Source organism: Arthrobacter sp. UYEF21, assembly GCF_040546085.1.
Taxonomy (GTDB): Bacteria; Actinomycetota; Actinomycetes; order Actinomycetales; family Micrococcaceae; genus Arthrobacter.
On the sequence record NZ_JBEPNF010000001.1, the window covers coordinates 401,091 to 455,923 of the forward strand.

Annotated in this window: 62 protein-coding genes, 3 tRNA genes, 1 other RNA gene, 1 pseudogene and 1 riboswitch (2 of these 68 cut by a window edge); of the genes and pseudogenes, 45 read left to right on the forward strand and 22 right to left on the reverse strand. The window is 64.5% G+C overall.

The window, feature by feature from the left end:
• Window positions 1-1,537, reverse strand: the 5' portion of a protein-coding gene (gene thiC, locus ABIB27_RS01835; RefSeq protein WP_354214182.1) for a phosphomethylpyrimidine synthase ThiC. Its footprint begins 308 nt before the window's first position; the window shows 1,537 of its 1,845 coding nt (coding positions 1-1,537); it begins with the start codon at window positions 1,535-1,537; its stop codon lies off the left edge, out of view.
• Window positions 1,532-1,639, reverse strand: a riboswitch (TPP riboswitch). Its footprint overlaps the gene before it by 6 nt.
• 154 nt (window positions 1,640-1,793) lie before the next feature.
• On the opposite strand from thiC, the gene ABIB27_RS01840 reads away from it, so the two are divergent.
• The 16 genes from ABIB27_RS01840 to ABIB27_RS01915 all read left to right on the forward strand — a co-directional run bounded on the left by ABIB27_RS01840 (window position 1,794) and on the right by ABIB27_RS01915 (window position 14,037).
• A complete protein-coding gene (locus ABIB27_RS01840) occupies window positions 1,794-2,669 on the forward strand; it encodes a VOC family protein (protein ID WP_354214183.1) in 876 nt (291 codons plus the stop codon).
• A gap of 114 nt (window positions 2,670-2,783) precedes the next feature.
• Window positions 2,784-3,221 (forward strand): hypothetical protein, encoded by a 438-nt coding sequence (locus ABIB27_RS01845; RefSeq protein WP_354214184.1) that lies wholly within the window; start codon window positions 2,784-2,786, stop codon window positions 3,219-3,221.
• Between the two features lie 213 nt (window positions 3,222-3,434).
• Window positions 3,435-3,851, forward strand: a complete 417-nt coding sequence (rpsP, locus tag ABIB27_RS01850) for a 30S ribosomal protein S16 (RefSeq protein WP_354214185.1) — start codon at window positions 3,435-3,437, stop codon at window positions 3,849-3,851.
• A gap of 1 nt (window position 3,852) precedes the next feature.
• The gene (locus ABIB27_RS01855; RefSeq protein WP_056349097.1) at window positions 3,853-4,095 is read left to right on the forward strand and encodes an RNA-binding protein; all 243 of its coding nucleotides are present in this window, start codon (window positions 3,853-3,855) and stop codon (window positions 4,093-4,095) included.
• 111 nt (window positions 4,096-4,206) lie between these two features.
• Entirely contained in the window at window positions 4,207-4,752 is a 546-nt protein-coding gene (gene rimM / locus ABIB27_RS01860; RefSeq protein ID WP_354214186.1) for a ribosome maturation factor RimM, read from the forward strand.
• The gene (gene trmD / locus ABIB27_RS01865; protein ID WP_354253414.1) at window positions 4,753-5,583 is read left to right on the forward strand and encodes a tRNA (guanosine(37)-N1)-methyltransferase TrmD; all 831 of its coding nucleotides are present in this window, start codon (window positions 4,753-4,755) and stop codon (window positions 5,581-5,583) included. It begins immediately after the preceding gene.
• A gap of 266 nt (window positions 5,584-5,849) precedes the next feature.
• Entirely contained in the window at window positions 5,850-6,209 is a 360-nt protein-coding gene (gene rplS / locus ABIB27_RS01870) for a 50S ribosomal protein L19 (RefSeq protein ID WP_354214188.1), read from the forward strand.
• A gap of 84 nt (window positions 6,210-6,293) precedes the next feature.
• The gene (gene lepB / locus ABIB27_RS01875; protein WP_354214189.1) at window positions 6,294-6,971 is read left to right on the forward strand and encodes a signal peptidase I; all 678 of its coding nucleotides are present in this window, start codon (window positions 6,294-6,296) and stop codon (window positions 6,969-6,971) included.
• Window positions 6,972-7,928 carry a signal peptidase I gene (gene lepB / locus ABIB27_RS01880; protein ID WP_354253415.1) on the forward strand — a complete coding sequence of 319 codons (957 nt, stop codon included), beginning with the start codon at window positions 6,972-6,974 and terminating at the stop codon, window positions 7,926-7,928. It abuts the gene before it with no gap.
• Between the two features lie 2 nt (window positions 7,929-7,930).
• A complete protein-coding gene (rnhB, locus tag ABIB27_RS01885; protein ID WP_502909085.1) occupies window positions 7,931-8,668 on the forward strand; it encodes a ribonuclease HII in 738 nt (245 codons plus the stop codon).
• 66 nt (window positions 8,669-8,734) lie between these two features.
• On the forward strand, window positions 8,735-9,061 hold the full coding sequence (locus ABIB27_RS01890) for a DUF2469 domain-containing protein (RefSeq protein WP_111909356.1): 327 nt from the start codon (window positions 8,735-8,737) through the stop codon (window positions 9,059-9,061).
• Window positions 9,062-9,182: 121 nt separating this feature from the next.
• Window positions 9,183-9,542, forward strand: coding sequence for a YraN family protein (locus ABIB27_RS01895; protein ID WP_354253416.1), 360 nt, complete (start codon window positions 9,183-9,185; stop codon window positions 9,540-9,542).
• Window positions 9,543-11,087 (forward strand): YifB family Mg chelatase-like AAA ATPase, encoded by a 1,545-nt coding sequence (locus tag ABIB27_RS01900; protein ID WP_354214192.1) that lies wholly within the window; start codon window positions 9,543-9,545, stop codon window positions 11,085-11,087.
• A gap of 12 nt (window positions 11,088-11,099) precedes the next feature.
• Window positions 11,100-12,284 (forward strand): DNA-processing protein DprA, encoded by a 1,185-nt coding sequence (gene dprA / locus ABIB27_RS01905; protein WP_354214193.1) that lies wholly within the window; start codon window positions 11,100-11,102, stop codon window positions 12,282-12,284.
• A gap of 51 nt (window positions 12,285-12,335) precedes the next feature.
• Window positions 12,336-13,262, forward strand: a complete 927-nt coding sequence (locus tag ABIB27_RS01910) for a tyrosine recombinase XerC (RefSeq protein ID WP_354214194.1) — start codon at window positions 12,336-12,338, stop codon at window positions 13,260-13,262.
• Between the two features lie 271 nt (window positions 13,263-13,533).
• Window positions 13,534-14,037: a DUF3145 domain-containing protein gene (locus ABIB27_RS01915; protein ID WP_056349065.1), complete on the forward strand. Its 504-nt coding sequence runs from the start codon at window positions 13,534-13,536 to the stop codon at window positions 14,035-14,037.
• 105 nt (window positions 14,038-14,142) lie between these two features.
• Here ABIB27_RS01915 and ABIB27_RS01920 read toward each other — a convergent pair whose 3' ends face one another.
• The 6 genes from ABIB27_RS01920 to aceE all read right to left on the reverse strand — a co-directional run bounded on the left by ABIB27_RS01920 (window position 14,143) and on the right by aceE (window position 22,188).
• Window positions 14,143-15,378, reverse strand: coding sequence for a beta-ketoacyl-[acyl-carrier-protein] synthase family protein (locus tag ABIB27_RS01920; RefSeq protein ID WP_354214195.1), 1,236 nt, complete (start codon window positions 15,376-15,378; stop codon window positions 14,143-14,145).
• A gap of 153 nt (window positions 15,379-15,531) precedes the next feature.
• Window positions 15,532-15,777, reverse strand: a complete 246-nt coding sequence (locus ABIB27_RS01925) for an acyl carrier protein (RefSeq protein ID WP_354214196.1) — start codon at window positions 15,775-15,777, stop codon at window positions 15,532-15,534.
• 84 nt (window positions 15,778-15,861) lie between these two features.
• Complete coding sequence (locus ABIB27_RS01930; protein ID WP_354214197.1) at window positions 15,862-16,923, reverse strand: beta-ketoacyl-ACP synthase III; 1,062 nt, start codon at window positions 16,921-16,923, stop codon at window positions 15,862-15,864.
• Window positions 16,920-17,849, reverse strand: coding sequence for an ACP S-malonyltransferase (locus ABIB27_RS01935; RefSeq protein ID WP_354214198.1), 930 nt, complete (start codon window positions 17,847-17,849; stop codon window positions 16,920-16,922). The genes ABIB27_RS01930 and ABIB27_RS01935 overlap by 4 nt, the downstream gene beginning before the upstream one ends.
• Window positions 17,850-17,937: 88 nt before the next feature.
• On the reverse strand, window positions 17,938-19,182 hold the full coding sequence (locus ABIB27_RS01940) for a PucR family transcriptional regulator (protein WP_354253417.1): 1,245 nt from the start codon (window positions 19,180-19,182) through the stop codon (window positions 17,938-17,940).
• 237 nt (window positions 19,183-19,419) lie between these two features.
• Window positions 19,420-22,188, reverse strand: a complete 2,769-nt coding sequence (gene aceE, locus ABIB27_RS01945) for a pyruvate dehydrogenase (acetyl-transferring), homodimeric type (protein ID WP_354253418.1) — start codon at window positions 22,186-22,188, stop codon at window positions 19,420-19,422.
• A 396-nt stretch (window positions 22,189-22,584) separates the two neighbouring features.
• On the opposite strand from aceE, the gene ABIB27_RS01950 reads away from it, so the two are divergent.
• The 8 genes from ABIB27_RS01950 to ABIB27_RS19365 all read left to right on the forward strand — a co-directional run bounded on the left by ABIB27_RS01950 (window position 22,585) and on the right by ABIB27_RS19365 (window position 26,930).
• Window positions 22,585-23,004: a DUF3052 domain-containing protein gene (locus ABIB27_RS01950; RefSeq protein ID WP_354214201.1), complete on the forward strand. Its 420-nt coding sequence runs from the start codon at window positions 22,585-22,587 to the stop codon at window positions 23,002-23,004.
• Window positions 23,001-23,495 (forward strand): peroxiredoxin, encoded by a 495-nt coding sequence (locus ABIB27_RS01955; RefSeq protein WP_354214202.1) that lies wholly within the window; start codon window positions 23,001-23,003, stop codon window positions 23,493-23,495. Before ABIB27_RS01950 ends, ABIB27_RS01955 begins: the two co-directional genes overlap by 4 nt.
• Window positions 23,496-23,500: 5 nt before the next feature.
• The gene (locus ABIB27_RS01960; RefSeq protein WP_354253419.1) at window positions 23,501-24,436 is read left to right on the forward strand and encodes an NAD-dependent protein deacetylase; all 936 of its coding nucleotides are present in this window, start codon (window positions 23,501-23,503) and stop codon (window positions 24,434-24,436) included.
• A 110-nt stretch (window positions 24,437-24,546) separates the two neighbouring features.
• Window positions 24,547-24,619: transfer RNA gene (locus tag ABIB27_RS01965), tRNA-Val, on the forward strand.
• Between the two features lie 133 nt (window positions 24,620-24,752).
• A complete protein-coding gene (locus ABIB27_RS01970) occupies window positions 24,753-25,043 on the forward strand; it encodes a hypothetical protein (protein ID WP_354214418.1) in 291 nt (96 codons plus the stop codon).
• A 254-nt stretch (window positions 25,044-25,297) separates the two neighbouring features.
• Window positions 25,298-26,095 carry an IclR family transcriptional regulator gene (locus ABIB27_RS01975; protein ID WP_354253420.1) on the forward strand — a complete coding sequence of 266 codons (798 nt, stop codon included), beginning with the start codon at window positions 25,298-25,300 and terminating at the stop codon, window positions 26,093-26,095.
• Window positions 26,096-26,323: 228 nt separating this feature from the next.
• The gene (locus ABIB27_RS19360; protein ID WP_502909086.1) at window positions 26,324-26,626 is read left to right on the forward strand and encodes an MFS transporter; all 303 of its coding nucleotides are present in this window, start codon (window positions 26,324-26,326) and stop codon (window positions 26,624-26,626) included.
• Between the two features lie 106 nt (window positions 26,627-26,732).
• Window positions 26,733-26,930: a hypothetical protein gene (locus ABIB27_RS19365; RefSeq protein WP_502909087.1), complete on the forward strand. Its 198-nt coding sequence runs from the start codon at window positions 26,733-26,735 to the stop codon at window positions 26,928-26,930.
• Window positions 26,931-27,212: 282 nt separating this feature from the next.
• On the opposite strand, the gene ABIB27_RS01985 is transcribed toward ABIB27_RS19365, so the two are convergent.
• Window positions 27,213-28,277, reverse strand: a complete 1,065-nt coding sequence (locus tag ABIB27_RS01985) for a D-2-hydroxyacid dehydrogenase (RefSeq protein WP_354253421.1) — start codon at window positions 28,275-28,277, stop codon at window positions 27,213-27,215.
• A 123-nt stretch (window positions 28,278-28,400) separates the two neighbouring features.
• Between ABIB27_RS01985 and ABIB27_RS19370 the strand changes: the two are divergent.
• The 5 genes and pseudogenes from ABIB27_RS19370 to ABIB27_RS02000 all read left to right on the forward strand — a co-directional run.
• Window positions 28,401-28,616: pseudogene (locus tag ABIB27_RS19370) on the forward strand (NAD(P)-binding domain-containing protein); the annotation flags it as partial.
• Between the two features lie 98 nt (window positions 28,617-28,714).
• The gene (locus ABIB27_RS19375) at window positions 28,715-28,831 is read left to right on the forward strand and encodes an NAD(P)-binding domain-containing protein (RefSeq protein ID WP_502909101.1); all 117 of its coding nucleotides are present in this window, start codon (window positions 28,715-28,717) and stop codon (window positions 28,829-28,831) included.
• 17 nt (window positions 28,832-28,848) lie between these two features.
• Entirely contained in the window at window positions 28,849-29,295 is a 447-nt protein-coding gene (locus ABIB27_RS19380; protein ID WP_502909088.1) for an NAD-binding protein, read from the forward strand.
• Window positions 29,292-30,062, forward strand: a complete 771-nt coding sequence (locus ABIB27_RS01995; protein WP_354214209.1) for an SDR family oxidoreductase — start codon at window positions 29,292-29,294, stop codon at window positions 30,060-30,062. The genes ABIB27_RS19380 and ABIB27_RS01995 overlap by 4 nt, the downstream gene beginning before the upstream one ends.
• Entirely contained in the window at window positions 30,062-30,520 is a 459-nt protein-coding gene (locus ABIB27_RS02000; protein WP_354253422.1) for a hypothetical protein, read from the forward strand. Before ABIB27_RS01995 ends, ABIB27_RS02000 begins: the two co-directional genes overlap by 1 nt.
• On the opposite strand, the gene ABIB27_RS02005 is transcribed toward ABIB27_RS02000, so the two are convergent.
• Window positions 30,410-31,138 carry a FadR/GntR family transcriptional regulator gene (locus ABIB27_RS02005; protein WP_354214210.1) on the reverse strand — a complete coding sequence of 243 codons (729 nt, stop codon included), beginning with the start codon at window positions 31,136-31,138 and terminating at the stop codon, window positions 30,410-30,412. The two genes, ABIB27_RS02000 and ABIB27_RS02005, sit on opposite strands and share 111 nt — an antisense overlap.
• A 170-nt stretch (window positions 31,139-31,308) precedes the next feature.
• Here ABIB27_RS02005 and gnd point away from each other — a divergent pair, with 170 nt between their 5' ends.
• Window positions 31,309-32,745 (forward strand): NADP-dependent phosphogluconate dehydrogenase, encoded by a 1,437-nt coding sequence (gnd, locus tag ABIB27_RS02010; protein ID WP_354253423.1) that lies wholly within the window; start codon window positions 31,309-31,311, stop codon window positions 32,743-32,745.
• Window positions 32,746-32,857: 112 nt separating this feature from the next.
• Window positions 32,858-33,691 (forward strand): oxidoreductase, encoded by an 834-nt coding sequence (locus ABIB27_RS02015; protein WP_354214212.1) that lies wholly within the window; start codon window positions 32,858-32,860, stop codon window positions 33,689-33,691.
• A 13-nt stretch (window positions 33,692-33,704) separates the two neighbouring features.
• Here the strand turns inward: ABIB27_RS02015 and epsC are convergent, their stop codons facing one another.
• From epsC to msrA, 3 genes are all read right to left on the reverse strand, one after another.
• A complete protein-coding gene (gene epsC, locus ABIB27_RS02020; protein ID WP_354214213.1) occupies window positions 33,705-34,289 on the reverse strand; it encodes a serine O-acetyltransferase EpsC in 585 nt (194 codons plus the stop codon).
• A 39-nt stretch (window positions 34,290-34,328) separates the two neighbouring features.
• The gene (cysK, locus tag ABIB27_RS02025; RefSeq protein ID WP_354214214.1) at window positions 34,329-35,264 is read right to left on the reverse strand and encodes a cysteine synthase A; all 936 of its coding nucleotides are present in this window, start codon (window positions 35,262-35,264) and stop codon (window positions 34,329-34,331) included.
• A gap of 65 nt (window positions 35,265-35,329) precedes the next feature.
• On the reverse strand, window positions 35,330-35,854 hold the full coding sequence (msrA, locus tag ABIB27_RS02030; RefSeq protein ID WP_354214215.1) for a peptide-methionine (S)-S-oxide reductase MsrA: 525 nt from the start codon (window positions 35,852-35,854) through the stop codon (window positions 35,330-35,332).
• Between the two features lie 99 nt (window positions 35,855-35,953).
• On the opposite strand from msrA, the gene ABIB27_RS02035 reads away from it, so the two are divergent.
• The gene (locus tag ABIB27_RS02035) at window positions 35,954-36,871 is read left to right on the forward strand and encodes a Nif3-like dinuclear metal center hexameric protein (protein ID WP_354214216.1); all 918 of its coding nucleotides are present in this window, start codon (window positions 35,954-35,956) and stop codon (window positions 36,869-36,871) included.
• A gap of 123 nt (window positions 36,872-36,994) precedes the next feature.
• Complete coding sequence (locus ABIB27_RS02040) at window positions 36,995-37,750, forward strand: zinc ribbon domain-containing protein (protein ID WP_354253424.1); 756 nt, start codon at window positions 36,995-36,997, stop codon at window positions 37,748-37,750.
• A gap of 58 nt (window positions 37,751-37,808) precedes the next feature.
• Here ABIB27_RS02040 and ABIB27_RS02045 read toward each other — a convergent pair whose 3' ends face one another.
• Window positions 37,809-38,573, reverse strand: a complete 765-nt coding sequence (locus tag ABIB27_RS02045; protein WP_354253425.1) for a YaaA family protein — start codon at window positions 38,571-38,573, stop codon at window positions 37,809-37,811.
• Between the two features lie 56 nt (window positions 38,574-38,629).
• Between ABIB27_RS02045 and rnpB the strand changes: the two genes are divergently transcribed.
• The 4 genes from rnpB to ABIB27_RS02065 all read left to right on the forward strand — a co-directional run bounded on the left by rnpB (window position 38,630) and on the right by ABIB27_RS02065 (window position 41,938).
• Window positions 38,630-39,015, forward strand: an RNA gene (rnpB, locus tag ABIB27_RS02050) — RNase P RNA component class A.
• Between the two features lie 259 nt (window positions 39,016-39,274).
• Window positions 39,275-40,753 (forward strand): glyceraldehyde-3-phosphate dehydrogenase, encoded by a 1,479-nt coding sequence (locus ABIB27_RS02055; protein ID WP_354253426.1) that lies wholly within the window; start codon window positions 39,275-39,277, stop codon window positions 40,751-40,753.
• Between the two features lie 81 nt (window positions 40,754-40,834).
• On the forward strand, window positions 40,835-41,038 hold the full coding sequence (locus tag ABIB27_RS02060; protein WP_354214220.1) for a hypothetical protein: 204 nt from the start codon (window positions 40,835-40,837) through the stop codon (window positions 41,036-41,038).
• 102 nt (window positions 41,039-41,140) lie between these two features.
• Window positions 41,141-41,938 (forward strand): HNH endonuclease family protein, encoded by a 798-nt coding sequence (locus ABIB27_RS02065; RefSeq protein WP_354253427.1) that lies wholly within the window; start codon window positions 41,141-41,143, stop codon window positions 41,936-41,938.
• A 155-nt stretch (window positions 41,939-42,093) separates the two neighbouring features.
• Here ABIB27_RS02065 and def read toward each other — a convergent pair whose 3' ends face one another.
• The 3 genes from def to orn form a co-directional block, all read right to left on the reverse strand.
• Entirely contained in the window at window positions 42,094-42,666 is a 573-nt protein-coding gene (def, locus tag ABIB27_RS02070) for a peptide deformylase (RefSeq protein WP_354253428.1), read from the reverse strand.
• A gap of 114 nt (window positions 42,667-42,780) precedes the next feature.
• Window positions 42,781-42,853 (reverse strand) — tRNA-His (locus ABIB27_RS02075).
• A gap of 129 nt (window positions 42,854-42,982) precedes the next feature.
• On the reverse strand, window positions 42,983-43,606 hold the full coding sequence (gene orn / locus ABIB27_RS02080) for an oligoribonuclease (protein WP_354214223.1): 624 nt from the start codon (window positions 43,604-43,606) through the stop codon (window positions 42,983-42,985).
• Between the two features lie 163 nt (window positions 43,607-43,769).
• Between orn and mptB the strand changes: the two genes are divergently transcribed.
• Window positions 43,770-45,326: a polyprenol phosphomannose-dependent alpha 1,6 mannosyltransferase MptB gene (mptB, locus tag ABIB27_RS02085; protein ID WP_354214224.1), complete on the forward strand. Its 1,557-nt coding sequence runs from the start codon at window positions 43,770-43,772 to the stop codon at window positions 45,324-45,326.
• Here mptB and ABIB27_RS02090 read toward each other — a convergent pair.
• Both ABIB27_RS02090 and ABIB27_RS02095 read right to left on the reverse strand, forming a co-directional pair.
• Window positions 45,319-46,005 carry a DNA alkylation repair protein gene (locus ABIB27_RS02090; protein WP_354214225.1) on the reverse strand — a complete coding sequence of 229 codons (687 nt, stop codon included), beginning with the start codon at window positions 46,003-46,005 and terminating at the stop codon, window positions 45,319-45,321. The genes mptB and ABIB27_RS02090 overlap by 8 nt on opposite strands.
• 9 nt (window positions 46,006-46,014) lie before the next feature.
• Window positions 46,015-46,194, reverse strand: coding sequence for a hypothetical protein (locus ABIB27_RS02095; protein WP_354214437.1), 180 nt, complete (start codon window positions 46,192-46,194; stop codon window positions 46,015-46,017).
• Between the two features lie 198 nt (window positions 46,195-46,392).
• On the opposite strand from ABIB27_RS02095, the gene ABIB27_RS19385 reads away from it, so the two are divergent.
• Window positions 46,393-46,602: a M24 family metallopeptidase gene (locus ABIB27_RS19385; protein WP_502909089.1), complete on the forward strand. Its 210-nt coding sequence runs from the start codon at window positions 46,393-46,395 to the stop codon at window positions 46,600-46,602.
• Window positions 46,603-46,775: 173 nt separating this feature from the next.
• On the opposite strand, the gene ABIB27_RS02105 is transcribed toward ABIB27_RS19385, so the two are convergent.
• Window positions 46,776-47,867 (reverse strand): LacI family DNA-binding transcriptional regulator, encoded by a 1,092-nt coding sequence (locus tag ABIB27_RS02105; RefSeq protein WP_354214226.1) that lies wholly within the window; start codon window positions 47,865-47,867, stop codon window positions 46,776-46,778.
• An 82-nt stretch (window positions 47,868-47,949) separates the two neighbouring features.
• Between ABIB27_RS02105 and ABIB27_RS02110 the strand changes: the two genes are divergently transcribed.
• Both ABIB27_RS02110 and ABIB27_RS02115 read left to right on the forward strand, forming a co-directional pair.
• Window positions 47,950-48,285 carry a hypothetical protein gene (locus ABIB27_RS02110; protein WP_354253429.1) on the forward strand — a complete coding sequence of 112 codons (336 nt, stop codon included), beginning with the start codon at window positions 47,950-47,952 and terminating at the stop codon, window positions 48,283-48,285.
• Between the two features lie 138 nt (window positions 48,286-48,423).
• Window positions 48,424-49,209 carry a sugar phosphate isomerase/epimerase family protein gene (locus tag ABIB27_RS02115; protein WP_354214419.1) on the forward strand — a complete coding sequence of 262 codons (786 nt, stop codon included), beginning with the start codon at window positions 48,424-48,426 and terminating at the stop codon, window positions 49,207-49,209.
• 133 nt (window positions 49,210-49,342) lie between these two features.
• Here ABIB27_RS02115 and ABIB27_RS02120 read toward each other — a convergent pair.
• Window positions 49,343-49,418, reverse strand: a tRNA-Arg gene (locus tag ABIB27_RS02120).
• Window positions 49,419-49,628: 210 nt separating this feature from the next.
• Here ABIB27_RS02120 and ABIB27_RS02125 point away from each other — a divergent pair.
• From ABIB27_RS02125 to ettA, 3 genes are all read left to right on the forward strand, one after another.
• Window positions 49,629-50,168 carry a single-stranded DNA-binding protein gene (locus ABIB27_RS02125; RefSeq protein WP_354214228.1) on the forward strand — a complete coding sequence of 180 codons (540 nt, stop codon included), beginning with the start codon at window positions 49,629-49,631 and terminating at the stop codon, window positions 50,166-50,168.
• Between the two features lie 108 nt (window positions 50,169-50,276).
• Window positions 50,277-50,894 (forward strand): DUF6993 domain-containing protein, encoded by a 618-nt coding sequence (locus ABIB27_RS02130; RefSeq protein WP_354214229.1) that lies wholly within the window; start codon window positions 50,277-50,279, stop codon window positions 50,892-50,894.
• Between the two features lie 46 nt (window positions 50,895-50,940).
• Window positions 50,941-52,623: an energy-dependent translational throttle protein EttA gene (gene ettA, locus ABIB27_RS02135; RefSeq protein WP_354214230.1), complete on the forward strand. Its 1,683-nt coding sequence runs from the start codon at window positions 50,941-50,943 to the stop codon at window positions 52,621-52,623.
• Between the two features lie 185 nt (window positions 52,624-52,808).
• On the opposite strand, the gene ABIB27_RS02140 is transcribed toward ettA, so the two are convergent.
• Window positions 52,809-53,789, reverse strand: coding sequence for an acyl-CoA thioesterase (locus tag ABIB27_RS02140; RefSeq protein ID WP_354214231.1), 981 nt, complete (start codon window positions 53,787-53,789; stop codon window positions 52,809-52,811).
• Window positions 53,790-53,852: 63 nt separating this feature from the next.
• Between ABIB27_RS02140 and ABIB27_RS02145 the strand changes: the two genes are divergently transcribed.
• Window positions 53,853-54,509, forward strand: coding sequence for a DUF8185 domain-containing protein (locus tag ABIB27_RS02145; RefSeq protein ID WP_354214232.1), 657 nt, complete (start codon window positions 53,853-53,855; stop codon window positions 54,507-54,509).
• Here ABIB27_RS02145 and ABIB27_RS02150 read toward each other — a convergent pair.
• On the reverse strand, window positions 54,506-54,833 hold the 3' portion of the coding sequence (locus ABIB27_RS02150; protein WP_354214233.1) for a globin. The gene runs 125 nt beyond the window's last position; the window shows 328 of its 453 coding nt (coding positions 126-453); its start codon lies beyond the right edge, outside the window; its stop codon occupies window positions 54,506-54,508. The two genes, ABIB27_RS02145 and ABIB27_RS02150, sit on opposite strands and share 4 nt — an antisense overlap.

Genomic DNA, 54,833 nt, shown 5'->3' on the forward strand with positions numbered 1-54,833 from the left:
GCCAGCGGAACTCAAACCGTGCCTTGGACAGGGCGTCATCACGCTCGTGCGCACCCGGGTGGCCCTTAGCCAGGTCTGCTGCATGGGCGGCGATCTTGTAGGTGATCACCCCGGTCTTGACGTCGTCCTTGTTCGGGAGGCCAAGGTGTTCCTTGGGCGTGACGTAACAAAGCATCGCGGTGCCGTAGCGGGCGATTTCCGTGGCGCCGATGGCGGACGTGATGTGGTCATAGCCCGGGGCAATGTCCGTGACCAGCGGCCCAAGCGTGTAGAACGGGGCGCCCTTGCAGAGTTCCTGCTGGCGTTCCACGTTCTCCCGCACCAGATGGAACGGGACGTGCCCGGGACCTTCCACCATGACCTGGACATCGAATTCCCAGGCCCGCTGCGTGAGCTCCGCCAGAGTGTCCAGCTCGGCGAACTGGGCGGCGTCATTGGCGTCCGCCGTCGCTCCCGGGCGCAGTCCGTCGCCCAAAGAGAATGCGACGTCGTACTTGGCGAAGATCTCGCACAACTCGTCGAAGTGCGTGTAGAGGAAGTTCTCCTGATGGTGGGCCAGGCACCAGCCGGCCATGATTGCGCCGCCGCGGGAGACGATGCCGGTGACGCGGTTGGCCGTCAGCGGCACGTAGCGCAGCAGCACTCCGGCGTGGATGGTCATGTAGTCCACGCCCTGCTCGCACTGCTCAACCACGGTGTCACGGAAGATTTCCCAGGTCAGTTTGTTGGCCTCGCCGTTGACCTTCTCCAAAGCCTGGTAAATGGGCACGGTGCCGATGGGAACGGGGGCGTTGCGGATTAGCCATTCCCGCGTGGTGTGAATGTCATCGCCGGTGGACAGGTCCATGACGGTGTCCGCGCCCCACTGGGTGGCCCACTGGAGCTTGTCCACCTCCTCGGCAATGGAGCTGGTCACCGCGGAGTTGCCGATATTGGCGTTGATCTTCACCAGGAAGGCCTTGCCGATGATCATCGGTTCAGATTCCGGGTGGTTGATGTTATTGGGGATGATGGCGCGGCCGGCAGCGACTTCGCTGCGGACCAGTTCCACGTCACAGTTCTCGCGGAGGGCAACGAACTGCATCTCGGGCGTCACCACACCCTGCCGTGCGTAATGCATCTGCGTGACGGTCTTGCCTTCGACGGCGCGGCGGGGCACGGGCTGCGCGCCCTTCCACTCCGCGGAAGCGGCGCCGCGGCGAACTGCCGACTTGCCGTCGTCGAGCAGGTTCCGTTCCCGGCCGCTGTAGGGCTCGGTGTCGCCGCGGGCGGCGATCCACTCCGAGCGGAACGGGTTGAGGCCCACCACCGGATCGCTGCCCGGACCGGCCGTGCGGTAGGTCCGGAAAGGCCCGTTCGCCTCGCCGTTCGGCGACGGTTCCAGCGCGATCTCGGTCACGGGAACCCGGATCCCGGTGGCGTCATCATTGATGAACGCCAGCGAGTGGGACTTCAGTGACTGGGTTTCAGGCCGGACCGTTTGATCCTGGTCGGCTTCACTTTGGGCAGGGTTCAGCTGTGTTTCTTGTGTATTCAATGAATATTCACTTCCTTCGCCGGCATTACCCGGACAGGTTCAACGGTCGCAGGCTGCGTCAGCCCGATCTCAGCCCCTGCAAGGGCTCCCGTGTGGTCAAGTCGAAGCTACCACAGGCCGAGGGTGGCCTGTGACAGCAGTCACGGGGATGCTGTCGCAACCTGTCTGCCCAGCCACTTGAATTAAATTGAAGCTTCAAGTAAAATGGAGTCATGGCCACCTTCGACCCCGAAGGCCAACGGACCGGGAGCGTTCAATGACTGCAGAAGCCACCAGTCGGGATCTCCTTCCTGCCGACCTCTCCATGGGCACAGTGATGCTCAAGGTGGGCGACATGAAGCTGATGACCGACTACTACCAGCGTGCGCTCGGCCTGGAGGTCGTCGCCGAACAGGACGGCGGCGTCTACCTTGGCCGGCTCCGGCGCCCGCTGGTCCATCTTGCGGCCGCCCAGTCCTTGAGCCTGCCCCGCAGGGGCGAGGCCGGGCTGTTCCATACGGCGCTGCTCTTTGACCACCGGGCTTCGCTTGCTGCCACGGTAGCCACCGCGGCCCAGTACGAACCCCGGTCCTTCACCGGCAGCGCCGACCACCTCGTTAGCGAAGCCTTCTACTTCAATGACCCCGAAGGCAACGGCATCGAACTGTACTGGGACAGGCCCCGCGAAAACTGGTCCTGGAACGGGAAGGATGTGCTGATGGACAGCTTGGCACTGCCGCCGCAGCGCTACCTTGAGCAGCACATGACCGAGGAATCCATGGACGGCCAGCAGGCCGCCGAAGCCGGTGTGGGCCACGTCCACCTCCAGGTGGGTGATGTCCAGTCGGCGCACGATTTCTATGTGGGCACGCTGGGCTTCGAAAAGACCGCCGGCTGGCACGGGCAGGCATTGTTCGTTTCTGCGGGCGGATATCACCACCACATGGCAATGAACGTATGGAACAGCCGCGGCGCCGGACCGCGCAAGGACACCCTGGGACTAGGGGAGGTGCTCATCGAAGTCCCTTCAGGTGACGACGTCGGAGCCCTCGCTGACCGCTTGAAGGTCGCCGGGCTGGCGTCACACCACACGGGTGCCGAACTGCGCTTCGAGGATCCGTGGCGCAACAATATCCGGGTTGCTGTCCGCTAAGTGGCGCTGGCCGGAGCTGCAGGCCCCGATGCACTAGGCTGATTTCGAACGGCCGGGGCGGCACCCTTAGCTGCCCGCCAGGGCCGCACCGTCGACGGAATGAGGGCTGTGCCCATGGGCTTCACTGAAATTTTTGTAGCTACCCACGACGCCGCGCTGAAGCGTGCCGGCGTCCTTGATGCCGGCGGCTCGCCGCCGGGACCCGCACTGCGGATACCGGGAGTCAGTGATTTCGAGATAGAACAGCTCGGCGATCTCGCCGGGGCTGCGGTCCACGCCGGTGGCGAGGGCTACGAACTTGCCATGGTTGACGTTTCCAGCGACTCCCTCCTCGGCGTGCCGCCGGCGATGGTGCGGGCGCTGGCTGACCTCCTTACCTATGAAACTGAGGGTGAAGGCAACGTCCTGGATGATGTCGCCGAAAAATGGGCCGGTCACGACGATATGCCATTCGGTGCAGCCGACGCCCGGAACTATGTCCAGCAGCTCGCCGAGCTGGCCAGTGGAATTCACGACGCCGAGCGCACCGGGGTGTATGTCTGGGCGTCCTAGGCCCCTGGGGGCCTGCCAGGTCCGTCCTCTTCCCCCCATCCAGACGTGTCAAGTCGAAATCCTGACGCTGATCTGGCACAATAAACAGGTACTCGATCTGCGTGGCCCCTCTCTCCGCGTCCGGATCCTGTCCTTCGAGCCTTCAAGTACGGCCCGCCCCACGGGTGCAGAACGTCGGTTCAACCCTTTTCTGAAACAGGAGTGACCACAAAAGTGGCCGTAAAGATTCGCCTTAAGCGCTTTGGTAAAATGCGCGCACCGTACTACCGCATCGTCGTTATGGACGCACGCTCCAAGCGCGACGGCCGTGCCATCGAAGAGATCGGCAAGTACCACCCCACCGAAGAGCCCTCATACATCGAGGTCGACACAGACCGTGCCCAGTACTGGCTCGGCGTTGGCGCCCAGCCGTCCGAGCAGGTTGCCGCGATCCTCAAGATCACCGGTGACTGGCAGAAGTTCAAGGGCCTCCCGGGCCAGGAAGGCACCCTGAAGACCAAAGCTCCCAAGGCTGCCTTTGTTGCCCCAGAAAAGGGTTCCGTAATCATCCCGGAGGCCATCACCAAGAAGGCAAAGCAGTCTGACGCAGCCGAGGCCCCGGCCGAAGCAGAAGCCAACGAGGCTGAGTAGATTGCTGGCAGAAGCGCTCGAACACCTGGTCCGGGGAATCGTTGATTCTCCGGAAGATGTCAAGGTCAGCTCGAAGAACAACCGCCGGGGGGACACCCTCGAGGTCCGCGTTCATCAGGATGACCTGGGACGGGTGATCGGCCGCCAGGGCCGCACTGCACGTGCACTGCGCACCGTTGTGGCGGCACTGGCAGACGGCGAACCGGTAAGGGTCGACGTCGTCGACACGGACCGCCGCCGCTAAGCGCTCGGCAACATCAGTTTTTGCTCCGGCCCTTCCACCGATCAAGGTGGAGGGGCCGGAGTGCTTTCATCACAACACTGTGGATACCCCACAACCGGAACAGAGGAACAGATGCAGCTTCAGGTGGCACGAATCGGCAAACCGCACGGGATCCGTGGGGAAGTGACGGTCCAGGTTTTGACCGATGCCCCGGCGGACCGGTTTGTTCCCGGCACCGAGTTTGTGGTGGAGCCGGCGTCGGCCGGCCCCCTGACTGTTGAGAGTGCGCGATGGAACAAGGACATCCTGCTGCTCGCATTTGAGGGAATTGAAACCCGCAACCAGGCCGAGACCCTGCGCGGGGCCAAGCTGTTCGTCGAAACCGAAGAGCTGGACGATGACGACGACGAAGGCTGGTACGAGCATGAGTTGGTTGGCCTCGAGGCGCGGGTGGGCTCCCAGGTGGTAGGTAAGATCGCGGCGCTGCACACCATGCCGGTCCAGGACCTGCTGGTGGTTGAGGACGCCAACGGCAAGGAAATCCTCATTCCCTTCGTCGAGCAGATCGTGCCGGAAGTCAACGTCGCTGGGGGGTTTGTCCTGCTCACCCCGCCGGACGGACTGTTTGAAGTCAACTCCGACGACGCTGCCACCGGCGGGCCTGAGGGCAACGCGTAGATGAGAATCGACGTCGTCAGCATCTTCCCTGAGTACCTGGCGCCCCTGGAGCTGTCCCTCATCGGCAAAGCCCGCCAGGACGGCCTGCTGGACCTGCACGTCCATGATCTGCGCGGGTTCACCACCGATAAACACCGCTCCGTGGACGACACGCCCTACGGTGGCGGCGCCGGCATGGTGATGAAGGCGGAGCCGTGGGCTCAGGCGCTGGCTTCCGTCGCCGACACCAACGAAGCTAAAACAATTAAGCCGGTCCTGATCGTGCCGTCACCGGCGGGGGAGCGCTTCACCCAGGCGCTGGCCCATGAGCTCGCCGAAGAGGAGCAGCTCGTTTTTGCCTGCGGACGCTACGAAGGCATCGACGAGCGCGTCATCGAATGGGCGGCGGAACACTTCACCGTCCGGCCCATGAGCCTTGGTGACTACGTGCTCAACGGCGGTGAGGTAGCTGTCCTGGCCATGGTGGAGGCCATCGGCAGGCTGCTGCCCGGGGTGGTAGGCAACCCCGAGTCCCTCGTCGAGGAGTCGCACTCCGACGGACTGCTGGAGTACCCGGTGTACACCAAGCCCTCCAGTTGGCGTGAGCGGGAAGTGCCGGCAGTCCTGCTGAGCGGCAACCACGGGAAGATCGCGCAGTGGCGGCGCCACCAGCAGTACCAGCGGACGGCGGAGCGGCGTCCTGACCTGTTGGAGGCGTTCGATGCCGGTAAGCTGCCACGCGCAGACCGGACCGCTCTCTACGACCTCGGGTACGCCGTCGTCGAGGGTCACCTCCGTGCCCGGCGGCCCGGTGATGCCCAAAACGGCGCCGAAACCAGTAACTCCGCCTGACCGACGCCCTCCGCCTGACCGGGCGGGCCGTCGGCGGCAATTGGCTGATGGCCTGTGAATGTGGCAAAATTAGTCTTTGTGTCTGCTGGGTCCGCACCTGCCACAGGGGGAGCGCAACCAACAGCTAAGGCAACCCGGTACTTTCAATCAGTGAAGGAACCGGACCACTTAACTTTCGGCGGTAATTTCCGGTGCGTCCTGCGCTGCCGGGCTTGACTGCCGTGACCTAAAGTGAATGACCTGTGGCGTTCACCAGGAGTGCAATTATGCATATTCTCGATTCCGTAGATGCAGCCTCGCTGCGCACAGATGTTCCCGAGTTCCGCGCGGGTGACACCCTCAAGGTTCACGTGAACATCATTGAAGGCAAGAACTCCCGTGTCCAGGTGTTCCAGGGCTTCGTCCTGGGCCGCCACGGCGATGGCCTTCGTGAAACCTTCACCGTCCGCAAGGTCTCCTTCGGCGTCGGTGTGGAGCGTACCTTCCCGGTGCACTCCCCGATCATTGACAAGATCGAGGTCGTCTCCAAGGGTGACGTGCGCCGCGCGAAGCTGTACTACATGCGTGATCTGCGCGGCAAGGCTGCCAAGATCAAGGAAAAGCGCGACTTCCAGACCAAGAAGTAAGTCCCCAGGGACCTACAAAGCAGGCCCCAGCCGTACCAGGCCAGCGCCGGAGCCCATCGCGACAGCGCCCCAGGAATACGGATCATGGACCAGACAAAACGCCAGCCCAGAAAAATGGGCTGGCGTTTTGCGTTCCTGGCACTGGTGCTCGCTGTTGCAGTCAGCGGCCTGGTCCGTTCGCTGTGGCTGGATGTTTACTTCATCCCGTCCAACTCCATGGAGCCTGTCCTTGAAGGCGGCGACCGGATCCTTGTTTCCAGAACCGACTTCCATAACAACCCGGTGCGCCGGGGCGACATCGTGGTCTTTGACGGCAGGGGATCCTTTGCTCCGCTGAACAGCGGGAAGGGTCCCTTGCTGGATTCCGTCGCCGCTGCCGGCCAATGGCTGGGCCTGACCGGCAGCGACACGACGTACGTCAAGCGGGTCATCGGACTTCCGGGAGATACTGTGGTTTGCTGCGACACGGACGGGAAGATCACCATAAACGGGACGGCGCTTGACGAGCCCTACCTCTTCGAGGGTGACAGTGCAAGCACCCAGGTGTTCACCGCCGTAGTTCCCGACGGACGGCTGTGGCTGCTGGGTGACCACCGCTCGGTATCAGCCGATTCGCGCAGCCTGCTCGGTGCCCCGGGCGGCGGCATGGTGCCGCTTACCAGAGTCATCGGCAGGCCGGTCCAGATCATCTGGCCACTTGATAGATTTGCTGCAGTACCACGGCCGCACGCGGCAGGACCAACAACAGAGGACGGACCGTAGATGCCCGAGAACCACGCCCGGACACCCGAGCCGTCCCGTGATGGCGCCGCCAGCGAGTCCGCCGGCTATACCGCTGACCCCGTGACGGCGGATGCGGCCGCCGCGGGCCCGGTCAGTTCTGATCCCGTCACGTCCCGCCCCGTCACGCCCGACGGCGGTGCTTCCGCGCCCGTCACGCCCGACGGCGGTGCTTCCGCGCCCGGAGCATCCGACGGGGGTGCTGAGGCGAGGCCGGCAGCGCCGGTCGCCGGACGGCGCTCCACGGCGCCCCAGGACGGGACTGGGGTGCCCAGCCAGGTTTTTGTCTGGCTCAAGGAAGTTGCCACCGTCGTGGTGATTGCCGTGGTTCTGTCGTTCTTGATCAAGACTTTCCTTTTCCGTGCGTTCTACATTCCGTCCGAGTCCATGGTCAGCACCCTGGACATCAACGACCGGATCTTCGTAAACCTCCTGGTGCCCGAACCGTTCGCCATTTCACGCGGTGACGTGGTGGTCTTCAGGGATACCCAGGGTTGGCTGGCCGAAACGCCGGCAAAAGAGGCGGGACCCTTTACCTGGGTCCAGGACGGCCTGACGTTTGTGGGATTGCTGCCGGACAACTCCGAGCAGCACCTCGTCAAACGCGTCATCGGGCTCCCCGGAGACAAAGTGATCTGCTGTGACGACGGCGGTAAACTGACTATCAACGGATCTCGGATTAATGAAACCTACGTCAACGCTGCCGAGACACCGCAGATCCGCGCCTTCGACGTCGTCGTTCCGGAAGGGAAGGTATGGGTGATGGGCGATAACCGTAACCATTCCGCTGATTCCCGCTCCCATCTGGACTCCAACGGCGGATTCGTCGATCTGGTGGATGTGGAAGGCAGGGCAGCCGTCATCGCCTGGCCGCTGAACCGGGTCACCGTCCTGGGCAACTACCCAGATGTCTTCCGAAACGTACCCGCAGGGAAATAACAGTGTTAGCCGTCACATCCGCCACGCCCGCCAAAGCGCCCGGCCGCCAAACGGCAGGGCCCCGTTCCAAGGCTCCGACTCTCCGGCACGAGCGGACCTTCAAGGCGCAAGGTGCCCGCTATCTGGCCGGAGTGGACGAGGTGGGGCGTGGCGCCCTTGCCGGGCCTGTGAGCGTGGGGATCGCCGTCGTTGACCTCCATACCCAAAAGCCCCTGTCAGGTGTGCGGGACAGCAAGCTGCTCAGCCCCGCGGAGAGGGAGCGCTTGGAACCCCTTGTGCGGAGCTGGAGCGTGGCCTCGGCGGTGGGGCATGCTTCCGCCCACGAGATCGACGTGCTGGGCATCATCGCCGCGCTGCGGCTCGCCGGGACACGCGCCTGGCTGAAGATCCTCGCCACAGGTGTAAGCCCGGACGTAGTGCTGCTCGATGGCAGTCACAACTGGCTCTCGCCGGCCGCGCAGCTTTCCCTGTTCGACGAGCCTGTGCTGGAAGCCGGCTGCGCCGCTCCCGTCCATACCAAGGTGAAGGCGGACATGCAGTGCCTGAGCGTGGCTGCCGCGAGCGTGATCGCCAAGGTGGAACGCGATCAGCAGATGCGTGGCCTGCACACCGAGTATCCGAATTTTGGTTGGGACGTTAACAAGGGCTACGCCACTGTCATCCACCGCGCCGCGTTGCGCGCCGCGGGCCCCACCCCCTACCACCGGGTGAGCTGGAACCTCCTTGGCGGAGACCTCTGAGGCCAGGCACCGGGGCGCGGTGCCTGGGCGGCGCCCGTGCCGCCCTGAATGGTGCAAGATGGAAGCATGAGCGCTGAGGATCTTGAAAATTATGAAACCGACATGGAGTTGCAGCTCTACCGTGAATACCGGGATGTCGTCGGGCTCTTCAGCTATGTGGTCGAGACGGAACGCCGCTTTTACCTCGCCAACCATGTTGACCTCCAGGCCCGCAGCGCCGACGGCGAGGTTTACTTCGACCTGACGCTGCAGGACGCCTGGGTGTGGGACGTCTACCGCTCGGCACGGTTCGTCAAGACGGTCCGGGTGCTGACCTTCAAGGACGTCAACGTCGAAGAGCTGCCCCGCAACGAGGAACTCGCACTGCCCAAGGACGTTGACCTGGGCAACTGATGCGCCCACTGCTCCTCCACAACGCTGCCACGGAAGCGTTTTCTGCTGAGTTTACCCACATAGGCCACTAGCTTTCCGCCGTCCACTGTCCTGCCACGGCAGGCTGGTTGCGGAGGTAGAAATGAAAGCCAAAGACCTGTTGGGCCAACGCGGCGAGGAGCTCGCTGCCGGTTATCTTGAATCGCTGGGCATGCTGGTGGTGGAGCGGAATTGGCGCTGCACTGAAGGTGAAATAGACATCGTGGCCCTGGACGGGGACTCGCTGGTGATCGCCGAAGTGAAAACCCGGCGCTCCCTGGATTACGGCCATCCGTTTGAGGCCGTGGGAACGGCCAAACTGGCCCGCCTGCACCGGCTGGGATCGGCGTGGTGCCGGGACCGGGAACTGCGGATGCCGTTGCGGCGGGTGGACGTCATTGCCGTGGTGGACGACGGCGGCGGCGGCGACCCTCTGGTGGAACACCTCAAAGGGGTGGGGTAGATGGCTCTGGGCCGGACATATTCGGTGGCGCTCGTGGGGTTGAACGGGTACATCGTCGAGGTCGAGGCTGACATCGGCCAGACTTTGCCGGCATTTGTCATTCTTGGTCTGCCGGACGCCGCCCTCAACGAAGCCAAAGAGCGGATACGGTCGGCGGCCAAGAATTCCGGTATTCCGCTGAGCCGCCGAAAGATCACGGCAAACCTAATTCCGGCTTCGCTGCCCAAACGCGGTTCGGGGTTCGACCTCGCTGTCACTATGGCGGTTCTGCGGGCCGCCAATGACATCAAACCCACAGCGCGGACTGTCTTCATCGCCGAACTGGGTTTGGACGGCCGGCTGCGGCCGGTTCGCGGCATCCTGCCTGCGGTCATGGCGGCCGTCCAAGCCGGATATCCGGACGTTGTGGTGGCACAGGCCAACTTCGGCGAAGCGTCGCTGGTCCCCGGTGCCAACGTCAGGGGTTACCGGACCCTCGCCCGGCTTGCCCTCGATTTCGGGGCGGACCCGCAGGAACTGGCACTGGACTTCGAACCCGAAGATGACGCCGGCCACGGGGATTCCCTGCCAGGCGCCCTGGCAGTGCCGGACATGGCCGACGTCTCCGGTCAAGGCGATGCCCGCCGTGCGCTTGAGGTGGCAGCGGCCGGCGCCCACCACCTTCTGCTGACCGGGCCGCCGGGCGCGGGCAAGACCATGCTGGCGGAGAGACTGCCCGGGCTGTTGCCGGACCTTGCGGACAACGAGGCCATGGAGGTCACCGCCATCCACTCGTTATGCGGCCTTCCCTCATCAGCCGTCCAGCTCCTCCGGCGTCCGCCGTTCGAAAACCCGCATCATTCGGCCACAGCCGCGGCGATCATCGGCGGCGGCTCGGGGTTGCCCCGGCCCGGTGCTGCCTCCAGGGCCCACCGTGGCGTCCTGTTCCTGGACGAGGCGCCGGAATACGAACGCCGCGTTTTGGACGCTCTGAGACAGCCACTGGAGAGCGGGGAGTTGGTCATTCACCGCTCCGCGGGAACAGCCGCCTATCCTGCCCGTTTCCAGCTGGTCCTTGCCGCCAACCCTTGCCCCTGCGGCAAAGCGTCCGGAAAGGGCCTGAACTGCACCTGTACGCCCATGATGCGACGCCGCTACGTGGCCAGGATGTCAGGGCCGCTCCTGGACCGCGTGGACATCCAGCTGCAGGTGGAACGGGTTTCACTGGCAGACTTCGGCCAGGCTGGCGCGGAGGAGGACACCGCTGCCGTGGCCGGACGAGTGGGCGATGCCCGAAGGCGGCAGGCAGAACGGCTGCGGCCGCTGGGCCTGGAAACCAACTCCCAGGTACCCGGCCGCATTCTGCGCGGTGCCCTCCGGCTGCCCGCAACAGCCACCCGGATCCTGGATCAGTCCCTGGAGCGCGGCGTGCTGACGGCCAGGGGTTACGACAGGGTCCTGCGGCTCGCCTGGACCCTGGCGGACCTGTCGCACCGCGACAGGCCCGACACCAACGACATCGGCCAGGCCCTGGGCCTGCGGCAGGCTGCCTCGGCAGCGGCGTGAAGGACGGAAACCATGGATAACGAACGGATCGCGCGGGCCGCGCTGTCGCGGCTTATGGAACCCCAGGATGCTGCCGGGCTGGCGCTGGTGCAGGCCACAGGCGCCCAGGACGCCCTGTTGATCGCCACCGGCCAGGCATCTGCCGGCCCGGCACTGGAACAGGAAATCACCGGTCTTCTTGCCGAGAACGGCGCCGGAACCAGCTGGGGCGGCATGACGGCGGCCCTCAGACGCTGGTCGCCACGCGTTCCCGATCTGGCTCCCGAACGCGACCTGGCCACCATGGCACGCCTCGGCGGCCGGGTGATCGTCCCCTCGGACGACCTCTGGCCTGCCCAACTCGGGGACCTCGGGATTCATGAACCCATCTGCCTGTGGTGGCGCGGCGTGGAACAGGAGCTGCCAGGCCGGGCTCGCTGCGTGGCGCTGGTGGGTTCCCGCGACAGCACCAGCTATGGTGCGTCCGTTACCGGCGATATTGCCTACACCCTGGCGCAGCGCGGTTTCACCGTAGTTTCCGGAGGTGCCTACGGCATTGACGCGCACGCACACAGGGCCGCGTTGGCCGGGGGATCAGGGGCGATGCCCACCATAGCTGTCATGGCGGGCGGCGTGGACCGCTTTTACCCGTCCGGCAACGAGGATCTCCTCCGGGCGGTCTGCAACCAAGGGGCGGTGATGGCAGAGGTCCCGCCGGGATCGGCGCCCACCCGCTACCGGTTTCTTCAGCGGAACAGGCTGATCGCCGCCCTGGCGGCCGTAACGGTGGTGGTGGAAGCCCGATGGCGGTCCGGGGCGCTGAACACGGCCCACCATGCGGAGACGCTGGGCCGGGCAGTCGGGGCAGTCCCCGGGTCTGTCCACAGCGCAAACTCAGCAGGCTGTCATCGGCTGCTCCGGGACGGCGGCGCAGTCTGCGTGACTGACGCAGCCGAGATCGCTGAACTGGCTTCGCCCAGCGGTGCAGGGCTTGCTGAGCCTGGAACGGCTCATGCGGCCGAGCACGACGGCCTGACGTTGGAGGACCTGATCCTCCTCGATGCCCTTCCCCTCCGGTCCACCACATCCGTGGACAAACTCTGCGCCGTCGCTGGCCTCAGCGTCGACTCCGTGCGGGCGGGGCTGGGCAGGCTTGGGCTGGTGGGGCTGGCCGTCTCAGAAAGGGGCGGCTGGAAACGGGCCAAGGATTCCCGCTAGTTTCCTGTGTCCCGGGCCGGATTGACGGCTGAATTCTGTCACAGTGTAACGGTGGAGAACCAGGAACTGTCCCCGGCGTTCGAGCAGGCTCTCGCCGGCTTCGGCCGGTATCTTGAAGCGGAGCGGGCCCGCTCCGCGCATACACGCCGGGCTTACCTTTCAGACCTTCAAAGCCTCCTGGAACACGCCGCCGCCGACGGCCTCACTGATCTGCCGGAACTGGCACTGGGGACTCTCCGCGGCTGGTTGGGGGCGCAAAGCCAGGCCGGGATGTCCCGTTCCACCCTGGCCCGGAGAGCGGCTACTGCACGGTCCTTCACCACCTGGGCGCTGCGGGAGGAGCTCATCGAAGTCAACCCCGCCCTCCGGCTGAGGGCTCCGAAAGCGGAAAAGTCTCTGCCGGGAGTGCTGCAGTCCCAGCAGCTTGTCCGGCTGTTAACCAGCCTGGAGGAAGCTGCAGCGGAGGGCTCGCCGGTGCCGGTGCGCAACCGCGCCATGGTGGAAGTCCTTTACGCCTCCGGCCTGCGGGTGGGGGAGCTGGCGGGACTGGACGTGGACGATCTCAACCCGGACCGCCGCACCCTCCGCGTCGTTGGCAAGGGCAACAAAGAACGGACTGTCCCCTATGGCGTCCCGGCTGCTGTCGCCGTCGACGACTGGCTCCGCCGGGGCCGGCCGCTCCTGGCGACGGGGCACAGCGGCCCGGCACTGTTCCTGGGGGCCAGAGGCAACCGCGTTGACCAGCGCCAGGTCCGGACCGTGGTGAAAGGGCTCTTCGAGGCCTTGGGCGACACCTCAGCGACCGGCCCGCACGCTCTCCGGCATTCAGCCGCGACCCACCTCCTGGACGGCGGAGCGGACCTCCGGGCGGTGCAGGAAATCCTGGGCCACAGCAGCCTGTCCACCACCCAGATCTACACGCACGTCTCGGTGGAACGGCTCCGGCGGAGCTACCAGCAGGCCCATCCCAGGGCCTGAACGCCGCCGGAAGCCCGCGCAGGGACGGCAAAACGCGGTTCATGCCAGCTGTGGCGAATCGCACTGGCGTAATTAGACGGGGTACGGCACAATAAGAGTCACGTCCGGCAACTTTCAAGTGTCGCTTGAAGCTCTTTCGCTCTGCGCGCCACCGCAAGTCCGGACACACTTTAATATTCAGGTAAGGAACACCGCGGCTGGAAACAGCACGGGCAGTTTCATCCAGGCAGAGGTCGTTGGGGAAGACGTACCTACAGCTATGGAGGATGGAATGTCTGTTGCAATGACCCGCGGTGTGCTGTTTGTTCACTCGGCCCCTACGGCACTGTGCCCGCATGTTGAGTGGGCCATTGGATCCGTCGTGGATAAGCGGACGGATCTTGAGTGGACACCTCAGCCTGCTGCGCCCGGAATGTTCCGGGCTGAGCTCTCCTGGACGGGCACCCCAGGCACCGGGTCGCTGCTGGCGTCCTCGCTCCGAGGCTGGGCGCATCTGCGCTATGAGGTCACAGAGGAGCCAAGCCAGGGGGTTGATGGCGGCCGCTGGTCGCACACCCCCGAGCTGGGGATCTTCCACGCCACAACTGACGTCCACGGGAACATCATGGTCTCTGAGGACAGGATCCGCTACGCCTACGAATCAGGCGCCGGCGATCCTTCCGCCGTCTACCATGAACTCTCTTTGGCCCTCGGTGAAGCCTGGGATGAAGAACTGGAGCCCTTCCGCCACGCGGCCGAGGGCGCCCCTGTCCGCTGGCTGCACCAAGTGGGCTGACGGCAGCCGGAAGCCACGCCGTCGTACGTTCCACCAGCCGCTCCATAGCAAAGAGGAGGCCCCGCCAAATGGCGGGGCCTCCTCTTGTTTAAGTGGTGACTGCTGCTAGACGTTGCGGATGGCGATGACGGCGTTGTGGCCGCCGAAACCGAACGAGTTGCTTAGCGCCACCACGTCGCCGGCCGGCAGGTCGCGGGCCGAGGTGACGACGTCGAGCGGGATCTCGGGATCCTGGTTCTCAAGGTTGATGGTCACCGGAGCCTTGCGTTCGTAGACAGCCAGCACGGTAAGCACGGCCTCCACTGCGCCTGACGCGCCGAGGAGGTGCCCCATCTGCGACTTCGTGGCGGATACCGCAACGTTGTCGATGTGGTTCCCCAGCGCGGCACGGAGCGCCGTGTACTCGGGCTTGTCACCGACGGGGGTGGAGGTGGCGTGCGCGTTAACGTGGACCACATCCTCGGCCTGGATGCGGCCGTCGAACATGGCTGCCTTGAGCGCCCGGGTGGCGCCCAGGCCCTGGGGGTCCGGAGCGGTGATGTGGTATGCGTCTGCCGTCACGGACGTGCCGGCCAGTTCGGCGTAGATTCGGGCGCCGCGGGCGAGGGCATGCTCCTCGGCTTCCAGGACCAGGGCCCCGGCGCCTTCGCCCATCACAAAGCCGTCGCGGCCAAGATCGTAGGGACGTGAGGCGCCCTGCGGGTCGTCGTTGCGGCGGGAGAGTGCCTGCATTGACGCGAACGCAGCGAGCGGCATTGGGTGGATGGCGGCTTCGGCGCCGCCGCACATGACGACGTCGGCCTTACCGGAACGGATCAGGTCCAGGCCCAGGTGGAGGGCCTCGGTGCCGGAAGCGCAGGCCGAAACGGGGGTGTGGGCGCCGGCACGGGCGCCAAGGTCAAGGCTGACGGCCGCAGCGACGCCGTTGGGCATCAGCATGGGGACCGTCATGGGGAGGACGCGGCGGGGGCCCTTTTCCTTCAGCGTGTCCCAAGCATCGAGCAGGGTCCATACGCCGCCAATCCCGGTGGCGAAGGCCACTGCCAGGCGGTCGTGGTCAATTTCCGTGATGCCGGAATCGGCCCACGCCTCACGGGCGGCGATGACGCCGAACTGGGTCGAGGGGTCCATCCGTTTGGCTTCAACGCGGCCCAGTACATCCAATGCCGGAGTGGTGCAACGGGCCGCGAAGTGGACGGGCAGTTCGTATTTGGCAACCCATTCATCCTCCAGAGTGCGGGCACCGGAGACGCCTTTCAGCGCGTTCTTCCACATGGTTGGTACGTCGCCGCCGATGGGCGTGGTGGCACCCAGACCGGTAATGACTACTTTGCGTGTCATTGGATCACTCTCTGTCGCTGGGCAGGCCGTATCCGCTAACTCCGGCGGGGTCCCGCGTGTTGGGCAGCTGGCTGCCGGGAAAAATCTGGTGGACTGCCGGCCCTGCTAGGGCGGGCCGGCAGTCCTGTCAGCCTGAAGGGGCTGAAGCCCTGTCTAAGCCTGTGCGCCGGCGATGAAGCTGACGGCGTCGCCCACGGTCTTGAGGTTCTTGACCTCTTCGTCCGGGATGCGCACGCCGAATTTCTCTTCGGCGTTGACCACAATGGTCATCATGGAGATGGAGTCGATGTCCAGGTCCTCGGTGAAGGACTTGTCCAGCTCCACGGCTTCGGGGGCGAGGCCGGTTTCTTCGTTGACGATTTCAGCCAAGCCGGTCAGGATCTCTTCGTTGCTAGCCATTGACGGCTCCTTTTCTTGTTATTGCCGGCAGGGGGTGCCGGAAACGGTTCAGCCCGCGGGTGCGCGGCCTGTTGTGGGGCGTTCTTAAGGGAGGACGATGACCTGGGCACCAAAGACCAGGCCGGCACCGAAGCCGATCTGGAGTGCCAGGCCGCCGCTGAGGCCAGGGTTCTCCTGGAGCAGGCGGTGGGTGGCCAGCGGGATGGAGGCAGCCGAGGTGTTACCGGCTTCCGCGATGTCCCGGGCGATGATGACGGATTCGGGAAGCTTGAGTTTCTTGGCCATCTCGTCAATGATCCGCATGTTGGCCTGGTGGGGGATGAACGCCACCAGGTCTTCGGCCTTGACGCCGGCAGCCTCCAGGGCCTGCGCTGCCATCTTGGCCATTTCCCAGACCGCCCAGCGGAAGACCGTCTGGCCGTCCTGGCGGAGGGTGGGGTACAGTTCCTGTGCCTCTTCGAGCAGAGCAAAGTCGCCGGACTCGTCGGACTGGCGGGCTGCCATGCTCAGGTCGCGGACATCGAGCATGGAACGCGTCATGCCGATGGCGTCCCACTTACTGCCGTCCGAACCCCATACCGACGGGCCGATGCCGGGGGCGTCCGAAGGGCCGACGACAACTGCGCCGGCGCCATCGCCCAGGAGGAAGGAGATGGTCCGTTCCCGGTTATCGATGACGTCCGAAAGCTTTTCTGCCCCGACCACCAACACGTAGGTGGCGGCACCGGAACGGACCAACGCATCAGCCTGGGCGATCCCGTAGCAGTAACCGGCACAGGCGGCCGAGATGTCGAAGGCGGGAGCCGGCGTCGCACCGATACGGTCGGCCAGTGCGGCCGCGGCGGACGGCGTGGCGTAGGGGTGCGTCACGGTCGAAACAATGACGGCACCCAGCTGTGAGGCTTCGATGCCGGCCTTCTGCAGGGCCTCCCGTGCTGCGCCTTCCGCCATGTCAATGACGCTGACCCCGGCGGCGGCACGGTGACGGGTGATAATTCCGGTCCGCTGGCGGATCCACTCGTCGGAGGAGTCAATCCACTGGCAGACGTCGTCGTTGGTGACAATGACATCCGGCCGGAACGCGCCGAGTCCGAGGATGCGGCTGTACTGGTTGACGGGCAGTTGGTTCAGCGTGGGAACGCTCATGCATTTCCCTCCAATTCTGCGAAGAGTGCCAGTGCGGCCGTGAGGTCGTCCGGCGTTTTGACTGCAACGGTTTTAACGCCGGGCATGCCGCGCTTGGCGAGTCCGGTGAGGGTACCGGCCGGTGCGAGCTCAATCAGGCCAGTAACGCCGCGCTGCACAAGGTTTTCCATGCACAGGTCCCAACGGACTGGCCGGGAGACCTGCGCAATGAGGCTTTCGACGGCGGCATCGCCGTCGAACACTTCGCGGCCGTCGAAGTTGGACAGCAGCGGCACCACCGGCTTCTGCGGTTTGAGGTCCGGCTTCAGCGCCTCGAGGGCGCTCACTGCAGGCGACATGTGGGAGGTATGGAATGCCCCGGCAACCTTCAAAGGAATAACGCGTGCCTTGGCCGGCGGGTTGTCCGCCAGGGCCTGCAGCTGCTCGAAGGTTCCTGCCGCTACTGTCTGCCCGGCACCGTTGATGTTGGCGGGAGTTGCGCCGGAGGCCTCAATGGCGGCCAGGACTTCTGCCGGGTCCCCACCTACCACTGCGCTCATGCCGGTAGGTGTCAAGGCAGCGGCTGCGGCCATGCTGTTGGCGCGCTCCCGGACGAACGCCATGGCCTCCTGCTCGGTGAGCACGCCGGCCAACGCAGCGGCCGTGATCTCACCGACTGAGTGGCCGGCAAGAATCACCGGAAGCGAGCCGAGCTCGACGTCGAAGAGCGACGCGGCGGCCACCAGTCCGGCGGCAACAATCAGCGGCTGCGCAACGGCGGTGTCTTTGATGGTTTCTTCGTCGGAGGTGGTCCCGTGAGCGGTCAGGTCGATGCCTGCGATTTCGCTCAGGGAGGCCAGTAGGCCTGCTACCGAAGGCAGTTCCAACCAGGGGGCCAGAAAACCCGGGGTCTGTGAGCCCTGTCCAGGGCAGACTATTGCAAGCACGTATCCAGCTTTCCAAATTACTGTGTCATCCAGCGGTGTTTGTCTGCACCAAGCTCAAGGGGTCAGATTGTAGGAAGTCTACAACGACTCAGACCTGATTCCGCGCCGGATGACGTTCTGTGGGCGCTTTTGGCGGCGTTGAAAGCCGCCCGACCACAAGGGCTGCCTGCAGCACAAACGCCTCGCGGGGAAGGAGCGGATCCCAGCCTGTGACGTCGCAGACGCGCTTGAGCCGGTACCTCACGGTGTTGGCGTGGACGAACAGCTCCCGCGCCGTCGCCTCGAGGGAATGGCCCAACTCAAGGTAGGTGCCCAACGTCTCCACCAGCCCGTTTGAGGCGGCGACCAATGGCCGGTAGATGTTCTTGACCAGTGAACGCCGGGCCGCTTCGTCGCCGGAAATGACGCGTTCCGGCAGGAGGTCGTCGGCGGCCACAGGACGGGGCGCGGAAGGCCAGGCCCGCGCGGCGGTGAGGCCGGCGAAAGCAGACTGGGCGGACCCGCTGGCCTCCAGCAGGGAGCCCGCTTCCGCGCCGTAAACCACCGGCCCCGGGGCGAACATCTCGCTCAGCTTCTGGTAGGCCGTCTCACGGTCGTGGACACCGCCCAGGATCAGGATCAGCCGGTCGCCCTGGATGCCCACCAGGGCGTCCTCTGCGTAGCGGCCAGCCAGGCGGCGGAGCTCGCTGACGTAGCTGGCGCTTGGTTCCGAGGGCGAATTTCCCACCATGACAGTGAACCGCTCCTGGGCTTTCCAGCCCAGCGCGGCGATCCTGGACCGCAGCGCGTCAGTGTTTTCCCCGCGCAGGATGGCATCCACGATCAGGGCTTCCAGCCTGGTGTCCCAGGATCCGCGGGACTCGGCAGCCCTGGCATAGACGTCCGCAGCGGCAAACGCGACCTCCCGCGAGTACCGCAGCACAGCTTCGCGGAGTGCGGGCTGGTCCGCTTCGGGAGCGATGACCGGTACCTGGTCCTCCACCACCTCCACCACGATCCGGATGAGCTGGAGGGCCTTCTGCAGGCTGATGGATCTGGTCAGTTCCGTGGGGGCAGTGCCGAAGACGTCGGAGAGGATCCACGACGGCGAGCTGGGCCGTTCGTACCAGGCGACAAACGCTGCGATGCCGTTCTGCGCCACCATGCCAAGGGCCGAGCGCTCATCTGAGCTGAGCCGGGAATACCAGGGGAGTGACTTTTCCAGCTGGCGAAGGGTGGTGGTGGAGAGCTGGCCGACACTCGCCCGGAGTTTTTTCAGGGTTTCGGATTTCTCCGGCGCGGTGCTGCGCGAGGTTGGCTTGCGCTTCGCAGTCGGGGTGGTGGGCTCAGGCATCTTCTGAGCATACGGTGCCCACCGCTCAAGCTCCATTTGTGCAAAGGCTACAACGGCAGTGGTAGCTGCGTCACAGCCTGCGCGTCGCGGGGGGAACCAACCGACGACGACGGCGGCCCGCACCTTGTGGTGCGGACCGCCGTTGTGGTGACTTCGCATTGCGAGTTTTTGTCCAGATAAGGGGCCGATCAAGGCCTGTCGGTGGTGTTATCTGGACAAAAACTCAATCGGAGTGGATCAGGACTCGCCGCCTGCGTTGCCGGTGGAACCGGCGTTGACGTTGTGCAGGCGGTACTTCTCGATTGCCTGGGCCGGGGCCTGGGCATCAACCTCACCGCGGCGCGACAGCATTTCCAGGGAACGGACCACGATGGAGTGGATGTCGTTCTTGAAGAAGCGGCGTGCGGCGGCACGGGTGTCGGAGAAGCCGAAGCCGTCTGCTCCAAGCGTGGCGAACTCGTTCGGCACGAACTGGCGGATCTGGTCCGGGACGGCCTTCATGTAGTCCGAGACGGCAACTACAGGGCCGGTGGCGCCCGCGAGTTGCTGGGCCACGAACGGGACACGCGCGGGCTGGCCCGGGTTCAGGAACGCTTCTTCCTCGGCGGCCATGCCGTCGCGGCGCAGTTCGTTCCAGGACGTGACGGACCAGACATCGGCGGAGACGCCCCAGTCCTCGGCGAGGATCCGCTGGGCTTCTATGGCCCAGGGAACCGAGACGCCGGAGGCCAGGATCTGGGTCCGGGGACCGTCGATCTTTGCCGGAGCCAGAAGGTAGATGCCCTTCAGGACCCCTTCGACGTCGAGTTCCTCAGGTTCCGCTGGCTGGGTGATGGGCTCGTTGTAAACCGTGATGTAGTACATCAGGTTCCGGTCAGCCGAATTCGGGCCGTACATGCGTTCGATGCCGTCCCGCATGATGTGGCCCATTTCGTACCCGTAGGCGGGGTCATAGGTGACCACTGCCGGGTTCGTGGAGGCCAGCAGCGGGGAGTGGCCGTCGGCGTGCTGGAGGCCTTCGCCGGTAAGGGTGGTCCGGCCTGCGGTGGCGCCGATGATGAACCCGCGGGCCATCTGGTCACCGGCTGCCCAGAAGGCGTCGCCGGTGCGCTGGAACCCGAACATGGAGTAGAACACGTAGACCGGGATCAGGGGTACCCCGTGGGTGGCGTACGCGGTTCCGGCGGCGGTGAACGCTGCCACGGCGCCGGCTTCATTGATGCCGGGGTGGATCAGCTGGCCTTGGGCCGATTCCTTGTAGGCCAGCACGAGGTCCCGGTCCACGGACAGGTAGTTCTGGCCCTTGGGGTTGTAGATCTTGGCCGTGGGGAAGAATGCGTCCATACCGAACGTGCGGGCTTCATCGGGGATGATCGGCGCGATGTGCTTGCCGAAGTTCTTGTCCCGCATGAGGTCCTTGAGGAGCCGGACAAAAGCCATGGTGGTAGCTGCCTGCTGCTTGCCGGAACCGCGCTTGGCGACCTCGTACGTTTTAGCGTCGGGCAGGGCGATGTCCTGGTGCTTGGAGCGGCGCTCCGGCACAGCACCGCCCAGCTCGGCCCGGCGGTCCATCATGTACTTGATCTCCGGCGCATCGGTGCCCGGGTGGTAGTACGGCGGCTGGTACAGATCCTTCTCCAGCTCCTCGTCGGTGACCGGAATCCGCAGGTGGTCGCGGAACTTTTTCAGGTCATCGAGGGTGAGCTTCTTCATCTGGTGGGTCGCGTTGCGGCCCTCGAAGTGCGGCCCCAGTCCGTAGCCCTTGACCGTCTTGGCCAGGATCACGGTGGGTTTGCCCTTGAATTCGGTGGCTGCCTTGTAGGCGGCATAGACCTTGCGGTAATCGTGGCCGCCGCGCTTGAGGTTCCAGATGTCATCATCGGAGAGGTCCGCGACCATGTCCTTGGTCTGCGGGGTCTTGCCGAAGAAGTGATCGCGGACGAACCCGCCGGACTCTGCCTTGTAGGTCTGGTAGTCGCCGTCCGGGGTTTCGTTCATGATCTTGACGAGTGAGCCGTCGGTGTCCTTGGTGAGCAGGTCATCCCACTCACGGCCCCAAACGACCTTGATGACGTTCCAGCCCGCGCCGCGGAAGAACGCTTCGAGTTCCTGCATGATCTTGCCGTTGCCGCGTACCGGCCCGTCCAGGCGCTGGAGGTTGCAGTTGATCACAAAGTTCAGGTTGTCCAGGTTCTCGTTCGCGGCGAGCTGGAGCAGGCCGCGGGACTCGGGCTCGTCCATTTCGCCGTCGCCCAGGTACGCCCAGACCTGTTGGTCGGAAGTGTCCTTCAGGCCGCGGTTGTGCAGGTACCGGTTGGACTGGGCCTGGTAGATCGCGTTCATCGGGCCGATGCCCATGGACACGGTGGGGAATTCCCAGAACTGGGGCATCAGCCGGGGGTGCGGGTAGGAGGAGAGCGCGTGGCCTTCCTTGGACTTTTCCTGCCGGAAACCGTCCAGGTCTTCCTCGGTGAGCCGGCCTTCCATAAACGCCCGGGCATACATGCCGGGGGAGGCATGGCCCTGGAAGAAGACCTGGTCGCCGCCGCCGGGGTGGTCCTTGCCGCGGAAGAAGTGGTTGAAGCCCACCTCGTACAGGGTCGCTGCTCCGGCGTAGGTGGAGATGTGTCCGCCGACGCCGATGTTGGGCCGCTGGGACCGGTGCACCATGATGGCCGCGTTCCAGCGCATGTAGGCGCGGTAGCGGCGCTCGTATTCCTCGTTGCCGGGGAATTGCGCTTCCTGGTCCACGGGAATGGTGTTCACGTAATCCGTGGTGGTCACCATCGGCACGCCAACGCTCTGCGCGCCGGCACGCTGCAGCAGGCTCCGCATGATGTATTGGGCACGCTCGGTGCCCTGTTCCCTGATCAGCGCGTCCAGGGACTCAACCCATTCGGCGGTCTCTTCCGGATCACGATCAGGCAGCTGGTTAGTCAACCCGCTGAGGATATGGGAGGTATCTTCTCCTGCAGCCACGTCCAACCTCTCTTTGCGCGCATGCATCGGCGCCCCCACGCCGGGCAGGGTGACTGTCCGGGATGGATGCGACGTGTGCGACGTATCGGTTACAACACCCGGTCATGTGCGCCGGGCAGGGTCCTATCACGCCTATGTCTGCTGTCAGTTACAGGTGGTCGCCCCGCAGGCATAGTCGTCACCAGTCACTCTAGCTGTGACTCCAGCGCGTTGCGTAGCCGCGTCCGTGGCACCACGGTTGCATTTCGTTGGCATACTGGTTGTGTGACGAAAGCCGCTGCAATGCAGGCTGACCAAGCCCGATGTGACGCAGAATATGGCGGATCGCGGGGTGGACAGCTTGAAGCTCAGGCACAAAGGGTGTTGGCTGGGAGTAATGGAAATCACTATGCGCACTGCATGTATTAGGCATTGGAGGAACACGTGAGCGAGGCCGACGCCGCCACTTCGGTAAATGTGGCGGAAAAATTGGGTTTCAAAAACGGGGATCTGATTCAGGAGTTCGGTTACGACGATGATGTCGACTTCGACTTACGTGATGACGTTGAGGACCTGACAGGGTCCGAACTCCTGGATGAAGACGACCATGACGTTGTAGACGCCGTCATTTTTTGGTGGCGCGACGGCGACGGTGACCTTGTGGACACCCTTATGGATTCGCTGACCACCCTCAGTGAGGGCGGGGTGGTCTGGGTGCTGACTCCCAAGTCCGGCCGGCAGGGATACGTATCTCCGGCGGAAATCCAGGAAGCTGCTCCTACAGCAGGACTTCACCTCACCACCTCAGCGGGTGTGTCCAAGGACTGGAGCGCCACCCGGTTGGTCAGTAAGAAGAACAAGTGACGGCAGCGCTGTCCGTAGCCCCCCGGGCCGTCCTTGCGGTGGGGGAGACCGCCCCGGATTTCGAGCTGGTGAACCAGTTCGGTGAGCCAGTAAAACTGTCCTCTTTCCGGGGGCAAAACGTTGTCCTGGTTTTTTACCCGTTCGCGTTTTCGGGCATCTGCACCGGTGAACTGTGTGAAATCCGGGACAACTTGGCGGTGTTCGAAGATGCCAGAGCCACGGTTTTGGCGGTGTCCGTCGACAGCAAGTTCAGTCTGCGGGCCTACGCTGAACAGGAAGCGTACGGGTTCGACCTGCTCGCCGACTTCTGGCCGCACGGAGCAGCGGCAAGCACGTACGGTGTCTTCGACCAGGAGAGCGGCATGGCCAGGCGCGGGACGTTTATTATCGATGCCGCCGGAACCATCCGCTATGTTGTGGTGAATCCGCGTGGCCAGGCCCGCGATCTTTCTGAATACCGCGAGGTTCTGGCAGGACTGGAACAGGCCTGAGGCTGGTGGACCAGCAGCGGCGGGGCGTTGGCATAGGCCTGACAGGCTTCGCCAGCCTGCCGGCCGCGAACCCGGTCAACCCGGCCGCGCTGCCGGCGGAAGATCTGGAAGGCCTTGAAAAGGTGCTGGCGCTGCTGACCGGCAAGCGGCTGGCACTGCTGACCGGCGCTGGGCTGAGCACGGATTCGGGTATTCCGGATTACCGCGGCCCGGACGCTGTGCCGCGTTCTCCGATGACCTACCAGGAATTTGTTCGTGAACCGGCCAACCGCCAGCGCTATTGGGCGCGGAACCATATTGGCTGGTCTCATTTGCGGCATGCAGATCCCAACCATGGGCACCGTGCCGTGGCTGAAATGGAACGGCGCGGGCTCCTCACCGGCCTCATCACGCAGAATGTGGACAGGCTGCATGAAGACGCCGGCAGCATCAATGTCATTGACCTCCATGGGCGTTTTGACCAGGTGGTTTGCCTTGACTGCAGGCGGACGTATAGCCGGCGCCTGCTGGCAGGGGTGCTGTCCGAGCTGAATCCTGGATTCCTGGAGCGTGCCACCGCATCCGGTCTGGTGGAAATGGCCCCCGACGCCGATGCAACCGTTGATGATGCGGAGCTCATTTCCAGCTTTGTTGTTGCGGCTTGCCCCGCCTGCGGTGGGACGCTCAAACCTGACTTCGTTTACTTCGGCGAGAACGTACCCAAAGTGCGGGTGGGAGCCGCCTACGCCATGGTGGACGGCGCCGGGGCACTCCTGGTTGCCGGATCCTCACTGACGGTGATGAGCGGCCTGCGGTTCGTCCGGCATGCGGCAAGGGCTGATAAGCCGGTGGTGATCATCAACCGTGGGGAGACCCGGGGCGACCCCCATGCCACCCTCAAGCTCCACACTGGCGTAAGCGAGTCGCTGACGTGGCTCGCAGCCGAACTTCCTGATCTCTGAACTACTGGGTCCAGCCGCCACGGCTATCTGTGGATTGGCTTTTGTTCCCGCACATCAGGTAAAGTTTATGTTCGTTGGTCGAAGCACTGAAGTGCGGAAACCTTTCCTTTGGGTCTTTAGCTCAGCTGGTAGAGCGCCACGTTTACACCGTGGATGTCATCGGTTCGATCCCGGTAGGACCCACCGCCAGACCCCGTTTGTTTCGTGCCCATAAGGCACGGAACAAGCGGGGTTTTTTGTTGTCCACGTTGAGTGCCGTGAACCCAGGAGATGCTCCGGCGACTGATTGTCGGTGCCTCGCCCTAGTGTTCCCGCCATGGAGTATGTGGTGGTTAAGGCGTCCCCCGAGGGCATCCCGACGGCGGTAGTCAGCAACGGACGGGAATGGGCCGTAGGTGCCGAGACGGTGAGGTGGTTTGAACGGGTGAGCTGGTGGGAGGATCGCCGCCGGATGCCCAAGGGCCTTGGCCGGGTGGACGTTGAAGTCCTGCAGGTGCAGGTGAGGTTGGGGCGCAACATGCAGTCCGCGCTGACCACGATGGTGTTGGAACGGGACGGCCTGGGCGGCGGCTGGCGGCTGCGGGAAACGGCGGCCGATGTAGCCTGAGGTTTAGGTCCAACATTCCGGGCATTGGAAAACCCTCCACCGCGACTATTGGGGGATGCCGCGGTGGAGGGTCTTCCACGAATATACAGTGCATATCCGGAAACAAACAAATACCAGGCGTTCCATGTCGTGCTGTGAGTCCGGCCGTGGTTCTTGACGATGCTGACCAAGTCCGGAGCCATTATGATGGTTACTGTTCAGTGGAATGGACGCCTGCACGTGAAGCGCCCTGGCGTGCCGATTGAAGGAGAATCATGGCCGATTCCCGATCACCCCGTGCCTCCGATGGCCTGGGGAGCGCATCGCCCGCACCGGCGGTCACCCGTGCCGCTGCTGTCATGGACGCCCTGGCGGCTTCCGCCAGCGGCCGGTTGACGCTGAGTGACCTGGCCCGCGAGCTGGGAATCCCCAAGTCATCGACGTCCAACCTGTTGTTCGCCCTGGAAGAAGCGCGGCTGATCAGCCGCCAAGGAGCCGAATTCACCCTGGGCCGCAAACTGGTGGAACTCGGTGCCGCCTACCTGAGCCGGCTCGATGAGGTGCAGGAGTTTTACCGCTTCTGCGGACAGGCGCCCACCCTCTCGGGAGAGACGGTCCGCATTGCCATGCTCGACGGCACCAACGTCATCTACCTTGCCCGCTACGAAGGTCACCCCGCGGTCCGCCTGACCTCGAACATCGGCGATAAGATGCCGGTCTCGCTGTGCGCCGTGGGCAAGGCACTCATCGCGCGCCTCCATGACCACGACCTCGAGGGGATGTTTCCCGATTCGGCTGAACTTCCGGTGCTGACTCCCAAATCGCTGCGTACCGGCGCCGAACTGAAGGCCCAGTTGCGCACCATCCGCGACCAGGGCTACGCGTTCGAGGATGAGGAATCCACCACGGGCGTGGTGTGCCTTGCCGTGTCCGTGCCCACCCGCGGTGCCCACGGGCCGAGCCTGGGGTTGTCCGTCACGGCACTGAAGGCGACCTATTCCGAAGAGCAGGGGTCCGTGATGGTGAAGGAGCTGAACGAACTGGCACGGTCCCTGGGCAATCCCATGGGTTAGGTTCCGCAAAATGCCTCCTTCCGGTCCGCGCCGGTAGGGAACGGGAAAGCAACAATTTCGGAATTGGCCCCGCGGGACGTTCAGTGTGCTGTACTAAGTTCAGTATAGTGATCCGCACAACAGGTATCGTCGCTAACAATCCAGGCCAACGGGGGGCTTGGAGTGTTATGTGCAGTTCTTCTGACAACTCGTACTAAATCACCGCAGGCTGACGCGGACGGCGGCGTCGTGTTCGCCTGCATCGGCGACCGGTTTGGCCGGAAGATGGTCCTGATCCTGACCATCGGCCTGATGGACATGGCAAGCTTCGCCATCGGACTCCTGCCCACGGTTGAACAGGCGGGAATATTTGGGACCGTTCTCCTTATGGCCCTCCGCATCCTCCACGGCCTGGGCGCAGGTGCCGAGCATGCAGGCGCCAACACACTGATTTCCGAGGTGGCCCCGCGCCGCCGTCGTGGTTTCTTTGCTTCCCTGCCGTTCGTTGGCATTCAACTGGGCACACTCCGGGGGCAGGCACCCTTTCCCTGATGGCGCTGGCTGACACGGCGAGCATCATCCTGATTGTGACCGCCGTGTTCATTCGGCTCAAGCTCAAGGAAACGCCGGTCTTCAGGAACTGGAAAAGCACAAAGCCGTGGTCAAAAAAGCCGGTGGGCCAGACCTGGGAGCACTCGAAGAAGACGTGCTCGTCGGCATCGGCCTGCGCATGGGCGAAAACGGCAACTCGTACATCTACTCGGCGCTGCTGGTGTCCTTCATCAGCATGCCCGCCGGTGCGCCCTGCTGCCCGAGCTCTTCGGCGCCCAGCACCGCTTCACCGGCGTGGCACTGAGCCGCGAACCCTCAGCCGGCCTCGCCGGCGGCTTCGCCCCAATGATCGGCGTAGCCCTCCTGGCTGCCACCGGCCACCCGTGACTGGTTCCCGCGATCTACTCATTAATCCTGGCGCTGATTTCCTTCGGCACAACGTTCTTCACGCCGGAGACGAACGGCCGCTCCGGCAGAGTGCCGCAGCCAGGTCCGCCACGGCGAAGAGCCCCTGCTGGATTCCTGAAGCCAGGAGTCCAGCAGGGGCTCTTCCGTGAGTACCGGCGAAGTATCGGCGAAGCGCGGGTCAGTAGAAGTGAACCGGGTCCACGAGGTGCGGGAGGTCCCCGCCGTCGAGGAAGGCGCGGAGGTTGCTGCAGAAACGCTCTGCGATCAGTCGGTTTTCTGCCGCGCTGAGCGCCGAGGTGTGCGGTGACACCAGGACCTTGGGGTGATCCCACAGCGGGCTGTCCGCAGGGAGCGGTTCCACGGCGAAGACGTCGAGGCAGGCGTAGGAAACCTGGCCGTTGTTGAGGGCCTCCAGGAGGGCGTCTTCGTCCACCACGGTGCCGCGGCCGACGTTCACGAACACCGTGCCAGGCTTCATCGCAGCGAAGACGTCGCGGTTGAACAGCTTCTCCGTGAACGGCGTGCCCGGCAGGGTGTTCACCACGGCATCGGCGGTGGCCAGGAGCCCGGCGAGGCCGTCGTTGTCCGCCACCTCGTCGATTCCCTCGATGGGTTCCACAGTGCGCTTGGTACCGCTGACCTTCATACCAAGAGCCCGTGCGATCCGGGCAGTCTCCAGGCCGATTTCACCCAGGCCGGTGACCACCAGCGTGGAACCGCTGACCAGCCGGGCGGGGGTCCGGAGCTCGGGCCAAACCTTCGCGGCCTGGTCCTGGACAAGTTCGCCGCTGCGCTTGAATCCGTTGAGGATGCCCAGCGCGGCGAATTCGGCCAAAGGCAGGGCATGAACGCCGGCCGACGTGGTTACCTTGAATTTCCGCAGGGCCTCCAGGTCCAGCCCGGACGCCTTGACGGCTCCGCCGGCACCGGCGGCCATGGCGTGGACCCATTGGAGCCGCGGATTCTCGCGCGCGATGCGCGCCAGGCCTGCCGGGCTCTCATTGGGCAGGCCGTACAGAACCTCTGCCTTGTTGAGCATGTCCCAGTACTGCTCTTCCTGCTCCGAAGTCCGCTTGAAGTCCGGGTCCCCGGAGTGGTCAGCGGGAAAACGCTGGGGCGGAAGGAGGTCCGGCTCGTGAAGAACGGTCACGGTGGGGTCTACTGCGCGGATGCGGTCCACGAGCTCCGCTTCGAGCGGGACGGCGATCGCCACGGTGGTTTGAGTCGTCATAATGTTCATCATACTGAATAGCGGCTAGGGTATTGGACAGATTTCCCCACGATAACCAACAACCAGTTGAGTCGAGGCTTTTTGATGGAAGACAAACGAGCGGGCTTTGTGGGCCTGGGACGGACGGGTTTGCCGATGGCGGAGAATCTGCTCCGCGCCGGCTGGGACATTACTGCCTGGAACCGTTCCCCGCTTCCCCTGCAGCAGCTGGTGGCGAAGGGCGGCCGACCGGAGCAGGACGTGTCCGCCCTGCGGGATCTCCCGGTGATCGCCTTTATGCTGCCGGACCTGTCCTTCATCGAGGAGGCATCGGAAGGGCTGCTGGCAAGCTGGGCCGAAACGCCGCCGCTTGCTGGCACCGCGGTGGTGGTCATGAGCTCTGTTTCACCCGCCAGGGTCCAGGACTTAGGCCGTGGGTGCAGGAGGCGAGTGCCTGCCAGGCCGTCGTGGTGGACGCACCGGTCAGCGGCGGAACCCAGGGGGCAACCGAGGGAACGCTGGCCATCATGGCCGGGGCGGTACGCCCGAAGGCTTCCAGCGGCTCCAGCCCTTCTTTGCGGCCATAGGAACAAAGGCCCGGCACATGGGCCCATTCGGCTCCGGGCCGCTGGCCAAGGCCTGCAACCAACTCATCGTGGGAACCACGACGGCGGCGCTCGCCGCGGCAGCTGAACTCGCCGAACGTTCCGGCATGGATCCGGCGGCGCTGTTTGATGTGCTGTCCGGCGGGCTTGCCGGCAGCCGTGTTCTGGAAATCGTGGGACCCCGTCTGGTCCGGAAGGACTACACGCCAACGGGGCCGGCCAAATTCATGCACAAGGATCTTTCCTTTGTGCTCGAGGCAGCCCGGGCGGCCGGCGCTGCCGTACCGATGGCGACTGCCGGCGTCGAACTTTACGCGGAACTGAAGCGGCTAGGCCTGCGTGACGCTGACCCGGCCGTAGTCCGGAAGGCGATTTCACATCTGAGCGACAACACCGATGAGGCGGACACTGCGGATTCGGCAACGAGAGGAACGGCTGCAACGTGAGTGCGCTTTTTGATTTAACAGGGCGGGTGGCCTTGGTGACGGGGTCGAGCCGGGGGATCGGCAATGCGCTTGCCAGGGCGCTGGCTGACGCCGGCGCGACTGTGGTGTTGAACGGGGTCAACGCGGAGCGGTTGAAGGCGGCGGAGGCGGCGATGGCTGCTGATTTCGCGCCGGGCCGGATCCACTGCATCGCGTTTGATGTCACGAAGGACACCGAGGCCGCACGGGGCATTGCGTGGGTGGAGGAGCATGTGGGTCCGCTGCGGATCCTGGTGAACAACGCCGGGATCCAGCACCGGGTTCCGATGCTGGAGTTGGACGTGGCGGACTGGGAGCGCGTGATCGCCACAGACCTGACCAGCGCGTTCCTGGTGGGCCGGGAAGCTGCACGGCACATGATCCCGCGGGGCCGGGGCAAGATCATCAACATCTGCTCGGTGCAAACGGACCTGGCCCGTCCCACGATCGCACCGTACATTGCGGCCAAGGGCGGGCTGCGGAACCTGACCCGTGCCATGACGGCCGAGTGGGCAGCCTCGGGTTTGCAGATCAACGGGATCGCCCCGGGCTACATCCATACCGAGATGACCCAGAACCTGGTCGATGATGATCAGTTCAATTCCTGGATCCTGGGCCGGACGCCGGCGCACCGGTGGGGGACCGTGCAGGACCTGGCCGGCCCGGCGGTCTGGCTGGCTTCGGACGGCTCGGACTTCGTGAACGGGCAGACAATCTTTATCGACGGCGGAATGACGGTGGTGGTCTGATGAGCGCTCTTCTGAGGGGGACTTCAGCGGTGACGGAGGAAACGGGAGCAACCGAAGGGACTGGCTTGCCGGTCTCGGGTCCGGCGGTCGTCGCGTACACGGCGGGGGACTTGCGGGTCCAGGACGTGCCGCTGGCAACGCCGGGACCGGATGAGGCGGTGGTCGAAGCGCACTACGACGTCATCACCGCACTGGCGGACGGCACCCTGCACCGCGAACCCGTCACCACCCGCGAATACCCGCTCAGCCTGGGACTCGAGGCTTTCGCCACTGCCCGGAAATCCGCTGAATCAGGCAAAGTCCGGCTCAACTTCAAGCCGGTGCAGGGCCTGTGCGGACGTTCCCGTTCAGTTTCGGCGTACCGGAATAAACACCCGGGGCTGATCGGTCCACGTTTCGGCGAGCCGGGACGTGGTGCGGCGCATGATCTGTTCGGAGGCTTCCCGGGCTGCCGCTGAGTCGCCGGCCGCAACCGCCTCGGCGAGGTCCACGTGCCACTGCAGGGCGCCCTCGTGGGGGTGGTTCGGCATGAGTCCGTGGACCGTGCGCCCTGTCAGGGTCTCGGCCACCTGGCCCATCAGGTTGGCAAACATTTCGTTACCGGAGCCGGAGAGCAGCACGGAGTGAAAGGCGATGTCCAGCTCCAGGAACTTCTTCCCATCACCCTCGCGGCCGGCGTCGCGCATGGCATGGGCGATGTCTAGAAGTTCACCGCGCAACTCCGCCGGTGCATTCATCGCTGCCAGCTCTGCGGCTGCGGGCTCGACGGCGGAACGCAGCTCGATCAGTGACCGCAGCTGGGCGCCGCGGCCATCGCTGGAGAGCCGCCAGCGGATGACCTGCGGGTCGTACGGGTTCCAGCTACTGGGTGGCAGGACGCGGATGCCCACGCGCTTGATGGTTTCCACCAGGCCCAAGGATTGGAGGACCCGCACGGCTTCGCGCACCACAGAACGGGAGACCTTCAGCTCTTCCTCCAGCTGCTCAGCAAGCATCACGTGTCCGGCAGGGAGGTCGCCCGTGATAATTCGGGTGCCAACATTCTCGATGGCACGGTGGTGCAGGCTGGTCGACATGGTGTCAAGCCTAGACGGGGATTGAGCCGCGTCGTTCCACACAGTGGGCGGACTTCCCCTGAGCTCATCGAATATATATGCTTTATTCGGATCCATCGGTTCGTGAAGATGCCTCGCGGCGAACGCCGAGCCACTCGCACATCTACTGCACACAATGAATTGGAGTTTTGATGTCTGCACACATCGGTGTCACCGGCCTTGCGGTGATGGGAGCCAACCTGGCCCGCAACCTTGCCCGCAACGGCTTCACGGTTGCCCTGCACAACAGGTCGTTGGAAAAGACCGACGCACTGCTCGCAAAGCACGGTACGGACGGCGACTTCATCCGCACTGAGACGCTGCAGGAACTGGTCGACTCCCTGGAAAAGCCCCGCCGCGTCCTGATCATGGTCAAAGCCGGCAAACCGGTGGACTCCGTCATCGAGCAGCTCGAACCTCTGCTGGAAGCCGGCGACATCATCATCGACGCAGGCAACTCGCACTACGAGGACACCCGCCGCCGCGAAGCCGCACTGGCCAAGAAGGACCTGCACTTCGTGGGCGTCGGCGTTTCCGGTGGCGAAGAGGGCGCACTGAACGGCCCCTCCATCATGCCGGGCGGTTCCAAGGAATCCTACAAGGCCCTCGGCCCCCTGCTTGAGAAGATCTCCGCCAAGGTGGACGGCGAGCCTTGCTGCGCCTGGATCGGCACCGACGGCGCCGGCCACTTCGTCAAGATGGTCCACAACGGCATCGAGTACGCCGACATGCAGGTCATCGGCGAAGCCTTCGATCTTCTCCGGTCGGGTGCCGGCATCGAGCCCGCCGAGCAGGCCAAGATCTTCACCGAGTGGAATGAAGGAGACCTGTCCTCGTTCCTGATCGAAATCTCAGCCGAAGTCCTGGGCCACGTTGACGCGAAGACCGGCAAGCCGTTCGTGGACGTCGTTGTTGACGCCGCGGGCCAGAAGGGCACGGGCCGCTGGACGGTCATCTCCGCCCTTGAACTCGGTTCACCGGTTTCCGGCATCGCCGAATCCGTTTTCGCCCGTGCGCTCTCTTCCCAGGCGGAGCAGCGCAAGCTCGGCCAGGAACTGCTGGCCGGCGGCGAAGCTGCCGTGGAAATCCCCGACACCTTTGTTGAGGACGTCCGCCAGGCGCTGTACGCCTCCAAGCTCGTCTCCTACGCGCAGGGTCTGGACATGCTGACGTCCTCAGCCAAGGAATACGGCTGGGACCTCAAGCTGGACGAGATCGCTTCCCTGTGGCGGGCCGGCTGCATCATCCGTGCCGAGCTGCTCAAGGACATCACCAAGGCCTACGCCGCCGAGGAGAAGCCGGCAAACCTGCTCTTCGCGCCGGCCTTCACCCAGGCCATTGCCGATGCACTGCCGGCTTGGCGCCGTGTGGTGGCCACTGCCGTCCAGCTCGGCATCCCGGTACCGGTGTTCTCCTCCTCGCTGGCGTACTACGACGGCCTGCGCCGCAAGCGCGTGGCTGCCGCCCTGATCCAGGGCCAGCGCGACCTCTTCGGCGCGCACACCTACGGCCGCGTCGACTCCGAGGGCACCTTCCACACCTTGTGGGGCGAAGACAAGTCCGAAATCGAAGCGGTAGACACGCACTAACCCACCGCTCACTGCAGCACGCTGCGGCCGGCACTTCCGAGGATATTCTGGGAGCTGCCGGCCGTTGGCATTTCCCGGCAACAGCGGTGTCCGTCCAGCCAAGGAGTCCAAGGTGCCCAAGCCAGTTGCATTCGTTACGGGAGCGTCCACCGGCATCGGCTTCGAGGCGGCCAAAAGACTCAGTGGCCACGGATTCCTCGTGTATGCGGGAGCACGCCGGACGGACAGGATGGAGCCGCTGGCGGCGCTCGGTATCCAGGTTCTGGCGCTCGACGTGACTGACGATGATTCGATGCGCGCCGCCGTCGGACGCGTCCTGGAGGAACGCGGGCGCATAGACGTTCTGGTGAACAACGCCGGCTATGGATCCTATGGTGCCCTGGAGGAGGTGGACCTGGCCGAAGGCCGCCGTCAGTTCGATGTGAATGTCTTTGGGCTGGCCAGAATGACGCAGTTGGTTTTGCCAGCCATGCGGCAGGCGGGCCAGGGCAGGATCATCAACATCTCGTCCATCGGCGGAAAGTTCTACGAGCCCCTCGGTGCCTGGTACCACGCCACGAAGTTCGCCGTCGAGGGTCTCAGCGATGCGCTCCGGCTGGAACTCAAGCCGCACGGGGTGACTGTCTCCATCATTGAACCGGCAAGCACTCAAAGCGATTGGGGCAGGATCTCCGTCGAGGGGCTGCTGGCCAGCAGTGGCACGGGCCCGTACGCTGCCCAGGCCCGCCACATGGCGGAGGTCCTGGCTTCCACGGACAGACCGGCAACATCAACGCCCCCGGCAGTGATTGCGTCCGCCATCCTGCACGCAGCGACGGCGGCACGGCCCAGGACCCGCTATCCGGTGGGCAAGGGAGCGGCAGCCATTCTGGGCCTCCGCCGGGTCCTGCCGGACCGGCTTTATGACGCGGTAGTGATGGCAGTGCTGAAGCGGGTTGCGAAGTAAATTTTTTGAGGCGTCAGATCCGGTATTCGATGTCGTACTCGGCCGGATCAACCGCAGGCTTGGTTTCGCGCTGCGCATCCCGGTGGCGCCACTTGGCGGGCACCCCGGTGACGATCGATTCCGGCGGTGCATCCTTCACCACAACAGCGTTGGCGCCCACGGCGCTATCCCGGCCGATGATGATGGGCCCCAGAATCTTGGCGCCGGCGCCAATGGTCACCCGGTCCTCAATAGTAGGGTGACGCTTGACCTTGGCCAGCGACCGGCCGCCCAACGTGACACCGTGGTAGATCATCACGTCCTCGCCGATTTCGGCGGTCTCGCCGATGACCACGCCCATGCCGTGGTCGATGAAAAAGCGGCGTCCGATCGTGGCACCGGGATGAATCTCGATGCCGGTCAGGAAGCGGCCCAGTTGCGACACGAGGCGCGCCGGGAAACGCAGCCCCGGGGTTTGCCACAGGCGGTGTGTTAACCGGTGAATCCAGATGGCATGCAGCCCTGAATAGGCGAAAAAGTTCTCAAAAGAACCTCGAGCCGCCGGGTCGTGGGACCGGGCGGCGTCGAGGTCTTCCTTCAGTCTTGCGAAAAAGCCCACAAAGTTCTTTCTACAGGAAACGAGGCGACGACGGCTGGATCAGCCGCGGATGTCGTCATAGAGCACGGTGGAGATGTAACGCTCACCGAAATCACAGACAATAGCGACGATCAGCTTGCCGGCGTTCTCCGGGCGCTTGGCCAGTTCCAGGGCACCCCAGACGATGGCGCCCGACGAGATGCCGCCGAGGATGCCTTCCTTGACGCCCAGTTCACGGGCTACGCGTACGGAATCCTCCAGGGTGGCGTCCAGGACTTCATCGTAGACGTTGGTGTCCAGCAGTTCCGGGATGAAGTTGGCGCCCAGGCCCTGGATCTTGTGCGGGCCCGGGGCGCCGCCGTTGAGGATGGCGGAATCCTTCGGTTCCACGGCCACGATCTGGACGTCCGGCTTGCGCTCCTTCAGGACCTGCCCGACGCCGGTGATGGTTCCGCCCGTGCCGACGCCGGAAACAAAGATGTCCACCTTGCCATCGGTGTCGGACCAGATTTCCTCGGCCGTGGTCTCGCGGTGGATCTGCGGGTTTGCTTCATTGGCGAACTGCTGGGCCCAAATGGCGTTCTCGGTGTTGGCCACAATTTCCTGGGCCTTCTCCACTGCGCCGCGCATGCCCTCGGAACCGGGGGTCAGCACAATGTCGGCGCCAAACGCACGGAGCATCACACGACGCTCGGTGGACATTGTTTCGGGCATGGTCAGGATGACCTTGTAACCGCGGGCAGCGCCCACCATGGCCAGGGCGATGCCGGTGTTGCCGGACGTACCCTCAACGATGGTGCCGCCGGGCTTGAGGGCACCGGACTTCTCAGCGGCATCCACGATGGCCACGCCGATGCGGTCCTTGACGCTGTTGGCCGGGTTGTAGAACTCGAGCTTGACGGCCACGGTGGCGTCCAGCCCTTCGCTCAGCCGGTTCAGTCGGACCAGCGGGGTGCCGCCGACCAGCTGCGTTACATCGTCATAGATCCTTGCCATGTACATACGCCTATCTGGAGAAGTGTGAATACTGAGGTCAGCCTAACGAGGGCCTGCGGCCGCTGCTAAGCCTTAAGCCATGCAGAGTAATATTTCCGGGCCTTCGCCAGCTTGGGGTTGATGATCACCTGGCAGTAGCCCTGCTCGGGGTACTTGGCGAAGTAATCCTGGTGGATGTCCTCGGCCACGTGGAACCGTGGCAGCCGGCTGACCTCCGTGACGATCGGGTGCGACCACAGCGCCTGGTTCCGATCGATGGCCTCTTCAAAGAGAATCTTCTCTTCGGTGGTTTCGTAGAACATGGATGAGCGGTACTGCGTGCCGACGTCGTAGCCCTGGCGGTTGAGCGTGGTGGGGTCGTGCAGCGCGAAGAACATGTCCAGGATGACTTCGGACGGGATATCTGCCTCATCAAAAGTCACGGCCACCACCTCGGCGTGACCGGTGGTTCCGCTGCAGACATCGTAGTAGTCAGGTTGCGGATGGTGGCCGCCGGTGTAGCCGGAAACAACTGACGTAACGCCCTTGGTTTTTTGGTAGACGGCGTCCAGGCACCAGAAGCAGCCTCCGCCCAGAACAAAAGTTTTCATGACCTCTTCAATGGTTGAGAGCCCCGGATGATTCCCTGACCACCCTACGAGACTGCGGCACATGCCGGCCAAACGGCGTGATGGGGTAAAACTGAGTCTATGGAATCTGCAGACACCGGCGTTACAGATGCGGACAGTGGCGGCACCGGATCCGGGGCCGATGCCCCGGGGGAGGGCTCGCCTGCACCCACGTTAGGGCAGGTGCTGCTGGCGGTCGAGGAACTCTGGCCCGAGTCCCTGGCCGAAAACTGGGACGAAGTGGGCCTCGTGGCAGGCCATCCCGCAGCGCCGGTCACCCGCGTTATGTTCGCTGTGGATCCCACACTTGCGGTGATCGAAGAAGCCGTGGAATGGGGTGCCGAGCTGCTGATTACCCACCATCCGTTGCTGCTCAAAGGTGTCACGTCAGTGGCTGCCACTACTGCCAAGGGGCAGGCCATCCACCGGCTCATCGAGTCGGGAACGGCGTTACTGACCGTCCACACCAATGGGGATTCCGCCGTCGGGGGTGTTTCTGACGTCCTGGCTGACGCGCTGGGACTGGAAGATGTCGCCCCGCTGACCGTTGCCGCGAACGGCCTGCCCGAAGAAGGCATAGGCCGCGTGGGGGATCTGGCGGACGTCATGAGCCTGGGCGATTTCGCCGCCCGGGTTTTCGGCATCATGCCAGCCGTGGCCGGGGGAGTCCGGGTGTCCGGCGACAAGGATGGCCTGGTGCGGCGCATTGCAGTGTGTGGGGGTGCGGGAGACTCGCTGTTCGACGAGGTGCGGGCAAGTAACGCCGACGTCTATGTCACCGCCGACCTCCGGCACCATCCCGCGTCCGAAGCCCGCGAGGCGGCAGTAAACGGCCGGCCATACCTCATTGACGTTTCGCACTTCGCCAGCGAATGGCTCTGGCTGCCGGCCGCAGCATCGGCGCTCGGCAACGTGCTCGCTGATCAGGGCCACGACGTGGAGATTCAGGTGAGCAACACCAACAGCGACCCCTGGGACTTCATTCTGACTCCCGGCTAAGCCTGGCGTGCGAGGGGCCCCGGGCGAGCGTAGCGAGGCAGGGGAGCTGGCTAGGCGCTAGAGTCTAGGGAGCGCCGATCGGGTGCCCGGTTCCGGCCGGCAGGAAACAAGCGGAGGTAGCAGTTGGCTAAGGCAGCACCGGCGGAACAGTTGAAGTTGCTCGAACTGCAGGGGCTGGACGCGAAGCTCAAGTCCCTCTCGAACCGCCGCCGTACCCTTAGTACCGATCCGCGGATCACCGACCTTGAAGCCGCGCTTTCCGTCGCCAACGGTGAACTGGGCGGCGCCAAAGTGGCCGTCCACGACGCCGAAGCCGACCTCAAGCGGGCCGAGGCCGACGTCGAGCAGGTTGCTAACCGGATCGAGCGCGACGAAGCCCGGCTCAACAGCGGAACCGGACTGTCCAAGGACCTCGTGGCGCTGCAGAAGGATATTGCCTCGCTCAACAAACGCCGCTCCGACCTCGAGGACGTGGAGCTGGAAGTGATGGACCGGCTCGACTCCCTGCGTGCCCGGCAGGCCGCCCAGCAGCAGATTGTTGATGACATCCAGGGCTCGTTCAGCGGCATCCGTGCCGAACTCGACGAAGCCCTGGCCGAGGTTGAGGCCGAAGCGACGGTTGTCCGTGGCCAGCGCGATGAATTCGCGGCCGGACTCGACGCCGGGATGCTGGCAGTTTACGAAAAGACCCTCGCCAAGCGCGGTGTGGGCGCAGCCCGGCTGTTCCACGGCACGTCCGAGGCGTCCGGAATGAAACTGAGCCCCGGCGACCTCGCTGAGATCAAGGCCGCCGCCGAGGACGAGATCGTGTTCTGCCCGGACTCCGGCGCCATCCTGGTGCGCTCCGCCGAATGGAACACGCCCTCCCCAAATAACTAGCGCCCGGCGTCACTGGCGTTCCTGCTGCAGTGAATCCGACCCGGTTGGGGTAGCGGAGTCAGCCCGGCAGGATGATGTTCAGGGCGTGGGGTTTCCTGGCTGTTCCGTCCACGAGTTCCGCTGCCCACTTTTCGCTGGTGGCCTTGAGCAGTTGGGCGGGGGTCCGGGGGGCAGTGCCGCGGCGGGACACCAAGTGCCGCGCCAGCTCACCGCGGGTATGTTTCGCGAAGTGGCTAACGACCTTGCGCGCGCCGTTCACCTCGCTGAAAACGTTGACCGCCACCGTCTGCGCCGGCGGCGGCGCCCACGCCGCTGCGTAAGTACTGGAGCGGCAGTCCACCAGCAGATGTCCGGCAGCCGCCTCCGTGAGGGCCGCCGAGAGCTGCGGCTTCCAGAACGAGGCGAGGCGGCCGACGTCGGGCAGTGCAGTTCCCATCGACAGCCGGTACGCGGGCACCCGGTCAGCGAACCGGATGGCACCCCAGAGCGCGGACACCACCACCACCGATTCATCCGCCTTGCGGCGTTGCGCCGGCGTGAGGGTCTTGTAACCGAGGGCGTCGTACAGGACGCCCGAGTAGATCTGGTGGGCAGGCGCCGCCGGTTCGGCGTGGAGCCGGGTGTTGCGTTCGACGTCGTCCTTCAGCGAGGCGCCGACGCCCAGCAGGGCGAGGGCGTCCTCGTGGGCGCTGACCGTTCCCAGTGCCTCAAGTACTTTGGCACGGTAGGGGTTGAGCGCGGGAAAGCTCAGTGCGGGCCAGTCGACGGCGGATCCGCGGACTGCGGGGGTCTTGCCTTCGGAGGGGGGAAGCAGAATCAGCACCGTACGATCCTACCGGCGACGGCGCTGCCTCCTTCCCCGGTAGACTGGGTTCCGGATGGGTTGACCAGGCGGCCGCGCGTCACGCAAGTGGCTCGAGGAACGTCCGGGCTCCGCAGGGCAGGGTGGTGGGTAACGCCCACTCGGGGTAACCCGCAGGCCAGTGCCACAGAGAACAGACCGCCTGTGTCTTCCGGTGACGGAAGGCCTCAGGTAAGGGTGAAACGGTGGTGTAAGAGACCACCAGCTTCCCGGGTGACCGGGAAGGCTAGGTAAACCCCACCCGGAGCAAGGTCAGACAGGACACGTTTGAGGGCTGCCCGCCCGAGTGTCCGGGTAGGCCGCTGGAGGGCGTCGGCAACGGCGTCCGTAGATGGATGGCCGCTACTCCCGCGCTGGTAACGGCACGGGAGCACAGAACCCGGCGTATCGGTCAACCCATCCCACTCATGCCAACAGGCAGTGCATGTGAGTGACTTCACGTCCCCGGCGGCCATCCGGGACGTGTCCCCGGCCTAGAATAGAGAGCGAACGTAGAAGTTCCGCCACCGGGTCTGCGTTCGCAGCCGGTGGTTTTTCTTTGCGCTTCTCCACGGCACCCGGGATGAACAGAATCCCGCCGGTGCCAGAGGCCCCTGGACAACATCAGGTGGCCGACATCCGCATACGAGGACGTATGCGGCTGAACCGAGGAAGGTAGTTCTGTGAGCCAGACGTCAGATTCTTGTCTTGATACGTGGATGGGCCGGGAGGCCCTCGCCGAGGCCATGATCCCGGTGATTGGCCGGCTGTACCGCGAGAACAGCGTGGTGACGAGCATCCACGGCCGCAGCCTGATCAACAAGTCCACCATGAACATCCTCAAAGCGCACCGGTTCGCCCGGCGCATGAGCAACACCGAGCTCCTGCTCGAAGAGACGGCACCGCTGCTGAACACGCTGGCGCAGCTGGACCTCGGTGCAGCGGCCGTCGACGTGGCCCGCCTGACGGAGAAGTACAAGCTTGAAGGCAACGGCGCGTCCCTGGAGGAGTTCCTCCGGGCCGAGCTGGCCGAGATCGTGGGCAAGCGTGGTGCTGATGACCGCAGCAGCACCAATGTTGTGCTTTACGGTTTTGGCCGCATCGGCCGGCTGCTGGCCCGCCTGCTCATCGAAAAGGCAGGCGGCGGCCAGGGCCTGCGCCTGCGCGCCATCGTGGTGCGCCGCGGCTCGGACAAGGACCTCACCAAGCGGGCCAGCCTGCTGCGGCGCGACTCGGTCCACGGCCCGTTCGAGGGCACCATCCGCGTTGACGAGGAAGCCAACACCATCACCGCCAACGGCGTGCAGGTCCAGGTGATCTACTCGGACAACCCGGCCACGATCGACTACACGGCCTTTGGCATTAACAACGCCCTGGTTGTGGATAACACGGGACGCTGGCGTGACGCTGAAGGCCTGTCGCAGCACCTGCAGAGCAAGGGCGTGGCCCGGGTCCTGCTGACTGCACCGGGCAAGGGTGCGCTGAAGAACATCGTGCACGGTATTAACCACGGCACCATCCTGGACTCGGACCAGATCGTGTCCGCGGCGTCCTGCACCACGAACGCCATCACTCCGGTCCTGAAGGCCATCAACGACAGGTTCGGCGTGATCCACGGCCATGTGGAGACCGTCCACTCCTTCACCAACGACCAGAACCTGATCGACAACTTCCACAAGGGCGACCGCCGCGGCCGCTCTGCCGCGCTGAACATGGTCATCACCGAAACCGGTGCGGCAACAGCTGTGGGGAAGGCGCTGCCCGAACTTCAGGGCAAGCTTTCCGGCAGCTCCATCCGCGTCCCTACGCCGGACGTTTCGCTGGCCATCCTGAACCTGAGCCTGGAAAACGGCACCACCAAGGATGAGGTGAACGATTACCTGCGCCAGATGTCCCTGCATTCGGAACTGCGCAAGCAGATCGACTACATCGACTCGCCCGAGGTTGTTTCCACCGACTTCGTCGGCTCGCGCCGCGCCGGAATTGTGGACGGCCTTGCCACCATTTCCAATGACAAGAACGTCATCCTCTACGTCTGGTATGACAACGAATTCGGCTACAGCTGCCAGGTTGTCCGGGTCATGGAAGAGATGGCCGGTGTCAACCCGCCGTCCTTCCCCGCCAAGGAACCCGCCGCCATCTTGGCCGCACTCGCCGTCTAAAGGCCGGCCCGGCAACACGGGATCACGACATTCCCGGCTGATTCGCTGGAATCAGCCGGGAATCGGGACCACACTGGTGCCATGGATAACGAAACTCTCCACGAGACCACCCTCGAACACGCCCTTGACGTAGCGAAGGCCAACCACAAAGAGGCCGTCAGGCTGCTGGAGCAGTCCCGCGCGGCCCTGGCCGCCGGCGACGTTGGCGCAGGCCGCGTCCGGCAGCTGGAAAGCCTCCTTCAGCTGGCTGAAGAGGATCTTCGGCGGGTGGTACGGGAGCAGTAAATCCGGACCACCCTTCCTCCCCACTGTGGATAACAATCCGGATGTCAGTGGGGTGCCCTAGGCTCTTCTAATGCACGGCATTTCCGGAAGAGTTGGCAGCCCATGACCGTCAGCTGGGCCGCCTACCGCCGTGCCCGCCGTCGCTCGAGGCAAGCGTGGGCTTTGCTGGCGGTCCTCGCGGTTTCTGCGCTGGCCTCAGCAGCGTGGTTTTTCACAGCCGGCCAGTTCGCCGCCGCTGAACCGGCCGTTGACGGACCGAGTCAGGCGCCCGTTTTTGACGGCACCTGGATGAAGCCGGTAGTCCCGGTTTACCCTGTGCCGAAGGGGAGCGCCCGTGCTGCCTTGGAGGGGCTCACGGTCAAGGGCCGTGCACCGAAGAACAACTATCAGCGCGAGGCGTTCGGGCAGGCCTGGCTTGATGTTGACCGGAACGGCTGCGACACCCGCAACGACATCCTCCGCCGGGACCTGGCCTCAGTGGGCTTCACTGAGGGATCCAAATGCAGGGTGGAGTCCGGTGGCATCCTGGAGCCCTACACGGGGAAAGCCCTAAACTTCCGGCGCGGCCCGGAGAGCAGCAAGGAAATCCAGATCGACCACGTTGTGGCGCTCGGTGACGCCTGGCAGAAGGGCGCCCAGGAACTGACCCCGCAGCAGCGTCAAAGCCTGGCTAACGATCCACTCAACCTCATCGCCGCGGACGGTCCGGCAAACCAGCAGAAGAGCGCAGAGGACGCGGCCACCTGGCTGCCGAAGAACAATAACTTCCGCTGCCACTACGTGGCCCGCCAGATTTCGGTGAAGGCCGCCTATGGATTATGGGTGTCCGACGCTGAGAAGGAAGCCATGAAGCGTGTCCTGGACTCGTGTCCGGATCAGCGGACCATATCAGCAGGGTAAGCCCGCGTCGTTACATGCCGTGGCCAAGGCAGCCGTCCGTAAGGCACCTATCGGAACCGCCGCCGCAAGCAGCTTGAGCGGCCGGCGCCCGGACTGTTGCGGTCTGTCTTGGTCCACAGGATAGAGGGCGCCGGACCGGATGTCAGGGAGGGCGCCTAGTGTCCGAACGGGTCCGGGTCCACGCCCGGCATCCAGGTCAGCCCGGGAACACCCCAGCCGCTCTTCTTAGCCAGTTTCATGGCTTTCCGTGAGTAGCGGTCCAGAAGCCGGTTCACATACAGCTTGCCGTCCAGATGGTCATATTCATGCTGGATGAGCCTGGCAAACCAGCCGGTGGCTTCGAAGTCGACCGGCTGCCCGTCGCCGTCGAAGCCCTGGACCCGCGCCCACTCCGCGCGCTTGAGCGGGAACTGGCCACCCGGGAAGGAGAGGCAGCCTTCCTCCTCCTCGTCGGGGTCGGGCAGGGCCCCGGAAACTTTGGACAGCGTCAGGACGGGGTTGACCACAACTCCAACGGGGGGAGCCTCGTCGTCGTTGGCGAATTTGTAGACGAAGATTCTTTTGCCTACACCAACCTGCGGGGCTGCCAGGCCCACGCCGTTCGCAGCATCATTGGTTTCGAACATGTCGGCAATCAGGGTGCGCAGGCCGTCGTCGAACACTTCCACTTCGGCGGCGCGGCGGTGGAGTACCGGTTCTCCCCAGATGGTGATCGGCAGAACTGTCATCTCAGCTGACCCTTCGTGCGTGCGGCGTGACGCCGGCATTTGTGCAAAAAAGAAGGCCGCACCGGACATCCGGTACGGCCTCCAGGGGAACGGCTGCTTTCGCCGCCCTGTGAGGGTGAGCTACGGGGGTTGAACCCGCGACCTCCTGGACCACAACCAGGCGCTCTGCCAACTGAGCTAAGCCCACCATGTGCCCTGCAGGTAATCCGGTGACCCGGTCCTCTGGAAAGGCAACTCAAATAGCTTACCTGCTGTTAGGGGATGGTTGCGCCACTTTTGGGGTTTTCGCGGAAAATTCCGCAAAACGTGGCGCAGATTACTCGCCGGGGGTGGTCTGCCCGCCGGTAATCCGCTGGGCAATCCCGCGTGCTGTGACGCTGTCAGGCCCGGGAGCCGGCACAAAGACCGCCTCGCGGTAGTAACGCAGTTCGTCGATGGAATCCTTGATGTCCCCCAACGCTCGGTGGCCGCCCTTCTTGGCGGGAGACTGGAAATATGACCGGGCGAACCAGCGGCGTGAGAGTTCCTTGATGGTGCTCACGTCGATCACCCGGTAGTGCAGGTGTTCAACGACGGCGGGCATGTCACGCGAGAGGAACACCCGGTCTGTTCCCACCGAGTTGCCGCCCAGCGGGGCCTTGCGTGGATCCGGCACCCACTTTTCGATGTACCCCATCACGGCAGCCTCAGCCTCGGCCATGGTCTTTCCGTGCGGCAATTCCTCCAGCAGCCCGGACCGGGTGTGCATGTCCCGGACGAAGTCGTTCATCTGGGCGAGGGCGGCGTCCTCGGGTTTGATCACCACGTCCACGCCCTCACCCAGAATGTTCAGCTCCGAGTCCGTCACCAGCGCCGCCACTTCGATCAGGGCGTCGTTCTTGATGTCAAGGCCGGTCATTTCGCAGTCGATCCAGACGATGCGTTCGTTAGATATAGGCACCGGACCAGCCTACCGTTCAGCTCCGGCGCAACGTTCCGATGCTAGGATTTCGGGTACAGAGAGGCTGGTACTTCTGCCGCTGTGTTGTGACTGCGCGGCCCGGGCGGCTACCGCGGCCCGCTGGGCCGAAGCGCTGAAAGCAAAGAGATTGGACGATCCTGAGATGACGGCGCGTGTGCCTGCAACGGGGGAGATGGCCAACGCTGTGATCCCGGGGTCCGGTTCGGCCGAAGTTGATAACCCCCGGTCCCCGATCCTGGCTGGGTTTGTCGGCTCGCTCTTTATGGCGATCGGGTCAGTAGGCGTCGGCTGGCTTGCGCCCGTCTCGGAACTCCGCAGGGTGCCGATCTTCATCTGGATGCGCACGGAGGCGATCGGGGTTGCCCTGGCCATTGTGTTGCTCGCCATCGGCGGGATGCTCCTTGTCCGCGCCTGGCTGCGGCTGGGCCAGCGGGTCCGGGTCTGGGGGCCCCAGGCGCGCAAGGCGACCCTGCAGGCCATCGCGGCCTGGGGCCTGCCGATGGTCATCAGTGTCCCGCTGTTCAGCCGTGACGTGTACGCGTACATCGGTCAGGGCCGGCTGATGGTTGAGGGGTTCAACCCCTACGAGAACGGCATCTCAGCGCTGTCCAACTACTTCCAGCTTGGCGCCGACAGGCTGTGGACCGAAGCTCCCGTGCCCTATGGACAACTCTTCCTCTGGATTGAGCAGTTTGTTGTCTGGTCCACCAACGTCCAACCCGAAGCCAGCGTGATGCTGTTCAGGCTGGTTGCGCTTGTCGGCGTGGTACTTTGCATCATCTACGTGCCCAAGCTGGCTGAGCTCCATGGCGTCAATCCGCACCGCGCGCTCTGGCTCACCGCCGCCAACCCGTTGTTCCTGACCAACTTCATTGCCAGCGTCCACAACGATGCCCTCATGATCGGGCTGGCGCTGGCTGGGCTCTATTACGCGGCCACCAAGCGCGTGGTCAGGGGGATTGTCCTGCTAACCCTGTCCATCGCGGTCAAGCCCATCACCGTGGTTTTCCTCCCGTTCATCGGCCTCATGTGGGCCGGAAAGAACGCCGGCTGGTCCCGGAAGTTCCTCTTTTGGGCCCTCACCGGCGCGCTGAGCCTCGCCATGCTGTATGCCCTGAGCCTGGTCAATGGATTCGGCTTCGGCTGGATTAACGGACTCTCTGCGCCGGGCAGCATCTTCATCTGGTACGCCCCGGTGGGGCTCGTGGGCCTGGTGGTTGCCTCTATTTCGAATGCCTTTGGTCTCGACGGGTGGACGCTGGCAGGGTGGGTGTTCGATGCCGGGAAGGTACTTGCCGTGGGCATCGTCGCCTTCCAGATCTTCAAGGGTGAGCACGAGCGCCTCATTCGGCGCCTGACGCTTGCTTTCGCGGCCGTGGTGGTGCTGGCGCCCATGATCCAGTCCTGGTATGTGGTCTGGCTCATTCCGCTGTTTGCGGTGAGCGGCATCCGCAATGACTGGCAGGTCAAGGCGCTTTATTTCATCGTGTCGTTCTTTATGATCTACGCGATTTCGGACCAGCTGGAAGTATTTCCCTACCTCCAGACCGAGGATCTGGGGCTCGCACTGGTTTTGGCCCGGTTCGCGGCGGCGATTACCGGCCTCCTTTTTGCCATGTACCTAATTTTTATGGATCCGCTCACAAAGCGGCTCTTCCGGAAAACTGGCGAGCCGGTTACCGAGCGCCCGGTCATCTAGGGTTCAGATGCCGCAGGGCTTCCTTCCGGGACAACGGACACAACTGCGCCGCGTGTTCTGCGACGAAAACCCGGACCCACGAAGGGTTGCTCTTGGCGTACTCCCGGAGAGCCCAGCCGATGGCTTTCCGGATGAAGAACTCCGGATCCGCGAGGTTCGCCTCGATGGCTTCGCGCAGCAGGGCGGTATCGGTTGCAGCCTTCGCCTTCAGCTGGGACGTGATGGCAGCGCGCCTGATCCAGAAGTCCTCATCCGTACTCCAGGCACGCAGCACGGGCGTCATCACGGACCGGTGCGCCTGCAGCAAGGCGCAGACGCGTGGGCTCACCCCGTCCACGAAGTCCCACCAGGCACCCGTGCGGACGATTTCCTCGTACACCGGCAGCATCAGGGGTTCCTTGGCAACCAGCCGCAGTGCGGTGAGGTCGATCGCCGCGTAGCGCTCCTCCCGCCACTGCGCTTCCCGCCATAGTTCCAGTACGGTCACGCGCAGCTGTTCGGGTGAGTCAAAAGGATAGGCGGTGGCCGCGGCCAGCACCGAACGGCGGACCTCGGGCACTCTGACACCGAGGGAAAGAATGGATGATTTCATGTAGGCCTGTGCCCCCGCCGCACGTACGGGATCAGCCTGTTCCATCAGCGCTGTGCGGATGGCGGCCAAGAGTTCGCGGTTCACCATGCTCCAACTCTAGCCAGCCGCTATTTCCGGCGCCTGGCGCAGTTGCCCGTCGGCTTCGACGCCACCTGCCGCGCCCCGGACATAGAGTGGGAAACACGCCAACCACGGGAGGATTCCACTGATGTCCATGATCAGGAGCCCGGAGGAGATCTCCCCGATGCGGGACGCAGGACGCGTTGCGGCGAACACGCTGGCCGCCGTCCGCGATGCTGCCGGGGTGGGTGGTGTGCTGCGTGACCTCGACAGCCACGCCGCCGAATCCATGCCAAGGCCGGGGCGACACCGGCCTTCCTCAACTACCACCCGCGCTGGGCCTCAGTGCCGTTTCCCATATGCCACGGATGCCGCCCTGGCCGCGGGATCGAGGCTGCGCGGATCGGCAACAAGATGGGAGACCTGGCCTATGCTGTCGGCGGCGCTGCGCGCAGGGCGGGGTATGGCCTGCTGGCTGACCACAGCGGACACGGAATCGGCCGCACCATGCACGCCGAACCCCCAGTCCCCAACGACTTCAGGCCTGGCCGCGGGATCAAGCTGACCGAGGGACTGGTCATCGCCCAGCGACCCATGATCCTGGGCCGCAAGGACGACTACTAAGACGACGACGAGTGGACCCTGCGCTCTGCCAACGGCCGCCGGGAAGCGCCAGCGAGCACACTGTGGCCATCACTGCCGATGGTCCGGTGATCCTCACCCTCCCGTAGCTGCGAATCGGAGGGGCAGAACCGCCGTCGATTGCCGGCAGGGGTGGCGTAGTCCCTGCAAGCAGGCTAGTTTGCCGCGCCGGAATGAAATGTGGCTTCAGTGCTGCGCCGCAAGGTGACGTGGCCGGTGATGGGTCTGTCGTCCTGGGCCGTTCCCGCTGCCCGGAGCGTGGCTTGCCGACCGATTTCCTCCAGCGGCAGGTGGACGGTGGAGAGGGCTGGACGGAAATCCCGGAGCGTCTCGATGTCGTCAAAGCCGGCGATGGTGGCGTCGCGGGGAATGCGGAGGCCTTTACTGCGCAGAGCCGCGGCCGCCCCGATGGCCATAACATCGTTCACGGCAAAGATGCAGATCCCTTGACTGCTTTGCGCAGGGGCGGTGTCGGCTGGGGCTTGAGCAGCTTTGATCCGGGCGGCCAGGGTAACGCCGGCATCGAACCCGCCGGAGCGGTTGAAGTCCGTGCGGATGACTTCGGCGGCCGGCGATCCGGCGGCAGCAAGGCCGCTCTGGAAACCGCGGATGCGGTCGTCTGAGGTGAAAAGGCCGGCAGGCCCGCCGATGATGACGAATTGGTGGTCCCCTGCAGCGGCCAACTCTGAGGCAAGGTTGGCGGCGAGCTCCTCGTTGGGCACGGTCAGCACGTGGTAGCCCTCGCAAACTGAAGAGCCGACGACGGGGTGCCCCACCACTGCCACCTGGCCACCGTTGCGGCAATAGCGGTCCAGTTCGGCAGCCAGCTCGGCATTGCCGTCGTGGTCCCCGGGCCGGACGGAGCGGGATCCGGCGATCACAATCGCATCGGCCCGCCGGGCGGCAAAGGCGGCCACCGCTTCCTTTTCGTCCGCAGGGGCGCCGGCAGTTGTTGCCAGCAGAACCATCCGGCCCTGTTCCCGGGCGGCTTCCTGGACCCCGCGTGCAATAGCCGCAAAATAGGGGTCGGCGATGTCGTGGACGATCAGGCCAATCAGGCCCGAGCTCGACTTGGCGAGCCCCTGGGCCTGGGCGTTGGGAATATACCCCAGGGAATCGGCGGCTTTGCGTACCCGATCGGCGATGTCCTGGCCGGGCTTCCGGGCCGAGCCGTTGAGCACCCGGGAAGCGGTGGCCGGTGATACGCCGGCCAGGCGGGCGACGTCGGTGAGGGTACTTGCAACCATGTCGTCTCCTGTTCGGGCGAAAAGCCAGCGTAAATGGCGCTCATTCAGTATGGCAGTTTGATGAAGAGGTTAGGGAAAGCGCTTGCCAAGCATCATTTGGCTGGTGCATCATAAAGGCAAAGGGAATGCGCTTTCCCGGCTCGGCTTGAGTAATACAACGCTCACTTACCGTGGAGGACACACAGGCTTCGAAAATAAGACGATCGGCATCGCCATGAACGGCATCACCGGCCGGATGGGCTACCGCCAGCACCTGCTGCGTTCCATCTTTCCCATCCGCGATGCCGGTGGCTTCACGCTGGCGGACGGCACCAAAGTCCAGGTCGAGCCGATTCTGGTGGGCCGCAATGAAGCCAAGATCCGCGAACTGGCAGAACTGCACAAGGTGTCCGAGTGGACCACTACCTGGACTCCGTGATCAATGACCTACCGTTGACATCATCTTCGATGCCTCCATGACCCGCCTCCGTGCCGCCACGCTCCGGAAAGCGATGCTGGCCGGTAAGCACATCTTCACGGAGAAGCCCCAGCGGAAACCCTCGAAGAGGCCATCGAACTGGCCCGCATCGGCAAGGAAGCCGGCGTCACCGCGGGCGTGGTGCACGTTCCTTGTCGGGACCGGGTGGAGGAGGCCGGCCTGGACAAGGCGGCGCGCCTGATCAAGGACGCCGGTCTCCGGGTCTCTTCCCTGTGCCGTGGGGGATTCCTCACAGCCGCCGACGCCGAGGGGCAGGCCGCTGCCCTGGCCGACAACCGCGCCGCGATCCTCGAAGCCGCTGCGCTGGACACCAGCGAACTTTTCCTGGTGGTCGGCGGCCTGGCGCCGGGGGAGAAGGACGTGGTTGCAACGCGCCGGCGCGTGGCAGACCGGCTTGCCGATCTGGTCCCGTTTGCTGCGGAACACTGCATCAGGCTGGTGCTGGAGCCACTGCATCCGATGCACGCCGCTGACCGCGCCCTGATGTCCACGTTGGGGCAAGCGTTGGACCTCGCTGCGGCGTTCGATGCGGAATCTGTCGGCGTCGCCGTTGATACCTTCCACGTCTGGTGGGATCCGGACCTGAAGGCACAGATTGAACGCGCGGGCCGGGAGGGGCGCCTTGCCTCGTACCAGGTCTGCGATTTCAACATGCCCGTTGCAGCCGATTCGCTGCTGTCCCGGGGTTACATAGGCGACGGCGTCATTGACCTTGCCACCATCACCACCTGGGTCCGGGAGGCCGGCTTCACAGGCGATATCGAGGTGGGAATTTTCTACCAGGAGATCTGGGACACCGACGGCGACTCCGTCCTGGAGACCGTCAAGGCACGGTATGCGGAACTCGTGTTGCCATTCGCCTGACCCGAGTCAGCGCGCAGGCAGTGCCCTCTGAGCCCAAAAAGAATGGCACGGACAAACAGGAACACCCCGGTCCAAAGACCGGGGTGTTCCTGTTTGTCCGACGCATCCGTCAGGATGTTCCAACTCATCACGGTGGTGCCCCAGGAGGGAATCGAACCCCCGACCGGCGGATTAGAAGGCCGCTGCTCTATCCCCTGAGCTACTGGGGCACGTGGCGCCACGACCAAAATCCGGCGCATGAAAAGTTTACATCCCCGCGTGCGGCTGCGTCACCGGTCGCGTGCGGCCGGCACTTGTCCTCCACAGGCGGGTTCACAGCAGGGTTGTGCACATAGGCAAAGTCACCCCTCGCAGTCCGTCTGCGGTGGCGCGAAGCTGGTTCTGCCGCTAGGCACCACCTTTCGAGACAGGACAAGACAATGAGCGACTACATGACTTTCCGGGGCTTCGTTGCCACCGACATCAAAACTTCCACAACCACAACGGGTGTGGGAACTGCATCGTTCCGCCTTGGGTCAACGGCCCGGCGCTTCGACCGCACAACGAGTACATGGGTGGACACCCACACCAACTGGTTCACTGTCCAGGGGTACCGCCAATTGGCGGGCAACATGGGGTGCAGCATCAAGAAGGGTCAGCGCGTCATCGTGGTGGGCCGGCTGAAGCTGCGGACGTGGGAGAAAGAGGGCCGAATTTACTTCGCGCACGAAGTCGATGCTGAGTCCGTGGGCCACGATCTCATGTGGGGTTCGGCCAACTACATCCGCACAGTCAACAACGGACCCCAGCACATCGCTGACGGCGGACCCACCGATCCTGACGAGGATGGCGGGGATCCGGGCGACCCTGGGGATACTGATGAAGATCCCGCGGCGGCAGCAGTCTTCCTCGAGGATGGGGTAGGCAACTGCATCCCGGTGGACAGTCAAACAGGCGAGCTCGCCGACTCCGCCGTCTGAACGTGGACACGGCAGTTACCACGCGGCCCATCCGCAGGTGGGGTGCCGGCGGTCCGCCGGCACCCCTGCAGTTCCATTGCGGGCCTGGCCGCGTGACAGAATGGCGGCATGAAGCGCGCGACCGAACACCGGCAGGCAATCCCCGTCACCAGCCGGCCGGCGCTTTCCCGGCAGCGTGCAACAGGGCTGGGCAGGGTTCCGGCATACATTGCTGCTGGTCTCTTGGCAACGCTGTTGCTGGCGGCCTGCACCGGCGGGTCTCGGGCCGCGACGGGGCCGGCCGGCGCTCCGTCAGACGTGGCTGCCACCCAGCCCGGCACCGCTGAGTCCGCCGGGCAAGGCACCGCAGCCATCGCAGGCTCCGGCACAGCCGTGCCAGGCACCACGTCCGGCACGGCCGGGCCGTCCGGGAGGACGTCGGCGGAGGCCCCCGCCACCGCCGCGATGAAACAGGCCGTGACGGATGCCCTGACACGGCTCGCGGCAGGAACGCCCAAGCCGGCCACAGCGCAGGTGACCGAGGCGCTCACCGGCGCCGGAGTCGCCCCGGCAACCCTGGAGGTATCGGCGAGCCGCACGCCCACCGGGCTGGCGGCCGATGCCATTGAGTCCGCGGTGCTGCAGGGCACGGACTGCGTGTTCGGCCATATCCGTGACGGCAGCGTTACGGTCACGGTCCTTCCGGTCCTGGCCAGCGGGAAGTGCTTCGTCGGGGCAGCTGTCTAGGGCCCCGAATGTGAGTTATGCCCGCCAACCCACTAGATTTGGACCCATGGCGGAATTTATTTACACAATGACCAAGGCCCGCAAGGCCGTTGGCGAAAAACTCATTCTTGACGATGTAAGCATGTCCTTCTTCCCGGGCGCCAAAATTGGTGTTGTTGGCCCCAACGGTGCCGGTAAGTCCACCATTCTGAAGATCATGGCCGGCCTGGACACCCCGTCCAACGGTGAGGCCCGGCTCAGCCCCGGCTACACCGTGGGCATCCTGCTGCAGGAACCGCCGCTGAACGAGGAAAAGACCGTTCTGGGCAACGTCCAGGAAGGTGTCGGCGAGATCTACGGCAAGATCCAGCGCTTCAACGAGATCTCCGAGGAAATGGCCAGCCCTGACGCTGACTATGACACGCTGCTCGAAGAAATGGGCCAGCTGCAGGAAGCCATTGACGCTGCGGACGCCTGGGACCTCGACTCCCAGCTGGAGCAGGCCATGGACGCGCTTCGCTGCCCGCCGGCGGACGCCGACGTGACCCTCCTCTCCGGCGGTGAGCGCCGCCGCGTGGCGCTCTGCAAGCTCCTGCTGCAGAAGCCGGACCTCCTGCTCCTGGACGAGCCCACCAACCACCTGGACGCCGAGAGCGTTCTGTGGCTGGAACAGCACCTCTCCAGCTACGCCGGCGCAGTCCTGGCCGTCACCCACGACCGGTACTTCCTTGACCACGTTGCGGAATGGATCGCGGAGGTTGACCGCGGCCACCTCTACCCCTACGAGGGCAACTACTCCACGTACCTGGAGAAGAAGCGTGCGCGGCTTGAAGTCCAGGGTAAGAAGGACGCCAAGCAGGCCAAGCGACTGACCGAGGAACTCGAATGGGTGCGCTCCAACGCCAAGGGCCGCCAGACCAAGTCCAAGGCCCGTCTGGCCCGCTACGAGGAGATGGCTGCCGAGGCAGACCGCACCCGCAAGCTCGACTTCGAAGAGATCCAGATTCCGCCGGGCCCGCGCCTGGGCGGTCTGGTCCTGGAGGCCAAGAACCTGCAGAAGGGCTTCGACGACCGCACACTGATCGACGGCCTGTCCTTCACGCTGCCGCGCAACGGCATTGTGGGCGTCATTGGTCCTAACGGCGTGGGCAAGTCCACCCTGTTCAAGACCATCGTTGGCCTTGAACCGCTCGACGGCGGCGAGCTGAAGATCGGCGATTCGGTCAAGATCTCTTACGCGGACCAGAGCCGCGGCGGCATCGACCCAAACAAGACGCTGTGGGAAGTTGTTTCCGACGGCCTGGACTACATCCAGGTTGGCCACGTGGAAATGCCGTCCCGCGCCTACGTTGCCGCCTTCGGCTTCAAGGGCCCGGACCAGCAGAAGAAGGCCGGGGTGCTCTCCGGTGGTGAGCGCAACCGACTGAACCTTGCGCTGACCCTCAAGCAGGGCGGAAATCTGTTGCTCCTTGACGAACCCACTAACGACCTCGACGTCGAAACGCTCAGCAGCCTCGAGAACGCCTTGCTGGAGTTCCCGGGCTGCGCCGTAGTGGTGTCGCACGACCGCTGGTTCCTGGACCGGGTGGCCACCCACATCCTGGCCTATGAAGGTGACGAGGAGAACCCCTCCAAGTGGTACTGGTTCGAGGGCAACTTCGAATCCTACGAGGAGAACAAGGTCGAGCGGCTCGGCCCCGATGCGGCCAAGCCGCACCGTGTCACGCACCGCCGCCTCACGCGCGACTGATCCAGCCGCGACTGATCCAGCCGCAACTGAAGCAGCCCTGACCGCTCCAGCCTCGGCTGGGTAAGCGCCAAAGAAAGGCCGGCGCCCCTAGCTTCGACGGAAGGGGGGTGCCGGCCTTTCTGCTGCCTGGGATAGAGCAGCGATTGGGGTGATTCAGTCCTGAGCGGGTCGGTTGTGCGGAAGATTCAGTCCCGCACGGCCTTGCGGATCTGGTGCTGCAGGAGTTTGGACTGGACCGCACCCACCACTTTGTTCTTCAAATCGGAAGGAACGCGGATCATCCCTTCCTGGGCAACGGAGGCGACGTGCTGCCCAGCCTGGTTGAAGATCTTCCCGGTGGCGAGGCCGCGGGCGCCCTGGGCGCTGGGGGATTCCTGGACGTAGAGCAGCCACTCATCCACGCGGGCCGGCCGGTGCCACCACATGGCGTGGTCCAGGCTGGCGACGCTCATGCCGGGGGTGATCCAGCTCAACCCGTGGCGGCGCAGGATGGATTCCAGCAGGGTGTAGTCGCTCGCGTAGGCCAGGGCGGCCCGGTGCACGTTCGCATCGTCCGGCATGGGCCCGAGGGTCTTCATCCAGACAGCGTTCCTGGCTTCCTGTTTCCGCTTGGCGGAGACATAGATGGGCGGGTCCACGTGACGGATATCAAAGGGCCGCTCATAGGCCCAGTGCTGTGCGATGGGGTGGTCGAATTTACCCAGCAGTTCGGCGGTACTGGGCAGCGACTCAGGGTCGGGAATCCCGGCAGGCATCCGGGACTCGTGGTCGGGGCCTTCGTCCGGATCCTGGAACGACGCGATCATCGACAGGATCGGCACGCCTTCCTGGTAGGCGTGGACACGCCGTGCAGAAAAGGACCGGCCGTCCCGCAACCGCTGGACCCCGAACGTGATGGGCTTGTTGGCATCGCCGGGCCGCAGGAAGTAGCCATGCATGGAATGGACAAAGCGTTCCGGGTCCACGGTCCGCATCGAAGCGACCAGTGACTGCGCCAGTACCTGGCCGCCGAACACGCGCTGGCGGGGCTGCCGCTGTGACGGGCCGAGGAAGATGTCTTCATCCGTCCTGGCGCCTTCCAGCTCGCCCAGGTCGAGGAGCTGGATGAGCGTTGAGGTGGGGTCGCCGCTGGGCGGCGCCAGCAGTCCGGTTTCGGCTTCAGTCATGGTTCGACTCTAGACGCAGCCCCGGCACCGCTCAACCAAGGCGCAGCCGGTAGTGTTCTTAGTGTGTCTGATCTACTCACCGAGTCCTTCCGCTTCGCAGATCCGCGTGATCTCGCCGATCTGCGCACGTTCGCTACGCGCGCCAAAGCAATCGACGACGGCGCCATCCGGCTCCAGGCTTCCGGTTCCGTGTTAGCGGCCTACGTGTGTGTCCTGCGCCCCCGGCTGTTGGGCGAATCCACACCCACCATCCTGGGCCTGCGGACCATCGGGCTTGCGGAGCCTTCTTCGATTGACGCCACCGTCGCGTTGTCAGCCGTCCTTGACCGCCTGGCGAGAGCAGGGGAGGACGACGTCGAACTGCCGGTTCCGCCGTCCACTGTCACCGAATCGTGGACTGGAGTCGGCGCGCCGCGGACGGGCTGGGAGCTGGTCGGCGCGCTGTCCGATGCAGAACTGCGCCGTACCGCCGAAGCCGGCATCACAGAAGTGGCCGGCATTGTTCCCTCCCAGCCGGGGGCACTCATCGTTAACAACGCGCGCGCCGCGGTGTGGGGCCGCGCCCTGGATGACTCGGGGCTCCCGGCCGGAGCAGCGTTCGCTGCCCTGACGCTCGGATTCCTCGGAGACGGCGAGCAGGTGCTGTACCGGGCTGGCCGGTGGTTCCGCCTCACCGGGCCCCGCGGGCACGTCCTGGTGCGGACCGGCAGCGGCCTTTAAGCTTCCGACGGACTGTTCACCATGGACAGCGCGGCGCGCTCCATGTAGTCCCAGAGCGTTCCATCATAAAGGGGCGGCAGTGCCAGGGAGTCCACCGCCGTCCGCATGTGGAACAGCCATCGTTCCTTCGCTTCCTGAGTGACCCGGAACGGCATGTGGCGCATCCGCAGGCGCGGGTGGCCGCGCTCCTCCCCATAAGTGGTGGGCCCGCCCCAGTACTGCTCCAGGAACATCCGGAAGCGCCGCTTGGCGGGGCCAAGATCCTCTTCCGGGTACATCGGGCGCAACAGCGGATCCGCCGCCACGCCGTCGTAGAACACATCG

Coding starts and splice junctions, on each gene's coding strand:
- ABIB27_RS01840 (WP_354214183.1), top strand. CDS start 1,794: ATGACTGCAGAAGCCACCAGTCGGGATCTCCTTCCTGCCGACCTCTCC.
- ABIB27_RS01845 (WP_354214184.1), top strand. CDS start 2,784: ATGGGCTTCACTGAAATTTTTGTAGCTACCCACGACGCCGCGCTGAAG.
- rimM (WP_354214186.1), top strand. CDS start 4,207: ATGCAGCTTCAGGTGGCACGAATCGGCAAACCGCACGGGATCCGTGGG.
- trmD (WP_354253414.1), top strand. CDS start 4,753: ATGAGAATCGACGTCGTCAGCATCTTCCCTGAGTACCTGGCGCCCCTG.
- rplS (WP_354214188.1), top strand. CDS start 5,850: ATGCATATTCTCGATTCCGTAGATGCAGCCTCGCTGCGCACAGATGTT.
- lepB (WP_354214189.1), top strand. CDS start 6,294: ATGGACCAGACAAAACGCCAGCCCAGAAAAATGGGCTGGCGTTTTGCG.
- lepB (WP_354253415.1), top strand. CDS start 6,972: ATGCCCGAGAACCACGCCCGGACACCCGAGCCGTCCCGTGATGGCGCC.
- ABIB27_RS01890 (WP_111909356.1), top strand. CDS start 8,735: ATGAGCGCTGAGGATCTTGAAAATTATGAAACCGACATGGAGTTGCAG.
- ABIB27_RS01895 (WP_354253416.1), top strand. CDS start 9,183: ATGAAAGCCAAAGACCTGTTGGGCCAACGCGGCGAGGAGCTCGCTGCC.
- ABIB27_RS01900 (WP_354214192.1), top strand. CDS start 9,543: ATGGCTCTGGGCCGGACATATTCGGTGGCGCTCGTGGGGTTGAACGGG.
- dprA (WP_354214193.1), top strand. CDS start 11,100: ATGGATAACGAACGGATCGCGCGGGCCGCGCTGTCGCGGCTTATGGAA.
- ABIB27_RS01915 (WP_056349065.1), top strand. CDS start 13,534: ATGTCTGTTGCAATGACCCGCGGTGTGCTGTTTGTTCACTCGGCCCCT.
- ABIB27_RS01920 (WP_354214195.1), bottom strand. CDS start 15,378: ATGACACGCAAAGTAGTCATTACCGGTCTGGGTGCCACCACGCCCATC.
- ABIB27_RS01925 (WP_354214196.1), bottom strand. CDS start 15,777: ATGGCTAGCAACGAAGAGATCCTGACCGGCTTGGCTGAAATCGTCAAC.
- ABIB27_RS01930 (WP_354214197.1), bottom strand. CDS start 16,923: ATGAGCGTTCCCACGCTGAACCAACTGCCCGTCAACCAGTACAGCCGC.
- ABIB27_RS01940 (WP_354253417.1), bottom strand. CDS start 19,182: ATGCCTGAGCCCACCACCCCGACTGCGAAGCGCAAGCCAACCTCGCGC.
- aceE (WP_354253418.1), bottom strand. CDS start 22,188: ATGCATGCGCGCAAAGAGAGGTTGGACGTGGCTGCAGGAGAAGATACC.
- ABIB27_RS01970 (WP_354214418.1), top strand. CDS start 24,753: ATGGAGTATGTGGTGGTTAAGGCGTCCCCCGAGGGCATCCCGACGGCG.
- ABIB27_RS01975 (WP_354253420.1), top strand. CDS start 25,298: ATGGCCGATTCCCGATCACCCCGTGCCTCCGATGGCCTGGGGAGCGCA.
- ABIB27_RS01985 (WP_354253421.1), bottom strand. CDS start 28,277: ATGATGAACATTATGACGACTCAAACCACCGTGGCGATCGCCGTCCCG.
- ABIB27_RS19380 (WP_502909088.1), top strand. CDS start 28,849: ATGGGCCCATTCGGCTCCGGGCCGCTGGCCAAGGCCTGCAACCAACTC.
- ABIB27_RS02000 (WP_354253422.1), top strand. CDS start 30,062: ATGAGCGCTCTTCTGAGGGGGACTTCAGCGGTGACGGAGGAAACGGGA.
- ABIB27_RS02005 (WP_354214210.1), bottom strand. CDS start 31,138: ATGTCGACCAGCCTGCACCACCGTGCCATCGAGAATGTTGGCACCCGA.
- gnd (WP_354253423.1), top strand. CDS start 31,309: ATGTCTGCACACATCGGTGTCACCGGCCTTGCGGTGATGGGAGCCAAC.
- cysK (WP_354214214.1), bottom strand. CDS start 35,264: ATGGCAAGGATCTATGACGATGTAACGCAGCTGGTCGGCGGCACCCCG.
- msrA (WP_354214215.1), bottom strand. CDS start 35,854: ATGAAAACTTTTGTTCTGGGCGGAGGCTGCTTCTGGTGCCTGGACGCC.
- ABIB27_RS02035 (WP_354214216.1), top strand. CDS start 35,954: ATGGAATCTGCAGACACCGGCGTTACAGATGCGGACAGTGGCGGCACC.
- ABIB27_RS02060 (WP_354214220.1), top strand. CDS start 40,835: ATGGATAACGAAACTCTCCACGAGACCACCCTCGAACACGCCCTTGAC.
- ABIB27_RS02065 (WP_354253427.1), top strand. CDS start 41,141: ATGACCGTCAGCTGGGCCGCCTACCGCCGTGCCCGCCGTCGCTCGAGG.
- def (WP_354253428.1), bottom strand. CDS start 42,666: ATGACAGTTCTGCCGATCACCATCTGGGGAGAACCGGTACTCCACCGC.
- mptB (WP_354214224.1), top strand. CDS start 43,770: ATGACGGCGCGTGTGCCTGCAACGGGGGAGATGGCCAACGCTGTGATC.
- ABIB27_RS02090 (WP_354214225.1), bottom strand. CDS start 46,005: ATGGTGAACCGCGAACTCTTGGCCGCCATCCGCACAGCGCTGATGGAA.
- ABIB27_RS19385 (WP_502909089.1), top strand. CDS start 46,393: ATGGGAGACCTGGCCTATGCTGTCGGCGGCGCTGCGCGCAGGGCGGGG.
- ABIB27_RS02105 (WP_354214226.1), bottom strand. CDS start 47,867: ATGGTTGCAAGTACCCTCACCGACGTCGCCCGCCTGGCCGGCGTATCA.
- ABIB27_RS02125 (WP_354214228.1), top strand. CDS start 49,629: ATGAGCGACTACATGACTTTCCGGGGCTTCGTTGCCACCGACATCAAA.
- ABIB27_RS02130 (WP_354214229.1), top strand. CDS start 50,277: ATGAAGCGCGCGACCGAACACCGGCAGGCAATCCCCGTCACCAGCCGG.
- ettA (WP_354214230.1), top strand. CDS start 50,941: ATGGCGGAATTTATTTACACAATGACCAAGGCCCGCAAGGCCGTTGGC.
- ABIB27_RS02140 (WP_354214231.1), bottom strand. CDS start 53,789: ATGACTGAAGCCGAAACCGGACTGCTGGCGCCGCCCAGCGGCGACCCC.